At 59.4% G+C, this 57671-nt stretch carries 49 protein-coding genes (2 of these 49 only partly in view); 30 read left to right on the top strand and 19 right to left on the bottom strand.

The window, feature by feature from the left end:
* From ACFFSY_RS30860 to ACFFSY_RS30845, 4 genes are all read left to right on the top strand, one after another.
* A protein-coding gene (locus ACFFSY_RS30860; RefSeq protein ID WP_377501484.1) for a bifunctional 5,10-methylenetetrahydrofolate dehydrogenase/5,10-methenyltetrahydrofolate cyclohydrolase crosses the window boundary here: on the top strand, positions 1 to 480 show its 3' portion. The gene continues 372 nt to the left of window position 1, outside the view; the window shows 480 of its 852 coding nt (coding positions 373-852); the start codon falls outside the window, past its left edge; the stop codon is at positions 478 to 480.
* Between the two features lie 67 nt (positions 481 to 547).
* On the top strand, positions 548 to 718 hold the full coding sequence (locus tag ACFFSY_RS30855) for a hypothetical protein (protein WP_377501482.1): 171 nt from the start codon (positions 548 to 550) through the stop codon (positions 716 to 718).
* Positions 719 to 1031: 313 nt separating this feature from the next.
* On the top strand, positions 1032 to 1682 hold the full coding sequence (locus tag ACFFSY_RS30850; protein WP_377501480.1) for a histidine phosphatase family protein: 651 nt from the start codon (positions 1032 to 1034) through the stop codon (positions 1680 to 1682).
* The gene (locus ACFFSY_RS30845; protein ID WP_377501478.1) at positions 1679 to 2506 is read left to right on the top strand and encodes a GNAT family N-acetyltransferase; all 828 of its coding nucleotides are present in this window, start codon (positions 1679 to 1681) and stop codon (positions 2504 to 2506) included. Before ACFFSY_RS30850 ends, ACFFSY_RS30845 begins: the two co-directional genes overlap by 4 nt.
* A 324-nt stretch (positions 2507 to 2830) precedes the next feature.
* Here the strand turns inward: ACFFSY_RS30845 and ACFFSY_RS30840 are convergent, their stop codons facing one another.
* The 4 genes from ACFFSY_RS30840 to hflX form a co-directional block, all read right to left on the bottom strand.
* Positions 2831 to 4000: a polysaccharide deacetylase family protein gene (locus tag ACFFSY_RS30840; protein WP_377501476.1), complete on the bottom strand. Its 1170-nt coding sequence runs from the start codon at positions 3998 to 4000 to the stop codon at positions 2831 to 2833.
* 45 nt (positions 4001 to 4045) lie between these two features.
* The gene (locus ACFFSY_RS30835; RefSeq protein WP_377501474.1) at positions 4046 to 4636 is read right to left on the bottom strand and encodes a hypothetical protein; all 591 of its coding nucleotides are present in this window, start codon (positions 4634 to 4636) and stop codon (positions 4046 to 4048) included.
* Between the two features lie 196 nt (positions 4637 to 4832).
* Positions 4833 to 6221 carry a glycine--tRNA ligase gene (locus tag ACFFSY_RS30830; protein ID WP_377501472.1) on the bottom strand — a complete coding sequence of 463 codons (1389 nt, stop codon included), beginning with the start codon at positions 6219 to 6221 and terminating at the stop codon, positions 4833 to 4835.
* A 336-nt stretch (positions 6222 to 6557) separates the two neighbouring features.
* A complete protein-coding gene (hflX, locus tag ACFFSY_RS30825) occupies positions 6558 to 7835 on the bottom strand; it encodes a GTPase HflX (protein WP_377501470.1) in 1278 nt (425 codons plus the stop codon).
* A 491-nt stretch (positions 7836 to 8326) separates the two neighbouring features.
* Between hflX and ACFFSY_RS30820 the strand changes: the two genes are divergently transcribed.
* Together ACFFSY_RS30820 and murI are read left to right on the top strand one after the other, a co-directional pair.
* The gene (locus ACFFSY_RS30820; RefSeq protein WP_377501468.1) at positions 8327 to 9220 is read left to right on the top strand and encodes an aminoglycoside 6-adenylyltransferase; all 894 of its coding nucleotides are present in this window, start codon (positions 8327 to 8329) and stop codon (positions 9218 to 9220) included.
* Positions 9221 to 9527: 307 nt separating this feature from the next.
* Positions 9528 to 10334: a glutamate racemase gene (gene murI / locus ACFFSY_RS30815; RefSeq protein WP_377501466.1), complete on the top strand. Its 807-nt coding sequence runs from the start codon at positions 9528 to 9530 to the stop codon at positions 10332 to 10334.
* A 95-nt stretch (positions 10335 to 10429) separates the two neighbouring features.
* On the opposite strand, the gene ACFFSY_RS30810 is transcribed toward murI, so the two are convergent.
* Together ACFFSY_RS30810 and ACFFSY_RS30805 are read right to left on the bottom strand one after the other, a co-directional pair.
* The gene (locus tag ACFFSY_RS30810) at positions 10430 to 11377 is read right to left on the bottom strand and encodes a TauD/TfdA dioxygenase family protein (protein WP_377501464.1); all 948 of its coding nucleotides are present in this window, start codon (positions 11375 to 11377) and stop codon (positions 10430 to 10432) included.
* Position 11378: 1 nt separating this feature from the next.
* Entirely contained in the window at positions 11379 to 12188 is an 810-nt protein-coding gene (locus ACFFSY_RS30805) for an alpha/beta hydrolase family protein (protein WP_377501462.1), read from the bottom strand.
* Positions 12189 to 12686: 498 nt separating this feature from the next.
* Here ACFFSY_RS30805 and ACFFSY_RS30800 point away from each other — a divergent pair, with 498 nt between their 5' ends.
* The 8 genes from ACFFSY_RS30800 to ACFFSY_RS30765 all read left to right on the top strand — a co-directional run bounded on the left by ACFFSY_RS30800 (position 12687) and on the right by ACFFSY_RS30765 (position 21796).
* Positions 12687 to 13796: an ABC transporter substrate-binding protein gene (locus ACFFSY_RS30800; RefSeq protein WP_377501460.1), complete on the top strand. Its 1110-nt coding sequence runs from the start codon at positions 12687 to 12689 to the stop codon at positions 13794 to 13796.
* Between the two features lie 39 nt (positions 13797 to 13835).
* Positions 13836 to 14696 (top strand): ABC transporter ATP-binding protein, encoded by an 861-nt coding sequence (locus ACFFSY_RS30795; protein WP_377501458.1) that lies wholly within the window; start codon positions 13836 to 13838, stop codon positions 14694 to 14696.
* A gap of 1 nt (position 14697) precedes the next feature.
* Complete coding sequence (locus tag ACFFSY_RS30790; RefSeq protein WP_377501456.1) at positions 14698 to 15537, top strand: ABC transporter permease; 840 nt, start codon at positions 14698 to 14700, stop codon at positions 15535 to 15537.
* Positions 15538 to 15594: 57 nt separating this feature from the next.
* Positions 15595 to 16962, top strand: a complete 1368-nt coding sequence (locus ACFFSY_RS30785) for an LLM class flavin-dependent oxidoreductase (RefSeq protein ID WP_377501454.1) — start codon at positions 15595 to 15597, stop codon at positions 16960 to 16962.
* Positions 16959 to 18491, top strand: a complete 1533-nt coding sequence (locus ACFFSY_RS30780; protein ID WP_377501452.1) for a DHA2 family efflux MFS transporter permease subunit — start codon at positions 16959 to 16961, stop codon at positions 18489 to 18491. The genes ACFFSY_RS30785 and ACFFSY_RS30780 overlap by 4 nt, the downstream gene beginning before the upstream one ends.
* Before the next feature lie 674 nt (positions 18492 to 19165).
* A complete protein-coding gene (locus ACFFSY_RS30775) occupies positions 19166 to 19714 on the top strand; it encodes a GNAT family N-acetyltransferase (RefSeq protein WP_377501450.1) in 549 nt (182 codons plus the stop codon).
* 273 nt (positions 19715 to 19987) lie between these two features.
* Positions 19988 to 20950 (top strand): aldolase catalytic domain-containing protein, encoded by a 963-nt coding sequence (locus ACFFSY_RS30770; RefSeq protein WP_377501448.1) that lies wholly within the window; start codon positions 19988 to 19990, stop codon positions 20948 to 20950.
* 102 nt (positions 20951 to 21052) lie between these two features.
* Positions 21053 to 21796, top strand: coding sequence for a FadR/GntR family transcriptional regulator (locus tag ACFFSY_RS30765; RefSeq protein ID WP_377501446.1), 744 nt, complete (start codon positions 21053 to 21055; stop codon positions 21794 to 21796).
* A 57-nt stretch (positions 21797 to 21853) separates the two neighbouring features.
* On the opposite strand, the gene ACFFSY_RS30760 is transcribed toward ACFFSY_RS30765, so the two are convergent.
* Entirely contained in the window at positions 21854 to 22945 is a 1092-nt protein-coding gene (locus ACFFSY_RS30760; protein ID WP_377501444.1) for a taurine ABC transporter substrate-binding protein, read from the bottom strand.
* Between the two features lie 144 nt (positions 22946 to 23089).
* Positions 23090 to 24232, bottom strand: a complete 1143-nt coding sequence (ssuD, locus tag ACFFSY_RS30755) for an FMNH2-dependent alkanesulfonate monooxygenase (RefSeq protein WP_377501442.1) — start codon at positions 24230 to 24232, stop codon at positions 23090 to 23092.
* 189 nt (positions 24233 to 24421) lie between these two features.
* Here ssuD and ACFFSY_RS30750 point away from each other — a divergent pair, with 189 nt between their 5' ends.
* The 3 genes from ACFFSY_RS30750 (at position 24422) to ACFFSY_RS30740 (ending at position 26959) form a co-directional block, all read left to right on the top strand.
* Positions 24422 to 25156 carry an AAA family ATPase gene (locus ACFFSY_RS30750; protein ID WP_377501440.1) on the top strand — a complete coding sequence of 245 codons (735 nt, stop codon included), beginning with the start codon at positions 24422 to 24424 and terminating at the stop codon, positions 25154 to 25156.
* A gap of 209 nt (positions 25157 to 25365) precedes the next feature.
* The gene (locus ACFFSY_RS30745) at positions 25366 to 26175 is read left to right on the top strand and encodes an AAC(3) family N-acetyltransferase (protein WP_377501439.1); all 810 of its coding nucleotides are present in this window, start codon (positions 25366 to 25368) and stop codon (positions 26173 to 26175) included.
* A gap of 265 nt (positions 26176 to 26440) precedes the next feature.
* Entirely contained in the window at positions 26441 to 26959 is a 519-nt protein-coding gene (locus ACFFSY_RS30740) for a copper amine oxidase N-terminal domain-containing protein (protein WP_377501437.1), read from the top strand.
* A gap of 164 nt (positions 26960 to 27123) precedes the next feature.
* Here the strand turns inward: ACFFSY_RS30740 and ACFFSY_RS30735 are convergent, their stop codons facing one another.
* Entirely contained in the window at positions 27124 to 27426 is a 303-nt protein-coding gene (locus ACFFSY_RS30735) for a hypothetical protein (RefSeq protein ID WP_377501435.1), read from the bottom strand.
* Positions 27427 to 27599: 173 nt separating this feature from the next.
* Here ACFFSY_RS30735 and ACFFSY_RS30730 point away from each other — a divergent pair, with 173 nt between their 5' ends.
* On the top strand, positions 27600 to 28958 hold the full coding sequence (locus ACFFSY_RS30730) for a vWA domain-containing protein (RefSeq protein ID WP_377501433.1): 1359 nt from the start codon (positions 27600 to 27602) through the stop codon (positions 28956 to 28958).
* Here the strand turns inward: ACFFSY_RS30730 and ACFFSY_RS30725 are convergent.
* The 5 genes from ACFFSY_RS30725 to ACFFSY_RS30705 are packed head-to-tail and all read right to left on the bottom strand — an operon-like array spanning position 28955 to position 34363.
* The gene (locus ACFFSY_RS30725; protein WP_377501431.1) at positions 28955 to 29824 is read right to left on the bottom strand and encodes an ATP-binding cassette domain-containing protein; all 870 of its coding nucleotides are present in this window, start codon (positions 29822 to 29824) and stop codon (positions 28955 to 28957) included. The two genes, ACFFSY_RS30730 and ACFFSY_RS30725, sit on opposite strands and share 4 nt — an antisense overlap.
* 33 nt (positions 29825 to 29857) lie before the next feature.
* Entirely contained in the window at positions 29858 to 30673 is an 816-nt protein-coding gene (locus ACFFSY_RS30720) for a hypothetical protein (RefSeq protein WP_377501429.1), read from the bottom strand.
* A complete protein-coding gene (locus ACFFSY_RS30715) occupies positions 30651 to 31244 on the bottom strand; it encodes an RNA polymerase sigma factor (RefSeq protein ID WP_377501427.1) in 594 nt (197 codons plus the stop codon). Before ACFFSY_RS30715 ends, ACFFSY_RS30720 begins: the two co-directional genes overlap by 23 nt.
* 9 nt (positions 31245 to 31253) lie before the next feature.
* The gene (locus ACFFSY_RS30710; protein WP_377501425.1) at positions 31254 to 33491 is read right to left on the bottom strand and encodes an ABC transporter permease; all 2238 of its coding nucleotides are present in this window, start codon (positions 33489 to 33491) and stop codon (positions 31254 to 31256) included.
* Positions 33491 to 34363: an ATP-binding cassette domain-containing protein gene (locus tag ACFFSY_RS30705; RefSeq protein WP_377501423.1), complete on the bottom strand. Its 873-nt coding sequence runs from the start codon at positions 34361 to 34363 to the stop codon at positions 33491 to 33493. The genes ACFFSY_RS30710 and ACFFSY_RS30705 overlap by 1 nt, the downstream gene beginning before the upstream one ends.
* Before the next feature lie 349 nt (positions 34364 to 34712).
* Between ACFFSY_RS30705 and ACFFSY_RS30700 the strand changes: the two genes are divergently transcribed.
* The 3 genes from ACFFSY_RS30700 (at position 34713) to ACFFSY_RS30690 (ending at position 38582) form a co-directional block, all read left to right on the top strand.
* Complete coding sequence (locus ACFFSY_RS30700; protein ID WP_377501421.1) at positions 34713 to 36806, top strand: putative bifunctional diguanylate cyclase/phosphodiesterase; 2094 nt, start codon at positions 34713 to 34715, stop codon at positions 36804 to 36806.
* 24 nt (positions 36807 to 36830) lie between these two features.
* A complete protein-coding gene (locus ACFFSY_RS30695) occupies positions 36831 to 37229 on the top strand; it encodes a gamma-glutamylcyclotransferase family protein (RefSeq protein ID WP_377501419.1) in 399 nt (132 codons plus the stop codon).
* A 147-nt stretch (positions 37230 to 37376) separates the two neighbouring features.
* Entirely contained in the window at positions 37377 to 38582 is a 1206-nt protein-coding gene (locus ACFFSY_RS30690; protein WP_377501417.1) for an MFS transporter, read from the top strand.
* 55 nt (positions 38583 to 38637) lie between these two features.
* On the opposite strand, the gene ACFFSY_RS30685 is transcribed toward ACFFSY_RS30690, so the two are convergent.
* Together ACFFSY_RS30685 and ACFFSY_RS30680 are read right to left on the bottom strand one after the other, a co-directional pair.
* Positions 38638 to 39351 carry a hypothetical protein gene (locus ACFFSY_RS30685; RefSeq protein ID WP_377501415.1) on the bottom strand — a complete coding sequence of 238 codons (714 nt, stop codon included), beginning with the start codon at positions 39349 to 39351 and terminating at the stop codon, positions 38638 to 38640.
* Complete coding sequence (locus ACFFSY_RS30680) at positions 39348 to 40346, bottom strand: ABC transporter ATP-binding protein (RefSeq protein ID WP_377501414.1); 999 nt, start codon at positions 40344 to 40346, stop codon at positions 39348 to 39350. Before ACFFSY_RS30680 ends, ACFFSY_RS30685 begins: the two co-directional genes overlap by 4 nt.
* Positions 40347 to 40518: 172 nt before the next feature.
* On the opposite strand from ACFFSY_RS30680, the gene ACFFSY_RS30675 reads away from it, so the two are divergent.
* On the top strand, positions 40519 to 41217 hold the full coding sequence (locus ACFFSY_RS30675) for a Crp/Fnr family transcriptional regulator (protein ID WP_377501412.1): 699 nt from the start codon (positions 40519 to 40521) through the stop codon (positions 41215 to 41217).
* Between the two features lie 388 nt (positions 41218 to 41605).
* Here ACFFSY_RS30675 and ACFFSY_RS30670 read toward each other — a convergent pair whose 3' ends face one another.
* Together ACFFSY_RS30670 and ACFFSY_RS30665 are read right to left on the bottom strand one after the other, a co-directional pair.
* The gene (locus ACFFSY_RS30670) at positions 41606 to 42412 is read right to left on the bottom strand and encodes a hypothetical protein (RefSeq protein ID WP_377501410.1); all 807 of its coding nucleotides are present in this window, start codon (positions 42410 to 42412) and stop codon (positions 41606 to 41608) included.
* A gap of 133 nt (positions 42413 to 42545) precedes the next feature.
* A complete protein-coding gene (locus ACFFSY_RS30665; RefSeq protein WP_377501408.1) occupies positions 42546 to 43562 on the bottom strand; it encodes an LLM class flavin-dependent oxidoreductase in 1017 nt (338 codons plus the stop codon).
* 221 nt (positions 43563 to 43783) lie between these two features.
* On the opposite strand from ACFFSY_RS30665, the gene ACFFSY_RS30660 reads away from it, so the two are divergent.
* From ACFFSY_RS30660 to ACFFSY_RS30625, 8 genes are all read left to right on the top strand, one after another.
* Positions 43784 to 44065, top strand: a complete 282-nt coding sequence (locus ACFFSY_RS30660) for a hypothetical protein (protein ID WP_377501406.1) — start codon at positions 43784 to 43786, stop codon at positions 44063 to 44065.
* Positions 44066 to 44457: 392 nt separating this feature from the next.
* Positions 44458 to 46056 (top strand): copper resistance CopC/CopD family protein, encoded by a 1599-nt coding sequence (locus ACFFSY_RS30655; protein WP_377501404.1) that lies wholly within the window; start codon positions 44458 to 44460, stop codon positions 46054 to 46056.
* Between the two features lie 26 nt (positions 46057 to 46082).
* On the top strand, positions 46083 to 46946 hold the full coding sequence (locus ACFFSY_RS30650; protein WP_377501402.1) for a sensor histidine kinase: 864 nt from the start codon (positions 46083 to 46085) through the stop codon (positions 46944 to 46946).
* Between the two features lie 125 nt (positions 46947 to 47071).
* A complete protein-coding gene (locus ACFFSY_RS30645; protein WP_377501587.1) occupies positions 47072 to 47752 on the top strand; it encodes a response regulator in 681 nt (226 codons plus the stop codon).
* 184 nt (positions 47753 to 47936) lie between these two features.
* Positions 47937 to 48569, top strand: coding sequence for a YcnI family copper-binding membrane protein (locus tag ACFFSY_RS30640; protein ID WP_377501400.1), 633 nt, complete (start codon positions 47937 to 47939; stop codon positions 48567 to 48569).
* A 510-nt stretch (positions 48570 to 49079) separates the two neighbouring features.
* Positions 49080 to 50111 carry a phenylalanine--tRNA ligase subunit alpha gene (pheS, locus tag ACFFSY_RS30635; RefSeq protein ID WP_377501398.1) on the top strand — a complete coding sequence of 344 codons (1032 nt, stop codon included), beginning with the start codon at positions 49080 to 49082 and terminating at the stop codon, positions 50109 to 50111.
* A 29-nt stretch (positions 50112 to 50140) separates the two neighbouring features.
* Positions 50141 to 52582 (top strand): phenylalanine--tRNA ligase subunit beta, encoded by a 2442-nt coding sequence (pheT, locus tag ACFFSY_RS30630; RefSeq protein ID WP_377501396.1) that lies wholly within the window; start codon positions 50141 to 50143, stop codon positions 52580 to 52582.
* A gap of 327 nt (positions 52583 to 52909) precedes the next feature.
* Positions 52910 to 57220, top strand: a complete 4311-nt coding sequence (locus ACFFSY_RS30625; protein WP_377501394.1) for a hypothetical protein — start codon at positions 52910 to 52912, stop codon at positions 57218 to 57220.
* A gap of 137 nt (positions 57221 to 57357) precedes the next feature.
* Here the strand turns inward: ACFFSY_RS30625 and ACFFSY_RS30620 are convergent, their stop codons facing one another.
* A protein-coding gene (locus ACFFSY_RS30620) for a cupredoxin domain-containing protein (RefSeq protein ID WP_377501392.1) crosses the window boundary here: on the bottom strand, positions 57358 to 57671 show its 3' portion. 70 nt of this gene lie beyond the right edge of the window; only the last 314 of its 384 coding nucleotides appear in the window; the start codon falls outside the window, past its right edge; its stop codon occupies positions 57358 to 57360.

Raw genomic sequence — 57671 nt, 5'->3', positions numbered from 1 at the left:
ACGATGCTCGGCTTCGCGCAGAATGCGTTCGGCCAAGCGGACTATCCATCCTGTACGCCTGCGGCGATCATGGCCATTCTTGACCATTACGATCTGCCGATCGAAGGCAAGCACGCCGTCGTCGTCGGACGCAGCCCGATTCTCGGGAAGCCGGTGTCGCTCATGCTGCTGAACCGCAACGCGACGGTGACCGTCTGCCATTCCAAGACCGAAGGATTGGCTGAGCTCGTCCGCCAGGGCGATATCGTCGTGGCTGCCGTCGGCAAGCCGGCTTTCATCCAGGGCGATTGGATCAAAGAAGGGGCCGTCGTGCTGGATGCCGGCTACAACAAAGGCAATATCGGCGACGTCGACTACGAGGCGTGTCTGGCGAAAGCGAGCGCGGTCACGCCTGTCCCGGCTGGCGTAGGGCCTGTTACGATTGCGACGCTGCTCAAGCATACGGTGGATGCCGCGGAAAGAAGGGTGTTTCAACCGTAGTAATTCGGGGTATCCGCGAATATACTGTGCTGAAGTCGTCTATTCGTGGTAAAGGAGCTGAGCTGGATTGGAGATTGGTCAGTTCGAACAAGAAGTGTATACCGTTGAATTCGCGGACCGGCACTATAACGTCGTCTACTATCGGGAGATCGAAGCGATCGGCACGGAGGACGCCCGTCGGCAAATCCTGCTGCATCACCCCGACGCCAACATACGCGCGGTCACCCGGAAAGAATAGCTTACCGCAAGGAAGAACCGCCCGTGAGCGCACGCTCATGGGCGGTTTTTTTGATTGCATGGTGCTATGCAGCCGCGACATTGGGAAGGAAAATATTCCCTTACACCGAATGATAAACGATAGAGAGGGCTTGCCAAGCTGCACCGATCATGGGATCGCCGATTTCCACATCGGTGATGCGCCGCTGGGCGTCAAACAATTCATTTTGCCTGGAATGGCGCGAGCGTAGGCGGAGGCGCGTATTCCGACTGACTATACCAACATTTCAATTTCGAACGGGTCCGGGCAAGCTGGACGCCGTACAGGAGGTTCTATGTCTGATTCGACAACGACGCTGACAACCTATATCTATTTCGTACGCCATGGTCAAACGCAATTCTCCCGCGAGCTGGAGCGAGCTGGATCAGGAGCGGGACTGACGGAACAGGGAGCGCGGGATGCGCTGCGGGTAGCGGAGCTGCTGGCTGGCGAAGGCATCGACCTCATCGTATCGAGTCCCCAGCATCGGGCGCGGGACACGGTCGCGCCGCTGGCGGAGCGGCTCGGGCAGGAAATTGCGCTGTACGACGCGTTGAAGGAACGGGCGATCGGCAGCCTGCGCGAGGACATTCCGGACGAGGAGCTCAGGCGCGCCATTGCGCGTTCCTTCGAGGATTTGGACGCGGCGCTCCCCGAAGGAGAGACGACGCGGCAAGCGCGCGAGCGGGCGGTGCCGGTCGTGAAGCAGCTGCTGGCAGAGCATGCGGGCAGACGAATCGCACTCGGCACGCATGGCAACATCATGACCATTCTGCTCCATTATTTCGATGCGCGATACGGCTATGCGTTCTGGGCGGGGACAAGCAAGCCTGACATTTACCGCGCGCGGTTCGAGGGCGATCGGCTGGCCGAAGTGGAGAGATTGTGGAAGGAAGCGGGCGAATCACAGCCGCCATCCGTCACGTCCGAGCGCGACCGCCGATGATGGACACGTCCGAGCGCATCAAGGCGTTGTTAAGTCGCCGCGTACTGGAGAACATCACGCTGCTCAAAATGCTCGAAGCTTACGGCGCCGCCATGAACTGTCGGCTGTTGGAGCATGACGAACAGTGGAGCATGCTGCTGCGTTTGCCAACGTCGGACTGTCCTTACGATGCGAAGACATACCCGGATGCTTCGCATATCGTCTTTCTTGCAGGGACGGATGCGGATCTGCTGGATCAACTTGTCGGGGAGTTGTCTTTGAATCAGCCGCTCGTCTTTAAAGTCCAGCGGGCGGAGTATGAAGCGCTTCTTCGGAACCGCCTGACGCTGGAGCGGAAGCGTGCTTTCCATACCTACTCGATCGGCAAGGGAGATCTGGTTAAGCTGCCGTCCCGAGACGTTGCAGAGGAACGTCGGCTGAATGCTGCGCTGCTGCCGCTATGGATGGCCAACGGATATGCGCGAGAAGAACTGGAAGTGATGTTCGTCGGAGGCGCTCGCTCATACACGCTGTACGAGCAGGGAAGTCCGGTGAGCACGTGCCTCGCATTCCCCAACTACGGGAAGGTATGGGAGATTGGCGCAGTTCACACCTTAGCTTCGCATAGAGGAAGAGGACTCGCAGCCCAGGTCGTGGGCGCGGCCGCGGCAAGCTTGATTGAGCGGGGGCTGGTCCCTCGCTATCATGTCGAGGCGGGCAATGCAGCTTCCATTGCGCTGGCGGAGAAGCTCGGATTCACGCATGAAGTGGAGCTCGTTCATCTGCATTACGCCGGTAACGGAGAGGGGACCCCGACGGATAGCAGGGGAGCGAGTACTTGCTAGGGTACAGCCGCCGCTTTTGAACAGTGCCATTGCAACCATTCAATATACCATGGCTCTGGCCGGGTTTGATCTTTCATGGAAGATGTCGCGCACCGGCACAATAGACACCATTTGGTGTCCATTCTGCCTGTAGGACACCGTCAGGTGTCGCGTCACGAGCGTTACGCCGACTGTTGGCGCAAGCACTATTCGTTACGTACTGGCTCAAAATTCGTCGGGGCGGCCAACGATCAAATTCGGCATCCTATACAAAAGCGGCGAGCCAAGGAAGGTGCTCTTCCTAGCTCGCCGCTTTTGAAGTTAACAATCGCTGTATTAATGAGGTTACCCTGCCGGCGAGAGCTTCTTCAGGAACGCTTCGCCCACGTCGGCGTTCGTAACGTTAATCCGCTTGAGGCGCAAGGTGCTCGGCTGGCTGCCGGGGTAGTTGATGCCTGGTTTGACGAGCAGCGTCATCGTAAAGCCGGCTTCTCGAGCGATCGCTTCGCTCGAAGCGCTGTAATCGCCGAACGGATAACAGAGCACGAAGACCGGGCGATGCGTATAGCGTTCGATCAGATTCTTCGATTGCTTGAAATCGTCCAGCACCTTCTTCTCGTAGGCCGCGCTCGTCTCCGGTCGCTTCCCGACGTAAGCCGGCGCCGTAACAAGACCGCGTTCGATCTTCGAGCCGCGAACCTTGCCCTTGCGGTGCAGGTCGTAGGTATGGCTCTGAATATCGACCAGTCCGCTTGCCGACATCTCGGCGATCTGCGCCCAAGTCAGCTTGGGGGCGCCTTCGGAGGTGATGTCCGCCGCATCGCGCCGCATCATGGAGGCGATGACGAAAATAGTCGCCTTGGCCTTGTACTGCCGCAGCAGCGGGTAGGCCAGCGTGTAATTGCTTTCGTAGCCGTCGTCGAAGGTGAGGTAGACGGGCTTCTTCGGGAAGAGACGCTCCCCTTTCAAATATTGCTGCGCCTCCTCGGCGGACAATGTCACATACCCGCCTCCCGCCAGCGCGGCGAGCTGCTTCTCCAGTACTTTCGGATGTACGATGGTAGAGGCCTCCAGATTCGTCTGGAAATGATGGTACATCAAGATCGGAAGTCCATCCGTCTCCGTCCGGTAGCGAACGCCGTCGCTCGCGATGCTCAGCCGTTGCGTGCGCGGATTCCATTCTACGGTGAAGTTCGCGAAACCGCTTAGCTTGCGGGCGGGGAAATACAGCACGCCTTTACGCTTCACAAGCTCTGCCTGCTTCACGTTCAGCTGCGATGCCTCCGACTTCTTGACATGAAGCGCCACGCCGCCAGCGGTCGTCTTCGGCTCGAGTCCGAAGCGGGCCGCGGCATCGTCAAGCGGAAGAAATATGCTTCCGGACCGTGCGATCGGCTGGTGGCGCATTTCGGCCTGCCAACCATTAAAATACGTTTGGATGGCCATCGCTTTGCGGCCGTAAGGGAAGAGCAGCAGCAGCAAAATGGCGAGCATCAGACAAATTTTAGATTTCATACAGCACCTGAGGTCGAATGGATTTTGGACATAAATGTAGGCCGACTATGCTTGTTTCTTGCGTCTTCTTCGCCAGGTAAGGCTCGCGGCGATCAAGAGGACGACGAGACCGAGAACGCCAAGGAGAAGGACAACGCCGTAATCCTGGATGAACAACCAGCGCATATCGCCGTCCAGATCGACGATACGCTGCGGCTCGCTGCCTGGACCAAGCATCCTAAGGTCATCGCCGGCTGCCGCCAGCTCTTTGGCGCTGCACAGACCTGTGTAAGCGTCGCCGTTGCGCTCTTGGTAGGCGTAGACGAGGTAGCGCGTGCCAACCTTGAAGTCGATGCCGCAGGAGGATTCGGATCCATTGTCGAAGACGATCTGTTCGGACTGATCCACGCCCTTCCATAATGCCGTCACCTTGAATTGGTTCGCTTCCCGGTATTCGATTGGACCGAGGATGCCGGCCGGGCGTTGTTGTTCTTTCACGCGCAGCACTTCTCCCGCGAATACCAGCTTGGCACCGGCCAGCGCCTCATCAGGCTGTACGTCCGCGCAGCTGCAAGCGTACGAGACCGAAGGGGAAGGGATCGCAATGCCGGCCGCCGCATAGAGCGCGAGGAAGAAGAGTGCGATGGACTTTCTCAACTTGCGTGTCCCCTCATCATATAGTATTTGCCAATCCCGATTTGTAAATTAGCACCATTTTAGACGAGACGTTACAGTCTAAAGTTGCATGGTTGTTTCGATAAACGAAAAAAAAGCAACCGGCATGCACCGGTTGCATCAGTAGTCTGGCATTGTTTGGCTTCAAAGTCGGCTGTTCGCCGATGGTCGGCTAGCCTTAGAATTTCACGCGATCGGCCAAATATTCCTTCAGCTCCTTGATCGGCATCCGCGTCTGCTCCATCGTGTCGCGGTCGCGTACGGTGACGCAGCCGTCCGTCTCGGATTCGAAGTCGTACGTAATGCAGAACGGCGTGCCGATCTCGTCGTGCCGGCGGTACCGCTTGCCGATGGAACCCGCGTCATCGTAGTCGACCATGAAGTCGGCGGCCAGATCGGCGAAGATACGCTGCGCGCCTTCGGCCAGCTTCTTGGAGAGCGGGAACACCGCCGCCTTGATCGGCGCAAGCGCCGGATGGAAGCGAAGCACGACGCGGCTATCGTCGCCCTCGAGCTGCTGCTCCTCATAGGCATCGATAAGGAACGCCAGCGTGACGCGGTCCGCGCCCAGCGAAGGCTCGATGCAGTATGGCACGTAGCGCTCGTTCGATTCCTGGTCGATGTAATGGAAGTCCTCGCCGGAGTGGGCCATATGCTGCTTCAGGTCGTAATCGGTCCGGTCGGCGATGCCCCACAGTTCGCCCCAACCGAATGGGAAGCGGTATTCAATGTCCGTCGTGGCGTTGCTGTAGTGGGACAGCTCGTCATCGGAGTGATCGCGCAGCCGGATGCTCGCTTCGTGCATGCCGAGCGACAGCAGCCAGTCGCGGCAGAAGTTGCGCCAGTATTCGAACCACTGCAGGTCCTCGCCGGGCTTGCAGAAGAACTCCAGCTCCATCTGCTCGAATTCACGCGTGCGGAACGTAAAATTGCCCGGTGTAATTTCATTGCGGAAGCTCTTGCCGATCTGGCCGATGCCGAATGGCATCTTCTTGCGCATCGTCCGCTGCACGTTCTTGAAGTTGACGAATATCCCCTGCGCCGTCTCGGGTCGGAGGTAAACCGTGTTCGCGCTCGATTCCGTTACGCCCTGGAACGTCTTGAACATGAGGTTAAACTGCCGAATGTCCGTGTAATCGCGGCTGCCGCAGTCCGGACAGGCAATCGCGTGCTCGTCGATCAGCGCCTTCATCTGGTCGAAGGTCATGCCGTCGACGATGATTTCGATGTCCTTCTCGCCAAGGGCGTTCTCGATCAGCTTATCCGCGCGATGGCGGGCTTTGCACGATTTGCAGTCGATCATCGGATCGTTGAAGTTGCCGACATGGCCGGAGGCGACCCACGCCTGCGGGTTCATCAGAATCGCGGCATCCAACCCGACATTATACGGCGATTGCTGGATGAACTTCTTCCACCACGCGCGTTTGATGTTGTTCTTCAGCTCGACGCCGAGCGGGCCATAGTCCCACGTGTTTGCGAGTCCGCCGTAAATTTCCGATCCTGGGAACACGAAGCCGCGGTGTTTGGCCAGCGCGACGATTTGCTCCATCGTTTTGTTGCTGCTCATAGCTCTGCACGCTCCTCAAGTGTAAGTTACAGCCGTCATATCAAAAAAAGCTCCCGCCTCCAGGTCATCGCGGGGGAGCGATGCCTAGGGACGAGAGCGTATATGCACCCGCGGTTCCACCCTAGTTGACGTTTGCGTACGAAGACGAGAACGCCCACTTTTGTTAACTTCCGCTCCGGACTGCCTTTTCCCCGACAAGATGCCGGGCTTGCACGATCCCCGGCTCGCTGCCTTCTGCGCGGCTTGGCGCCGCATCAGGTACTATTGGTCCATCAACGCGGATATGGCTGATTGGTGAACATCTTACCTCGGACGCGGGCAAAAAGCAATATGGCGTTATTCGGCTTCGATCGGCTCCACGAACAGATGCTTGAACTTCTCGTAATCCGCCGTCTTGCATTCCATCGTAAGCCGGGTGCCGTTCGGCTCATAGTTGGTCTCCCTCACGTGCGCGTTGGCGTTGAAGTAGGCAACCAGACGGCCCTCGTGGAACGGAATGATAACCTCGCACTCCACGTAGTCTTGGAATACCTTCTCCTTCACGAGCTCGACCAGCTCTTCCAGCCCGGCTTTCTCTTTCACGGACATATAGACGTAATCGCCGCTTACCTTCGGGTACGTCTCGCCGGTCAGATCGGTCTTGTTGTACGCATAAATCATCGGGATGTGATCCGCGCCCAATTCCTTGAGCGTCGAGTTCGTCACCTCGATCATCCGCTCGTGCTCCTCGTTGGCATAATCGACGACCTGGACGAGCAGATCGGCTTCGGCGACCTCCTCCAGCGTGGAGCGGAACGCCTTCACGAGATGATGCGGCAGCTGGCTGACGAAGCCGACCGTATCCGTGAGAAGGAACGACTTATTATCCGGCAGTTCAATGCCGCGCACCGACGTCTCCAGCGTGGCGAACAGCATGTCTTTGGCGAGCACTTGTTTGTTCGATTCCGGCATGTAGCGGTCCAAAATCGCATTCATCGTGCTCGATTTGCCGGCGTTCGTGTAACCGACGAGACAGACGACGGGCACGCCGGTCTTCTGTCGCTGCTTGCGCTGCACCTGACGGCGGGCGACGAGCTTCTCGAGTTCTTGCTGCAGCGCGGAGATCCGCTCTTCGATCCGGCGGCGGTCCAGCTCCAGCTTCGTCTCCCCGGCGCCTCTGTTCTTGAGTCCGGCGCCGCCGCCTTGGCGGCCGAGCGATTCGCGAAGGCCGACCAGACGCGGCAGCATGTACTGCAGCTTGGCGACTTCGACCTGCAGCTGCGCTTCGCGCGTCTGGGCGCGCTCGGAGAAAATATCCAGAATGAGGATCGTGCGGTCGATGACCTTCTTCTGCAGCGCGCCCTCCAGGTTGCGAATTTGGGACGGGGACAACTCGTCGTTGAAGATGACGGTGGAGGCGTCGAGTCCCTCGGAGAGCCCCAACAGCTCGTCGATTTTGCCGGTTCCCAAGTAGTGGGAACCGTTGATTTTGGCCAAGTTCTGGGTCAGCTCGCCGACGACCTCGATGTCGCACGCTTCGGCCAGATTGCGCAGTTCCTCCATTGAATAGGCAAAGTCGGGGCGATCCTGCAAATTAACGCCGACGATAACGGCTCTGTTGTTCGATTGTTCCATATATGAATTCCTCCTAGGGCTTGATTGGAATGGTGGGCAAGCGCGCGGACGCAAAAAAACGCACGGGCGCTCTGGCGTGTGCGTTCGAAAGATCGAATGAGAGGAGGTCGGAAGCAACCGTACAAACGATGACGTTAATCACATCGCCGTAAGCCGGGTACGCGGTCGATTCGGAAAGCTATGGGCAAACAAACCCGCATGAAGGCGAGTGTTATCCAAGCGCAATCCGAATATTTTATTCCCTAAAGGTATGGACGAGACCTGCAATCGCGGCGATCTCGTGGTACGATATTCCATGGGTTACCTTTAAAAGGACAGACCTATCCTGAGTCCTCTGCACACAAGCAGAGCCTTGGCGCTATTCAATTAGCCGCGCAAAGTACGAACTCGGATAAAATCTATCACACGTAACCCTCCGTTCAACTAAAGTACACACATTCTAACATAAGCGGCCGCGTGTTTGCAAACAAATGGAAAAGAGGCGGATTTTCATGCGAAATGAAGCGCAGATGATGGATTTGATCATGACGACGGCTCGAGAGGACGAACGCATTCGGGCGGTCATCCTGAACGGATCGCGGGCGAATCCGGAGGCGAAGCGGGACATGTTTCAGGATTACGACATTGTGTATGTCGTCGTGTCAGTAGAAGACATTATCCAAGAGCGTGCCTGGTTCGACCGATTCGGCGAGCGGATGATCGCGCAGTCATCGGACGAGCAGTTGGATGTCGATCGCAAGCTCGGTGATGGCTTTATTAACATGATGCAATTCGCGGATGGCAACCGGCTCGATCTTCAGTTGGTCCAAGCGGACCGCCTGGAGGAACTTAAACCCGATAGTCTCAGCGTGCTGCTGCTCGATAAGGACGGGCTGATCGGCGCGTTCGACCCGCCGAGTCTTCGCGATTATGCCGTGAAGCCGCCGACCGCGCGGGAATTCGCGGCGTGTGCCAATGAATTTTGGTGGGTAAGCACGTATGTGGCCAAGGGTCTATGGCGGGATGAACTGATTTACGCGAAGACGATGATGGAAGGCCCGGTCCGCGAGATGCTCGTTCGCATGCTGCGATGGCTAGTCGGCGCACGAACGAACTATGCGGCTGACACGGGTAAGTTCGGCAAATATTTGGAGCGGTACTTGTCACCGGATGAATGGGCGTCGTACCGGCGGACCTACCCGGACGCCGACCCCGAGCGGATGTGGGACGCGCTGCTGCTGATGGGAGAGTTGTTCCGGCAAGCAGGGCGGGAGGTGGCGGCCGCTTGCGCCTGCTCGTACCCTGAGAAGGACGACCGCCTTGTGGCCGCGCATTTGGCCCATGTCAGACGGCTAGCGCCCGAAGCTATGGAATACATGAACCGCGATGGACATGGAAGAATATGATTTTACACGGCGGGTTATAAGGGGAAATAAGAGTATACTGCCGGGCTAGTTCGAACAGGTTCATTATAGTTAAAGAGCGTTCCGGGCAGCGGCCCCGTCGTTCGCCCGCTGCCCCCCCCGTTGCGCAGGCCGTGCTCGTTCAAAGGAGTTTGTCGGTTTCTTGACCGGTTACCCCCGCGGAGGCATGTCTTGCGGTGGCACGAGCGACGCTAAGTTGGGAGGACAAAACGTCCCGGGAAGGCTGGACACGCAGGCCTGCTTGGAGGGATAATGGGTTACCACCATTTTGAAAAAGAGGTCAATTGGCATGATAACGACATCCTATAAGGCAAACGCCAAGAACATCGTATTTTTTGACTCGGGGCTGGGCGGTTTGAGCGTATTGTCTGAAGCGCTCGATCGCTTGCCGGGCGAGAATTATATTTATTTCGCGGATAATCTGTATGTACCGTATGGCCTGAAGCCGCAGGAGGACGTGCGTCGCTTCATTCTCGGCGCGTTCGCACGTATTATGGAGAACGACGTCAAAGCGATCGTCGTCGCGTGCAATACCGCCACTAGTCTGGTCGTGCGGCAGCTGCGGAGCGAATACGGCATCCCGGTCATCGGCATGGAGCCGGCCGTTAAGCCGGCCGTGGAGCATAATCGCGCGAGCGGCAAACGGGTGCTCGTGCTCGCAACGCCGATAACATTAAACCAGACGAAATACGCCGAGCTCATATCGCGGGTGGACGGCGACCACATCGTCGACTCGATCCCGCTGCCGGAACTGGTCACATACTGCGAGGAGCTCAATTTCGACCCGGCTACGATCGGCGCTTATTTTCAGAAGAAGCTGTCTCCCTACGATTTGAACGACTACGGAACGATCGTGCTCGGCTGCACGCACTATCCGTTCTACCGACAATTGTTGACGGAGCTTCTGCCGCCTCATATCGAACTCGTCGACGGCAGCAGAGGGACAGTGTCACGGCTGTCGGATGTGCTGACTACTCAGAGCTTGTTGAATCCGCAGACGCGCGGATCGTTAACGTTCAACTGCTCGGGGGAGCCCGCTTATATCTCGAAGCTTGAGCGGGCGCTGGCGATGTTCAGGACGGAGTTGACAGTCTAACGGGTGCAGGATGAAGATGGTATTGAAAGTAGGACGGTTATGGAAAACAAAGAGCGTCAAGGCATATGCCCTGACGCTCTTTGCTCTGGACGCAATCAATACAGCCGGTCCCCGACGATCGAGATTCGCTCGGCCACCCTTCGGTCCGGGAAATAGTCGTTCACCGCGTAGTGCTGAAGCGCGCGATTGTCCCAGAAGGCGACGGTGTCCGGCTCCCAGCGGAAGCGGACGTGATACTCGGGAATCGCGATTTGGCGGAACAAATATTGGAGCACCTTCTCGCTCTCCTGTGCCTCCAAGCCGACGATCCGGGTCGTGAACGAGGAGTTGACGAAGAGCGTTTTCCTTCCTGTCTCCGGATGAATGCGCACGATTGGATGCTCGGCGGCGGGGAACTCGGCTTGTTTGGCGGCCAGCTGTTCCGGGGTCAACGCCCGGCCGAACACGTGGGTGAAATCGTGAATCGCGGTTAACCCGTCGATGCGTGCGCGAATTTCCTCCGGCAAATTATCGTAGGCAGCGGCGGCATCCGACCAGATCGTATCGCCGCCGCCGGACGTCGGCACCTCGATGAGCCGCAGCACGGCGCCGAGGGCGGGAGTCTGCCGCCACGTAACGTCTGCGTGCCAATTGTTCTCGCGGCCAGCTGTCTTGTCGTCCTTGGCGAAACGAACGACGTCCGCCGAATCGCCCTGCGGCAAGAAAGGATGATTCTCAAGCTCACCCCAATTGCGAGCGAATGCCGCCTGCTGCTCGGAAGTTATCCGCTGATTGCGGAAGAAGAGCACCTTCCACTCCAGCAAGGCACGGTTCAGCTCCTGCTTCAATTCTTCTGTGAGCGTTAAGCGCAGATCGACGCCTTCGATCTCGGCACCGAGCGTCCGCGCCAGCGGCTTTACGGCAAATAACGCGTAAGGGGCGGATACCGCATTCTCCGGAAGACGACGCAGGAGGCGGGGGCCGTTCGTTAATTCTCTAGCAATCGCGAGCGGGCGGTCAGCGGCCGGCTTCCCGGCGGTGAGATTCGCTTCGGGAACGGCCATCTTAGAGCGCCTCCTCTCGGACGGCTTCAATCGGCTGTAAGTGATGACGCAAGAACCCCGTCGTAACCGAGATCGCTTCGTCGAGGAATGGCGTCTGCCCGGCGAACGGATGCTGGACGCCGAAGGTATGATCGCCGCCCTGAACCTGAACGAACGTATGGCCGGGCGCTGCCAAGCGAAGCGCTTCATGGCCGAGCAAAATGCGTTCGCCGTCGGCGCTGCCCTGCACGATGAGCGCGGGCCGCTTCAGATAGGCGAGCTTATATGGAATGTCGAACCGATTCGCGTTCTGCTCGATGTCGGCGGCGATGTACGGTTCCGCGCTGGCGCCGGCAGGCGGCGTCAGATCGGACGGGGGGTTCCAGGCCGCGACCGCTCCGATGTCCGCTCGTTCGGCGGCCGTGATGATCGAGGAGGCTCCGCCTCGGCTATGTCCAAGCAGGCCGATTCGGGTGGGATCAGCGGAATCGGATTGCGGCAGCCGCTGCTCGCGGACAAGCGTTAGAATGGTCTCAAGATCCTCCAGTTCCCTGCTTAGCGTGCGGGCTTGCGCGATGACGGCTTCGGGCTGTTTGGTCGCGGCCGCATCGATCCGCGAGAAGTCGAAGACGACGGTGTAGAAGCCCTGTTCGGCAAGCACGTCGGTAACATGGGGCCAGAATCCCCATTCTTTGAAACCGCGGAATCCGTGTGCCACTACGACGACCGGCAAATCCTTTTGCCCCTCTATCGCCTTGATTTCGCCATTCAAAAATAAGCCATTGTCCAATGGGGCGCGAAACGCTTCCCGACGAATCCGTATTGTGCTCATGCGATCTACCTCCTGCGCAATTAGAGTGATGAAATGAAAAACAAAAAGAGGCTTCCTTCAGTTTAAGAAGAACGCCTCCGTTGGTACGGTTAACGCATTGGACATGCGGGTTACGTGAACAATCCGATAAAACAAATTGGAATTGTAGAGTTCATCATATAGGGGGGGAATTGCGCTGTCAATAGCGTGATTTGTCGAAAATATTTTTTGTCATCGGGCCGTTGACAACCCGATTTGAGGCATGATAAAGTCGCTCTAAACCAAATCCAAGTAACAGAATTGGAATTATAGGGTAAGGTCGACCAAACTATTGGAGACCCTGATCGAAGCATGCAAGTCACGCTTAGATCGGGGTTTTCGGCGTTAGGGAGTACTGTTCGCGGACTACCGGATAACCGGCGATCCTCTGTCAACCTTGGCTGGCTACGCGCTTTCCCGCGCTGCGCCCCGAATGGACGGAGGATTTTTTTTACCTACATAAACGGGAGGTTGAGGGAAATGAACAACGTACTGAAACGAAAACGGGGTACCGGCAAGCTGGGGATTCTCATGGCGGCGGTCGTCATGACGGCGGTAGTGCTGAGCGGATGCGGCAGCGATAAAACAGTCACGGCGAATGCCAACGCAGGCACTGGCAACAAAGGCGCGAAGAACGAAACCGCGTCCTCGGCGAGCGGCGAGCCCGAGGTGCTGGAGCTTCGCTATCAAGGCGGCGTAGGGTCGGTGACGCTTCCCGAGTTGGCCGAAGATCTGGGCTACCTGGCGCCGATCAAGCTCAAGTGGATTGGCAACACCATCAGCGGACCGCAGGACATCCAGTCGGCGGCGACGGGCGACGTCGATTTCGGCGGGGCGTTCAACGGCGCGGTCGTCAAGCTGATCGCCTCGAAGGCGCCGGTTGTACCGGTCATCGGCTACTACGGCGTTGATGAGAAGCGGTGGGGCGGGTTCTACGTGCTGGAAGACAGCCCGATCAAGACAGCGAAGGATTTCATCGGCAAGACGGTCGGCATGAATACGCTCGGGGCCCATAGTGAAGTCATTCTGAAGACGTGGCTCCGCAAGGAAGGGCTGACGGACGACGAAATCAAGCAGGTGCAGCTCGTCGTCATCCCGCCGATCAATTCGGAGCAGGCGCTGCGGCAGGGGCAGATCGACATTGCCACCCTTGGCGATATGGCGCGGGATAAGGCGCTGGAGCGGGGCGGGATCCGCCTCATTTTCAACGACTATGATCTACTGGGCAAATTTACGGCGGGCTCGTACGTCCTGCGCAAAGACTTTATCGAGAAGAACCCGAACACGACGCGCAAATTCGTCGAGGCCGTCGCCAAAGCGATCGAATGGGCGCGCACGACGCCTACCGAAGAGGTTGGCGCGCGATTGGAGAAAATCTTGACGCAGCGCGGTCGCGACGAGGATACGTCGGTGCTGAAGTACTTCAAATCGTATGGCGTCGCGGGCAAAGGAGGCGTCATCTCGGATAAGGAATTCCAGATTTGGATCGACTGGCTGGAGAATGAAGGCACGATCAAGAAGGGCCAAGTGAAGGTGCCGGACATTTATACGAACGAGTTTAATCCGTTCAAGGACGAAGCGAACAAGTAGAACAGGCGGAAGGTCAATTCCAAACGCGAGGTGAGCGGGATGACGACGAAAATCAGTTTTCAGCATGTGAACAAGACGTTCAAAGTGAAAGGAAACGCAGGCCGGTCCGAGGCGACCGAGTTCACGGCGCTGCGCGACATTAATTTCGACGTGAAGACCGGCGAATTCATGGTGATCGTAGGGCCGAGCGGTTGCGGCAAATCGACGCTGCTCGATTTGCTCGGCGGCCTGACGAAGCCGACGAGCGGCAGCATCCTGATCGACGGTAAGCCGATCAAGGGTCCTGCGCTTGACCGCGGCATCGTCTTCCAGCAGTATGCGTTGTTCCCGTGGAAGACGGCGCGCGGGAATATCGAGTTCGGCCTCGAAGCGAAAGGCGTGCGAGGCAAAGGGCGTGCCGAGCGGGCGCGCGAATTCCTCTCGCTCGTCGGTCTGGGCGGCTTCGAGGACCGCTACCCGCACGAGCTATCCGGCGGAATGAAGCAGCGCGTCGCCATCGCCCGCAGCCTCGCATATGACCCCGACGTCCTGCTCATGGATGAGCCGTTCGCCGCGCTGGACGCGCAAACGCGCGAAACGCTGCAGAGCGAGCTGCTGAAGATTTGGGAGAAGACGAAGAAGACGATCGTGTTCATTACGCACGGCATCGACGAGGCCGTCTATCTCGGCCAGCGCGTCGCGGTCATGACGAGCCGGCCAGGGCGGATCAAAGAAATCATCGACATCCCGCTCAGCGCGCGAGACGGCGAAGAGGACCTGCGCTCGGATCCGGAATTCGGACGTCTTCGCCATGAGATTTGGGGCCTGCTCCGCGACGAAGTGCAGCGCGCTCAGGCTTACGAGATTCAAGACAAAGTCGGTCATGCACAGAACGCATCCAATAAATCGGGGGTGGTGTAACATGGCAACGGCGGAAAAAAGCGTATCGCTGCCGATCGGCTCGGCGCAGCGGCGGAGCTCCGCGATCGCGGCTCCGCTCGGCATTGCAGGGAAGGTGTTGAAGCGCACCATTGCCATCTTGGCGTTGGCAGCTATCTGGGAGATCGTGCCTCGGACGGGTCTCGTGGAGCCGGCCTTCCTGCCGCCGCTCTCCGAGGTGCTTCAGGCCTGGTGGGGCTTGCTGACGAGCGGCGAACTGTGGACGCACACGGAATCCAGTCTGATCCGCTCGCTTGCCGGCTTCGGCATCGCGATCGCAGCGGCCATTCCGCTGGGACTGCTGATCGGCTGGTACAAGGGACTTGCGGAGCTGCTCACGCCGGTGCTCGAGCTGTTCCGCAATACGGCGGCGCTAGCGCTGCTGCCGGTGTTCACGCTCATCCTGGGGATCGGCGAGACATCTAAGATCACGCTAATCGTCTATGCGTGCTCGTGGCCGATCCTGCTTAATACGATATCCGGCGTGAAGAACGTGGACCCGCTGCTCATTAAATCGGCCAAATCGATGGGATTGTCGCCGCTGAAATTGTTCATCAAAGTCATTCTTCCCGCGGCCGTGCCGACGATCTTCACCGGCATCCGGCTTGCCGGGGCAGGCTCGATTCTCGTGCTCATCGCGGCGGAGATGGTCGGCGCCAAAGCCGGTCTGGGCTACTTGATCAACTACGCGCAGTTCAACTTCCAGGCGCCGGAGATGTACGCGGGCATTATCAGCATCTCGCTGATCGGCTTGCTCTTCAACCAGGGGCTCGTCACGCTCGAGAAACGGTTCACCGCTTGGAAGCAGACGCAATCCGAATAACCAATTGAGCGTAGAGGTCATTCGAATAACAATTAAACGAGGAATAGGTGATTTTCAATGTCCACCGAAAACAACCGTCAGATCAAGCTTGGCGCCTTCTTCATGATTCCCGGCCACCATGTCGCGGCATGGCGGCATCCGGAGGCAGAGGCGCATTCCGTGTTGGACTTCAAATTCTATAAGAAGCTGGCGCAAACGGCCGAGCGCGGCAAGTTCGACATGGTCTTCCTGGCGGACGGCTACGCGGTATCGAAGCGGTTCCCTGCGGCGCTTGAGCAGACGGTATCCGTTCGGCCCGAGCCGCTGACGCTGTTGTCCGCGCTGTCCGCGGTCACGGAACATATCGGCTTGGCGGCGACGGTGTCGACGACGTACAACGAGCCGTTCCACGTGGCCCGCAAATTCGCGTCGCTCGACCACCTGAGCGGCGGCCGCGCGGCATGGAACGTGGTCACGTCCTCGCACGACGAAGAAGCGCTCAACTTTAACCAGCAGGTCCATTTGCTCCACGAGAAGCGCTACGACCGGGCGGAAGAATTCCTGAATGTCGTCACCGGCCTGTGGGACAGCTGGGAAGACGATGCATTCCTCTTCGACAAAGAAGCGGCCAAATTCGCGGATGGCAGCAAGGCGCACACGCTGAACCACGAAGGCAAATGGTTCAACGTGCGCGGTCCGCTCAACGTCGCGCGTCCGGTGCAGGGGCATCCGGTCATCGTGCAGGCTGGCGCGTCGGAGCCGGGCAAGGAGCTCGCCGCGCGGACGGCCGAGGTTATCTTTACCGCTTGGCAGACACTGGAAGAGGCGCAGGCGTTCTATGCGGACGTGAAGGGGCGGCTGGCGAAGTACGGCCGATCGCCGGACTCGCTCAAGATCATGCCGGGCGTATTCCCGATCATCGGCCGTACCGTAGAGGAAGCAGAGGCGAAGAAACGTCAGCTCGAGGAGCTGATTCCGGTGGAGGCGGGCGTAAGCTTGCTGTCGGCGCTCATCAGCTTCGACCTGTCCGGTTACGATGTCGACGGCCCGCTGCCGGAGCTGCCGCAGCTTGCGCAGGTGAACGGCGGCAAGAGCCGATTCACGCTGCTTAAGGATTTGGCCGAGCGGGAAGGGCTGACGATCCGCAAGCTGTACCAACGCATTGCGGGCGCACGCGGGCACCGCGAAATCTTGGGCACGCCGGCGCAAATCGCGGATCAGCTGGAAGAGTGGTTCGTAAGCGGGGCCGCGGACGGCTTCAATATTATGCCGCCGTACCTGCCGGGCGGACTCGATGATTTCGTGGAGTTCGTCGTGCCGGAGCTTCAGCGCCGCGGCTTGTTCCGCACCGAATATGAGGGCACGACGCTGCGCGACCGACTGGGGCTGTCTCGTCCGATTCACCCGGCTTCGCTTCAGCCGGCCAACATCGCCGCCTTGTCATGACGAGCGGCATCGGAGGAGCCGCGGTAGCTCCGCAGGCGCCAGCCGTTCTAAGAGAACTGAAGGAGCCGTCTCCCTATTATTGGCGGACGCTCATGACGCTGATCATCGGTTCCTTCATCGGGATTTATCACGTCGTTTCCCTGAACGTGGCGCTTCCGGGCTTTATGGCGATCTTCGGCGCGGAGCTCTCGACGGTGCAATGGCTGGTCACGGGCTTTACGCTCGCGACCGGCATCATCGCGCCGCTGAGCGGCTATTTCGGCGACAAATGGAGCAACAAAACGTTATTCCTGTCTTCACTCGCGGGTTTGACGATAAGCTCGGTGCTGTGCGCGCTGGCTTGGAATATCTACGCGCTGATCGCCTTCCGGATCCTGCAGGGGATATGCTGCGGCCTGATCCAGCCGGTATCGTTGACGATGCTCTACCAGACGGTTCCGGCCGAGAAACGGTCGCTTGCGGTCAGTCTCTGGTCCGCTTCCGGAATCCTCGGTCCAGCGCTGGCGCCGACCATTAGCGGCTGGCTGCAAGGTTATAATTGGCATTGGATGTTCGTCGTCATGCTGCCCCTCAGCCTGGCGACCATGTGGTATGGTTGGCGGCATTTGCCGGTCGGCGGTCAGGCTTCGCGGCGAAGGGCGGATTGGACGGGGATTACGCTTGCGGTCATCGCAAGTCTCGCCTTGCTGCTGCTGTTCGGCAACGTGCACACATGGGGCTGGGAATCGCCGCTGGCGATCGGGTTCCTGTGCACGGGCCTTGCGGCCGCGGCCGGGTTCATCCGGCATGAACTGCGGTCAACCGAACCGTTACTGCAGCTGCGGCTGTTCAGGCTGCGGATGTTCACCGCGAGCCTCGGCGCTTCGGTCGTGCTGATCATCGGCTTGTACTCCGGCATCTATTTCATTCCGCTCTACTTGCAGCACATCCATGCCATGACTTCGCTCGAGGTGGGCTTGCTACTGCTGCCGCCCGCGATGTGTCTGGGCGTCGCGACGCTGTTATCGGGGAAGCTGTACGCGCGCTCGGGACCAGTGCCTCTCGTCGTGGCTGGCGCCGTACTGCTCGCGTGGGCGTCCTGGCAGTTCAGCCGTCTGACCCCGGACACACCGGATGGTTACGTCATGCTGTGGATGTCCGTGCGCTACGTTGGAGTCGGCCTGTCCATGACCCCGGCCATGAACGCGGGCATGGGCGCCGTCTCCCACGAGCTGGCGGGCGATGCCTCGGCGCTCATCAACTGGCTGCGGCAAGTGTTCGGCGCGTTGGGTCTTGGCTTATTCACGTCGTTATTTTACGCGCGCTTCGCAGCTCATGAGCGGGAGTTGGCGGATTCGGCGAATGAATGGAGCGCCGAGCGCCTTCATGAGACGGCGTACACGATGGGCATTAACGACGCGTTCCTCGTCGCAGGCTGGTTCGGTGTCGCGGCGATTCCGCTGGCGCTGCTGCTCGGGAAGAGGGCCGTTTGGAGCCGGCGGGTAAGTGCGGCGAGCACGTCGAACGAAGGAGGGAGAAGCGAAGCGTAGTTTCGAGCATTAGCGATGAATGGTCCGCGCCGGTCCGGCGCGGATATTTTTTATTCGCCTGATCCAGAGCTAAAACCAGCCGCAACCTCAGCTCGCTATTGAGGAGCTGGCGACGGGGAAACGCGCCAATAGTGAGGTACAGCTCACTATTGGGGAGCTTTCGACGGAGAAACGTGCCAATAGAGAGGTACAGCTCGCTATTGAGGAGCTTTCGACGGAGAAACGTGCCAATAGAGAGGTACAGCTCACTATTGAGGAGCTGGCGACGGGTAAACGCGCCAATAGTGAGGTGCCGCTCACTATTGGGGAGCTGGCGACGGAGAAACGCGCCAATAGAGAGGTACAGCTCACTATTGAGGAGCTGGCGACGGGGAAACGCGCCAATAGTGAGGTACAGCTCACTATTGAGGAGCTGGCGACGGGGAAACGCGCTAATAGTGAGGTACAGCTCACTATTGAGGAGCTGGCGACGGGGAAACGCGCCAATAGTGAGGTACAGCTCACTATTGAGGAGCTGGCGACGGGGAAACGCGCCAATAGTGAGGTACAGCTCACTATTGAGGAGCTGGCGACGGTGAAACGCGCCATTAGTGAGTTGCCGCTCCTCATTTGCCGCTCCCGCGGCACGCGTGCTACAATTTGCTCATTCTGACAGAGCGGAGGAATACTCAATCATGAACCCCTTTATCATTCATCAGACTCATGTGCAGGAAGGCATCATCGCCCGCCAGGCGACACCGGAGGATACGGAGGCGGTGCTTGCGCTGCTGCTGGGCACGGCCAAGTGGCTGCAGAGCACCGGCTCCACGCAGTGGAGCGCGCTCCTGCGCGGCGAAGACAGCCATGATACGCCTGCGGCCATCCGGCGGGGCGAGACGTTCGTCTTCGCAGCCGAAGACGGCGAGCTGGCTGGGGTCTTCATTCTCATGCAGCAGCCGAGTCCGTGGGACCGCGACTTGTGGGGTGAATTGGCGGGAGGCGAGGATCGCGCTTTCTACTTGCACCGGTTGGCGATTAACCGCCGCTATGCCGGGCGCAAGCTCGGCGAGGCGATGATGCGATGGGCGGAGAGCGGGATTCAATTCGAAGGGAAGTCTCTCGTCCGGCTCGATTGCATCGGGAGCAACGAGGCGCTCAACCGGTTCTATAGCGGTCTCGGCTATGCGTACAGAGGGGCGACGAACGGCTTCAACTTGTACGAGAAGCCAACGGCCTTGCGGTAAGCGTATAGCGCGGGCTGCCGGCAAGGCGACGGTTCCGGCGGTCGATTCGACGGGTTCGGAGCGGTCGATTGGCCGCGAAGAGAGGGGCGGACAGCTCCTCTTTTTTGACCGTTGCTGTCCGTATCCTTTTCGGATTCGACGCTTTGGCGCGTCCATTCACTAAACCGACTAATTTGAGACGCGAATCCGGTAATTATGTTTTGCGTTCGCGTCCCCGTTCAAGTATGATGGATAGAAAAGACAATTGCCTAGCAGAAGGAGCCATCAGTTGCCATGATTTCGAAAAACAGCCATGCCAAAATCGTCGACTGTACGATCCGCGACGGCGGACTCGTCAACAACTGGGATTTCAGCGTCGAGTTCGTCCAACACTTATACAACTGCCTGAACGAAGCCGGCGTCGACTATATGGAGATTGGATACAAGAACTCGCCGAAGCTGCTGAAAGGCGCAGAGAGCGCCGGCCCTTGGCGCTTCCTGGACGATGATTTCCTCCGTACCGTCATTCCGCAGAAGCTGAACACGAAGCTGTCCGCGCTTGTCGATATCGGCCGCGTGGACGAGAATGATATTTTGCCGCGCGAGCAAAGCATGCTCGACTTGATCCGCGTCGCATGTTACATCCAGGATGTGGACAAGGCGCTCGAGCTCGTGCAGCTGTTCCACGACCGCGGCTATGAGACGACGATCAACATCATGGCGCTCTCCAACGTCATGGAGCACCAGCTGCTTGAGGCGTTCGAGCAGATCAACGACAGCGTCGTCGACGTCGTCTATATCGTGGATTCCTACGGCTCCCTGAGCCCGAACGACTTCAGCCATCTGGTGGACAAGTTCCGCAAATATTTGCCGAACAAACGCCTGGGCGTGCACACGCACAACAACATGCAGCTAGCGTTCGCTAATACGCTGATCTCCGTAGAGAAAGGCGTCGAGCTGCTTGACGCGTCCGTGTACGGGATGGGCCGAGCGGCAGGCAACTGCCCGACAGAGCTGCTCGTGGCGAACCTGAAGAACACGAAGTACAAGCTTCGCCCGGTGCTGGACATGATCGAGAAGTACATGATTCCGCTCCGCGAGAAGGAAGAGTGGGGCTACATCATCCCGTATATGATTACGGGCATGCTCGACGAGCATCCGCGTTCGGCGATGGCGCTTCGCGACTCCGCGAACAAGGACAACAGCGTGGATTTCTACGACAAGCTGACGACGCCGGAAGTGTCGCACGGCAAATAATGAATCGCGAAGGCCGACCGGATGTCTGCCGCGGCGCTTGCGGGCGCGAGCGGCGGTCCGGCCGGCTTTTTTTGTTCAAGGGAAGGTGTCGGTGGTCGATAGATGAATTTCCAAAAAATAACGCCGCGCAAAATATACGAGGAAATCGCGGAGCAGCTCAAGACGCATATTCTGGATGGCGGTTGGAAGAGCGGCGACCGGCTGCCTTCGACGAAGGAATTGTCCGAGCAGTTCCAGGTCGGACGTTCCACGATGCGGGAGGCGCTCAGCGCGCTCAAGGCGATGGGACTAATCGAGATCCGGCATGGCGACGGATGCTTCGTCCGCTCAGTGGAAGCGGGCGACATTCGGATGCCGGAATTCGATACGCGGCTGTTGAGCCGCGAGGCGATCTTCGAGCTGCTGGAGGCACGGATCGCGCTGGAAGTCTCGAACGCTTCACTGGCAGCGAAGCGGCGGACGGCGACGGATCTGGCCGCGTTCCGGGAACTGCTGCAGACCATGCGAGACCGTCTGGGCGACGAGTCGTTCGGCGAGTCGAGCGATCTGGCCTTCCATCGGCTGCTTGCCGAAGCGGCGCATAACACCATCCTCGTCCGGCTGCTCGAGACGATCGCTTCTCAGCTGGAGGCGGCGATCAAGGAAGCCAGGCGGATTCAGCTCTATGGCAACGAGCAGGTGGCCCAGCGCCTGCTGGAGGAGCACGAGGCAATATTCGCGGCGGTCGAGCGGCAGGACGCCGCTGAGGCCGAATCGCATATGCGAGCTCATCTCGAGCATGTGGAGCGCGCGCTGCGCAAACATTTCGAACAGCGGGATCAAGGACAAAGCCCCGACGGCATATGAATATGCCGTACGGGGCTTCTTGTCTTTTCATATGCCTATGGTTCGGTCGCGTCGCGGCTACTGTCCGCCTACGGCGTCGGTGCGGATCGCTTGCTGGTAGATCGCAAGATCGGGCGCGGACGTAATCGTCTTCTGCGCGGCCAGGAAATCGCCGGTCGCTTTGAGCGTCTTCGCGAAGTCGCTTTCGGCTCCGCTCGCGCCCAAATATTTGGGATCGCGCTGCTCCTCGGATTTGAGCCACACGAGCTGGTTCATCTGATCGAGGCTGTCCTGCTCGTTCTGGCCGAGCAGAGGCGCGAGCGCTTTGGCGGCCTCCTCGGGCTTGTCGCGGTAGAATTGAATCGTCTCGTCCAGTACGGCGACGTACTGCTTCAGGAACTCCGGGTACTCGTCGGCGAACGTCTTGCGAACGATGCCTACGTCGGAAGTTACGATGCCTTGCTCGGCAAGCTCTTTCGCGGTGACGACGATTTTGCCTCCGTCCGCCTTGATTTTGCCCAGCACGGGATTCCACACGAACGCGCCGTCGATGTCGCCGCGCTGCCAAGCGGCCAGAATGTCGGGCGGCTGCATGTCGAGGATCGTAACGTCCTTCTCGGCAACGCCCGCTGCCTGAAGGCCGGATAATAAGCTGAAGTGGCTCGTCGAGCCGAACGGCACGGCGATGGTCCGTCCGACGGTATCCTTGAGCGACGTAATCCCGCTGTCTCCGCGGACGGTCAGCGATTCGGCTTCGCCGATAATATCGTGCAGGAAGTAGACCTGAAGATCAAGCTTGTTGGCGACCGCCACGGCGACGGGCACGGATCCGGCCAAGCCGAGGTCGATGCCTTTGGCGGCGATCGCGGTATTCACGTCGCGTCCGGATTCGAACGGAATCCACGAAATTTTCGTCTTCGGGAATTTCTTCTCCACGGCGCCGGTCGCTTTGGCGAGGAGCTCGGCGTTCGGGATGACCTGGAAGCCGATTCTCACCTCCTCGGGCTGCTTGGCTTCCGATTGGACGTTAGCCGCGGCGGTCGTTTCTTTCGTCTCCCCCGCCGGATTCGAGTTACCGCCGTTCGAGCCGCAACCGGCGAGCAGGAGCGCTGCGGTCAGAAGCGGAAGCGCGAATGCGCGGAGATTGAGTTTTCGGTTGAATCTAGACATAGCGTACGTAACCCCTTCAGTAGAATTATTTGGTAAAATACACTTATCGCTTCGATGACGTGCCGGAAGTCGCGGTTCGACGTAAACGAAGACGCTCCCTGCATCGGACAGCCGTCCGCGAGTCAGGCTGATGGCCGCCGCGCTTCATGTACGGTTAGCCGGTTGCCCGGGACGATGATCGTAGGCGATCATCTCGCCCTGCTTGCCGATCACGTCCATCTCCGCGCCGGAGCGGCTAAGCGGCAGGAGCGGGAACAGTAGCTCGGCCGCGCGATAGGCTTCTTCCAGATGCGGGTAACCGGAGAGGATGAATGTCTCGATTCCGAGCGCCGCATACTCCCGCATCCTGGCGGATACCTGTTCGGGATTGCCGACGAGCGCGGTGCCCGCGCCGCCGCGCACGAGACCGATGCCCGCCCACAAGTTGGGCGCGACGACGAGATTGTCGCGATCTCCCTGGTGCAGCGAAGCCATTCGGCGCTGGCCAACCGAGTCCATGCGGGAGTAGACCTGCTGGGCTTTGCCGATCGTATCGTCGTCGACGTAACGAATAAGCGATTCCGCCGCTTCCCACGCCTCCGCTTCCCGCTCGCGCACGATGACGTGAAGGCGGATGCCGAAGCGGACGCTTCGGCCTTGCGCCGCATAGGCAGCTCTCACTTGCGCGATTTTGCGCTCGACGTCGGCGGGAGGCTCGCCCCATGTCAGATAAACGTCCGCGTGCTTGGCGGCGACGTCGATCGCGGCGGGGGACGAGCCGCCAATGTAAAGCGGGGGATGCGGGCGCTGCTGCGGCGGGAACAGCACCTTGGCGCCCGTCACCTTCAGATGGGCACCCTCATAATCGAGAGATTCCTCTTCGGCCAGCACGTGGCGCCAAACCGTCAGGAACTCGTCGGTCAGGCTGTACCGGTCGTCGTGGCCGAGGAAGAGCCCGTCGGCTTCAAGTTCCTCCGGATCGCCGCCCGCGACGACGTTCAGCAGAAGGCGCCCGCCCGATGTCCGGTCGAACGTGGCCGCCATGCGGGCTGCCAGCGTCGGCGACATGAGACCGGGTCGAAGTGCGACGAGGAATTTCAACTTCTGGGTCGCGGGGATAAGCGAGGAGGCGATGACCCATGCGTCCTCGCAGGAACGTCCGGTCGGAAGCAGCACGCCGTCGTAGCCTAAGTCGTCGACGGCCTGTGCGATTTGGCGCAGGTAGACGGGCGTGATCGCCCTCGCTCCGTTCGTCGTGCCCAAGTGACGTCCGTCTCCGTAAGTCGGGATAAACCAAAAGAGCTCCATGCTTCTCATCCTCTCGGAAAATAAAAAACTCCCGGCACGCCCAAGAAAGGGGATGCGGGAGTTTCCAGTTGGTCTGGTCAACTTCGCGAATATGATCGTTTTAATTCCAACCGGAATACTATGAATAATGTAGCAGCAGATGAAAATGTTGTCAATCAAAATGACGAAGGAAAGAGGGGGAAGGCGCCAATGCCTTTTCTGAAACGGATTACGCTGCGATGGGACGAGTTGGCACCCGAAGACCGCGGCCGCTTTCCTTACAATATTCCCGCGCTTCGGCAGCTCGAAGAGCTGGAGTTTCGCGAGAACGTCACGTTCTTCACCGGGGACAACGGTTCGGGCAAATCGACGCTGCTGGAAGCGATCGGCGACCTGTGCGGATTCAACATCGTCGGCGGCAAAGATACGGTTGTGCGCAATCCGATGGACGACGTGTCGCTCGCGTCGATCATGAGGCTGCAATGGCTGCCCAAGGTGAACCACGGGCTGTATTTTCGGGCTGAGACGTTCGATACGTTCGCGAGTTATATTGACGAGTTGGCGAAGGAGGTCGGCGGCGTGGCCTATGCGCCTTACGGCGGGTACTCGCTTCACCAACGTTCCCACGGCCAGGCTTTTCTGACCTTCTTCGAGAATCGGCTGCTGAAGAAGGGGCTCTATCTGCTGGATGAGCCCGAATCGGCACTATCCCCGCAGAATCAGTTGGCATTCCTGCGCATCATTCACGACATGGAGCAGTCGAGTCAAGCACAGTTCATCATTGCGACGCATTCGCCGATTCTGATGGCTTATCCGGGCGCGACCATCTACCATTTTCAAGAAGGGCACATCGAGGAAATCCCCTATGAGGAGACGGAGCAATATACGCTGACGCGGGATTTCCTGAACCACCGGGAGCGATATTTGCGCATGCTCTTCGAGTAGCGGGCAGCTCTGGAGAACGCCGAATGGCGATGTTCGATCGACTCCGTTGCTCCGGATGGATCTTCGAATCTGCGTATTGTCGATACCGAGCGAATCTGGTATTGTTTAGGATGTAGTTTCCAATTAAAGGGCCATGCTATCTCCGGTGACGCCGGAGACAACCCCGCTGCGTGCAGCGGGGTTATTTTTATGTTCAGGAGGCGATTGGCATGACTAAGGCAACAACTGACGAACAACGCATGATTTTGACGCGGGAGGATCTCGTTCAGGGATTGAGCGGGTGCGGCTTAAAGGCAGGCGCAACCGTTATTGCGCATACGTCGATGCGCAAGCTTGGCTTTATCGTAGGCGGAGCGGAGACGCTCATCCGCGCCTTGCTGGACGTCGTCGGCGAGGAAGGGACGATCGTGATGCCGTCGCAGACGTGGAAGAACCTCGACCCGGAGAGCGGGGTGCATTGGGAGGAGCCGGAAGCCTGGTGGCCGCTCATCCGCGAGCACTGGCCGGCCTACGACAAGAGGGTCACGCCGTCGATCGGGATGGGGGCGGCGGCGGAGATGCTCCGTACGTGGCCGGGGGCCGAGCGTTCCGACCATCCCGCACGTTCGTTCGCGGCTGTCGGCAAGCACGCTGCTTATGTGACCCAATATCACGACTTGCGGAACATTTTCGGCGATGGCTCGCCGCTTGCTAAGCTGTACGATCTGGACTGCGATATATTGTTGATCGGCGTGGGTCACGAGAAGAATACGTCGCTTCATCTGGCCGAATGCAGGTCGACGCATCCCGGCAAGCAGCTCGCCCGCGAAAGCAGCGCCATCATGACGGGCGGCAAGCGCAGTTGGGTCACGTACGAGACGCTGGCCGTAGACGATGCGGATTTCGTCCGACTGGGCGAGGCGTACGAACGGGAGCACGGCGTCATCTCGCATCGAATCGGAGGCGCCGAAGTCCGGCTGCTGAAGCAGCGTCCGCTCGTGGACTGGGCGACAGCGTGGATGAACGCGAACCGAAAGTAGGGACAGCCCCATACCGTGCAGATATCCTGCCAATGCCGCGACTTATTTGGCGTAATCAATCTTTCTTAGTTCGGTGTGCCGAAAGCCCTGTATTTACCCGCCATCGCGATGCATGAATCGGCAAAATCGGTCTATTCCCGGCAATGAAAAGTTTATTTTTTTGAGGGAAATTTGTCCGTTTCAACTGGTTTTGGAGCCGTGTATATCCTAAGTGTCAAGGACGAATTCCAAAAATAGATGAACCTCAAAAAAGGGAGAGATGACGATGAAGGGTTTGCGCGCGAAAGTCGGAATGATACTGGTGGCATCGGCACTGGCGGTACCAACAATGGCAGCGGCTGCGGAGGATGCGGTCACCACGACGGATACGGTCGTATCGACGGAGACGTCCGTTCCGGCGGTCCAAAACCTGAGCATTAAATTCCGGCTCGATAGCAGTCAATACGAAGTGAACGGCACGATGAAGACGATGGATACAGCGCCGGATATTGTGAACCAAACGTCCTACGTTTCGCTGAAGCATTTCGCCGAAGCGATCGGCGCGGAGCTAACCTGGGACGCTTCGGGCGAGAACGCGACGCTGAAAACGAGCGACTTTACCGTGACCTTCAAAATCGGAGACTCCCTGATTTGGCTTAACGGCGCGGAGGTCGAGCTTGGTGCATACATAGGCGAGAAAGATGGTCGCACGATCGTGCCGATCCGTGCGCTCGGACAGCTGTTCGGCTGGAGCGTCAACTTCTATGGGGATGGCAACATCTATTTGAGCAAAGTAGTCATGTAACGCTTCATACGTCGTTAATGCAAGAAGCATTCCGCCGCGCGCGGAATGCTTCTTGTTTGTCGTACATGCGCGATGCGGGATGCAACCCGCGGACTTCATGGAGCCGAAGTCGCTGATGCGCGATGCATGCCGCTTGAACCAGTGCCGCGAATGCGCCGATTCGTCTAGAAGCCCGGCAGCTCGCCGTCGCCTCGAATGTTGGCCGCATAGTGCGCCGTGTTCGGATGCAGGAAGCCCGTACCCGCAAGCGCCCGTCCGCCAGCCGTTGCCCCGGTCAGTTCGACGCGCAGGTCTGCGCTGGCTTCGAAGGCTTGCAGCAAGGCCGTCTGGGGCATACCGTCGATCTCGATATACCAGAGGCGGTAGCCGGTATCGGTGACGATATACAGCTGGGCTTTCGTAAACAACAGCTTCGTCGTCTCTTCGCCCCATGTAATGCTCAGCTCGGCCAATTGATAGGTTTCCATAACGCGTCTGTCCCCTTACGTCAAAAGTCTTCTTCCGATTGTACTTCCCGGGCAGCGGGGAATGCAACCTTTAACCGTTTGGATGCGTTTGGAAATTGTGGGGCGTATATACACAATGAAGCATGCCAATGCGCGCCCTACAGCGTGTTCAATCCATACAAGGGGGCATGGAGATGAAGAAGACACGAACGGGAATCCAGGGAGAGGCAGTTCGCCACAAGCATTACAAAGGACTGCGCCCGCTCGCGCTGCTCCTGGCGGTGGCGCTGCTGGCGAGCGGCTGCTCGTCCAACGACGACGATCGCAACAACGCGGCGGCTGGTAACACGGCGGTCGGCGAAGCGGAGACGGACGGCAGCGCGTCGGCGGATAAGGGCGGCGATGCGTCCGCGCCTTCCGATAGCGGCGACGAATCCGCTGGCGAGCCGAAGCCGGAGTCGTCGAAGGCGGAAGACAGGGCGGCGCCGACCAAGAAGCCGACCGGCCAACAGCCGCAGCCGCAAGCCGGCTTGTTAACAGCGGGCGAGTGGAACGACCTGAGCGAATGGCAGGACTGGGAGCAGCTGAACACGAGGCCGGAAGTGCAGCAATTGCGCGATTATTGGGCATTCTACCGGTTCGATATGCTGGAGGTTCGCGTGAGGGGAGGCGGCAAAGCCGTTGCGGACGCCATCGTCCGGGTCGTGGACGAAGACGGGCAGTTCGTCTGGGAAGCGCGCACCGATGCCTCAGGGCGGGCATTCGCATACGCGGGCTTGCTCGACGAGCAGAGCGGACAAAGCAAATATTCGGTCGAGGTCGAATCGGGCAGCGGTCGGAAACAATTCGAGAATGTGCCGATTCCGCGCGGCGACGTGCTGGAGGTGGAGCTTGGCGAGGCGAATGAAGCGCCGGACGATCTGGATCTGATGCTGGTCGTCGATACGACCGGCTCCATGGACGATGAATTGGCGTATCTCCAAACCGAGTTGAAAGACGTCGTGAAGCGGGTAAGCCGGGATAACGGCCAACAGCTCGACATCCGGGTCAGCACCAATTTCTACCGGGACAAAGGCGACGATTACGTCGTCCGGCCGTTCCCGTTCACCGCCGATATCGATACGGCGGTGAAGCAGATCGGCCAGCAGGAGGCTTACGGAGGCGGGAATTTCCCAGAGGCGGTCGATCAAGCGCTCCAGGATGCGGTACATGAGCACGAGTGGAGCGCCGACGCCCGCGCCAGATTGCTGTTCCTCGTGCTGGATGCTCCGCCGCATCACGACGATCCCGTCATCCGGAAGATGAAGCAGCTGACCCAGGACGCGGCAGAGCAGGGCATTCGGATCATCCCCGTCGTGTCGAGCGGGGCGGACAAAAATACCGAATATCTGATGCGGTTCATGGCTGTGGCGACGGGCGGCACCTATTTGTTCTTGACCGATCACAGCGGCGTCGGGGGCGAGCATCTCGATCCGACCGTCGGCGAATTCGAAGTTCGGCCGCTTAACGATCTGCTCGTCGACGTCATCAACCGGTACGTTCAGCCGAATTAACGATAGGCGAGCCCTGTCCGGGACCGGCACCGGATGAAATAGGCATCTTCGAGCGTCATTAAGGCTGGTTCAAAGCCGCTGCCCGGACATTGTTCGTCTAGAACCCGCAGCTCGTCGCGATCGTCCTCGGGCAGAATATGCAGCAGCTGGCCAGGAGCGAACCTACGGTGTCCTCCCTTGACGACGGAACCGGTCCAGACGGAGACGGGCAGCCCAGCGGTCCACTCTTCCACCGTGCCGTAGAAGTAGGGGATGCCGTCTTCGAACCACAGGACGTGGTCGGCCCATGCTTCCCATTCGTTCATCTCGTGCGTGGACACGACGACCGTACGGCTGCGCGAATGGGCGGCTACGAACCGGGTAAAATGAAGCCGTTCCAACGTGTCGAGCGCGTTCAACGGCTCATCGAGGAAAATAAAAGACGGCGAGGCGATCCACGCTTGCGCCAGGGCGACCCGTTGCCGGACGCCCTGCGCAAGCGTTTTGATTTTGCGGGACCGATATTCCCCGAGATGGAACGACTCGATCAGCCATTCCAACTCGCCGGCGGCGAGGCCGCCCTTCAGCTCGGCAAAATAACGCAGCAGCTTGGTGACCGTCATTTGCTCGTATAGCTCAACGCCCGAAGGCACGAATCCGATACGCGCCCGGATGGCGGCTAGATCGCGCTCTACCCCCAGGCCGTCGTAACGGATGATGCCGCTATCAGGGAAACACGCGGTCGCCAGGAGCTGCAGCAGCGAGGATTTGCCCGCGCCGTTCGGCCCGACGAGCAGCGTGATGCCCGGCTTAAGGGTAAGCCGCTGCACGGACAGCTCGAACGATGACGCTTGGCGGCGGTACACGACCTGATGCATTTCCAGCATGGTGCTCGATTCTCTCCTTTAATCGCCCTTAGGTTACGGAAGCAGGCGCGTGCCGAAGCTTCTCCGATAGGCGAGCGCGAGCAGGAGTAAGCCTGCCAGCAGCGCGCCGGTCTGGATATGGGTCAAATATGCGTTCGAGGCGAAGTTCCACACCGGCACGATCCGCTGCATGAGTCCGTTCCAGCCGAACCAGAGCAGCAGGGCGACGGTGTAAGCGGTCTTCAACCCGCGCGACATGATCAGGTAGGCGGTGAGGCCGCTGAGGAAGAGCAGCACCGATAGCCAGTGCAGTACGAATGGCATCATCGGGAACGTCTCCACTTTCATGTTCATATAGAGCGATCCGGCGATGCCGAACAGCAGATTCAGGCTGATTACAATCATCGTGCGGACAATAAGCAGCAGCGCAGGCGGGAAAGGAGTGATCGACTCGATCATCCGCAGCTCCTTGTTCCAGGTGCGGAAGCTGTACGCAAGCGAAGCGAGCAGCAGCGCAGGCAATATAAAGGTGAATGTATTGCCGACCGAGTGAAAGGACACGTCCTGGTCCGTCGGCAAAATAAGCAGCAGCATGGCGAATACCATCAGACTGGCGAGCCAGTACATCCGGGAATACGAGGACAATTGCGACCGGATCAGCCGATAGAGCGAGAGCGGGCGCAGCGGCGCCGATTGGAGCGTGTAACGCTCGGCTTCGGAGGCTTGCTTAAGTTCGTTGAACGCCGGCTGGAGCATGCGGATGAGTCGGATCGTATCCTGCGACGCGACCGGGCTCGCGAGCAGCCGGGAGAGCGGTTCGCGCATTTCTTCTTCTAGCTGATTCAATTCATTGTCGTTTGGCACGCTCATTCCGTCCGCCTCCTTGATGACCTGCATCCGCCGCGACTTCGGGATGCAGGCGTGATTTTAGCTTGCGCAATCCGTTGTATAAATGGGTTTTGACCGAACCGAGCGGCAAACTGACGATATCGGCGATGTCCTGCAGTTTCAAATCTTGAAAGAAACGAAGCGTAATGATTTCCTTTTGCACCTCGGGTAAGGAATCGAGCGATTCCTTGATTTCTCTTCGGGTTTCCTGCCTCTCGGCAATTAGTGCGACGGCCGGTCCAAAGTCATGCTGCTCCGGCGGCTCGGCGAACGAGGTTTGCACGTAGCGGAAATGGGCGCTCTTCCAATAATCGCGGCATAAATTCAACGCGACCCGGTACAGCCAAGCCTGGACGTTGTCCGGCGGCTTCCGGTCCTGCAGCTGTTTGATCAGGCGCAGGAACGTCTCTTGGACGAAATCCTCGGCTTTGCCGCTGTCTTTGACCTGCCGCTGGAGGAAGCCTGAGAGCGGGGCGTGATAACGGTGGACCAGCGCTTCGAAGCTCGCCTGGTCGCCATCGGCCATACGCTGCAATAATTCTTCATCTGTCATCGGAATTGCTCACCTGCCTTTCTCCTCATACCAGGCTTGTAGCCATTGTTCCCACGTAATGAACGGATAGTCATACGGACTTGCCGCATTGGATGCGACCGAGCTTGCCGTGCCTGCGGAAGTCTGGTCCTCGATCGTAAGGCCATCGTTCCAGAAACGCATCAGCACCCGTTTGGCTACGTCCGCTTTGCCTTGTTCGTACGCGGTATCGACCATCTGTTTCATTTTCTCGCCGATCGGCGAAAGCATGTGGACGTCCTCTTGCGCGATGACGCCTTCTTTCATTGGAATATAGAGAGCGATCATACGCCGAATCTCCTGCACAATCGAGTAGTTGTTCAACCTGTCCGGGTCCTGGTCATCCCAATTATTCACCCAGTCGGAGGTATATACCGTATCGCCGAACAGCAGGAAGTTGATCGTTTGCTCCATTCGGTACGTATCGAGATTGCTGTGCCGCAGCTCGCCGATGAACAGCGTATCCCCGATTGGGAAGACGCTCGTCAGCCCGTAGCTGCGGTCGAACGTACCGAAGAAGGGGAAGTAGACGATCTGGCGGATGCGGTCCAGTCGGGCGCCGGTCCATCGTTCATAGAATGCCCGTCGTTCGCCCAGATTCTCCAAGAAAATCCGGGACTCCTCCACGTTGCCCGGCGTTGTAAGCATGAGGGCGGGCTCGTCTGCCATCTTCACCGCCGTGAACGAGCCGCCGACCACAGTCGGGAGGGCGGCATTCTGACCGGCGAAGCTGCGCGAGCCGGGGCGATCATCTTCCGCTGCCGGCAGCGTGGCAACGATCCGCCCGGCGAAGCCTGTAAGCCTCAACCGGAAATCCGTATGCAAGCCGCTTGCCACGTCTGCGCGGGGTACGATTTGCTTGCCCACATGGTACATCAGGCTGTCGCCGCCGGGGATTGGATACCATCCAAGATAGGCGGGAAGGAACGAGCTCTCGCCTTGCGAGAAGAGAAGATGATATTGACCCGAACCGTCATGCGCCCATTCGTTCAGCGGAGACACTGCGGCATAGTTCCAAACGATCTTGTGTGCATCGGCGGACGGCGCAAGAGCGGCGCGATCGAAGGAGATGCGATCTTGCTCCTGCATCCAGGGAACTTGCGCGCCGTCCACGGTTAACCCGGTTACTCTCAACTTCGGATAGAGCAGAAAGACTACCCGCCCTTCGATGCGATCCGTTACGGCGTCCTGCCCTTCGTGAGCGGGAAGCAGTCGCCCGTCTTGCGTAGGCAAGACGATCTCCGCCCGCGCGGCGAACGTATCGTCGTCGGCGCGGTCAAGGCGAACATCCATGCTCGCGACCTTGAAGGCATACGGCGCGTGCGGCCGCGTGAGCTCCGCCTCCGGGACGGACGGCATGAGCTGCTGCCATTGCGCGTAACGCTGCTGCCATAGCTCCGCGTACGGCGTATAGACCGCGCAAGCGGCAATCAATGCCGCAACCATGAGCGCGATTGGCGCAAGGGGCCGCACGACTGGACGTGTCCGAGCCAGCAGCGCGCAAGCGGCTGCAAGAACCAGAACGGTGACCGTGCCGGCGAAAGCGTACGTCAGCGGGTATTCCACGCCGGACAGTCGATAGGCCCAAGCCTCGCTTGCGCCGGCACCCAAATCTCCGATCAGATGGTTCAGGCTGAACAGCCTCAGGATATGCCAGTCAAACACTTCGATTAAATAAACCGGGACGAAAATCGAGCCGAAAATCCAACCGCAGAAGGCGACAGGCAGCGCAAATCGCATCGGGAACAACGCCCCGATGACAATGCCCACTGCCACGCCAGCTGCGAAGGATGTCTCGTAAAGCGGCGCGTAATGCGCGATCTCGCTCAGAATCGACCGCCAGCTTAATTTGTGATGGACGGCTACGCCGGCATAGACGGCGAGTATGCATGCGGTGAATGCGCTGCTGTACAGCATGCCGGCGATCCATTTGGCGGCGATCATGACGCGGTTCGTCACCGGCAATGTCAAACTCCACTCATAGGAAGGGTTCAGCGCATCCCTTCGGATCAGCAGCACGCCAAGGAACATGGGGAGCGCGGTCAAGAACGTCATCAGCGTGGAATGGGCATCGGCGGCGTACAAGTTGACGTCCATCGACGCGGGAAGTCCGATATCCGCGCACTGAAACAGCATCCATAATCCGGCGGCAGGCGGCAGCAGCAGCGTCCATCGCAGCTTGGCGATCAGCTTCAGCTCGAATCCGGTTTGCAGCCATAGCGTCCGCATCACAAGCTTGCCTCTCCGCTGCCCGTGATGAGCGCCAAATAGCCTTCTTCCATTGTCGGCGCGGCGGCATGGGCATAGGGGGTGGGCTGGTAATCCGCGATCGTGCGGCACAAGATGCCGTCCGGCGTCCGACGAGCGGACAGCAGCCGCTCCTGCGCCATTGCCCGCCACTCCCGCTCGGATGCCTCCCACTGCCACAGCCGGCCTTCGGCATAACTGGCGAGTCCTCCAAGACGTCCGTTGTACAGCAGCTTGCCGCTCCGCAGCACGAGCACCTGTCCGCATATCGCTTCGATATCGCTCAACACGTGTGTCGACAATAGCACGGTGGCGCTCGGCGCCAGCTCGGCCAGCACGTTGCGCAGCCGCAGCCGTTCCTCGGGGTCCAGTCCCGCGGTCGGTTCGTCGACGATGACGGCTTCCGGCTTGCCGACGAGCGCCTGCGCGATGCCGAGCCGTTTGATCATGCCGCTGGAATAGCTGCCGACCGCATGATCGGCTTTCTCTTCCAGATGGACGGCGGCAATCAGCGTTCTCACCTGTGCCTCCTGCTCCATGCGGGTGCCGGCGTTCTTCAGCTTGGCGGCGTGCAGCAGCCATTCTCTGGCCGTCAGCTGCGGGTAGAGCCGGAACGTCTGGGGGACGTAGCCGATCCGTCTACGAGATCGGGTCACGTCCCGGACGGTAATGCCGTGAAGCGAGGCATCGCCGGTCGTCGGCGCGAGCAGCCCGGCGAGCAGGCGCATAAGCGTCGACTTGCCGGCCCCGTTCGGACCGAGCAGCCCATAGATCCCGCGTTCCAGTTGAAAGGACAAGGGCTCCAAGGCCCAATATTGTTTGTATTTTTTGCCTAAATGATCGGCGGTTAGCATGCTTGCGATTCCTCCTTCCTACTAAACGAGCGCAAAGGGCGAAAAGTTTTGCGGAAGTGTCTGAAAGATGCTGGACAAGAGTATTGTTTATAGTACAAACTAGGAAGAAGAAACAAGATTCTTCCTTTTATTTTACACGATTTCGCGCATCTGTCTGACAAGCAGGCGGCCGGGCGGATCTCACAAGCGCCTCCGACTCCATTCAGGGACGTCGGAAGTATATTCATACATAACCCAAGTCTGTCGAATAGTGGCAATGAAGGATCATGGACGCAGGATGAAAGTCCTCTCCGCGGGTTGGAGAGGCGAAGGCAATCGAGCAGTCCTTCAGGAGGGAATCAGACCATTTATGAAACGGGCGGACAAATGGACATGGGGAGCGGCTGTCTGTCTCATCGCGGCAGCGGCTGTTCCCGGCATGTCCAATCTCGGAGCAAACACGCATATTTATAAGCATTTATTTGTCTTTATGCATGCGGCGGCAGAGTTTCTGGCTTTCGCATCCTGTTTTGCGATCTTTACGCTCGGCTGCCTCTTCCGCCTGGATGCGGTGACACGTTGGCAGCGCTCGCTGGCTTCGCTGTATGGCGTGGTCGGTGTGCTCACGCTGATGCATGCGATGACCTCGGATGGCATGCCGCTTGCCTCGCCGGAAGGGGCCGTTCCGATGTCGCTCCTATACGCAGGGCTGGCTGAGCTGGCTGGGGCTATTGGTTTGCTGGTCATTTTCGGCAGGGGGGAGCGATCGTCGGGGAGAGCAGGACGGATGGCCATGTTCGGCGCCGTCGCGGCGAGCACGGTATTCGCCGGTGTCCTGTACGCTTGGATCGACGGCGACCGACTTGCATACGGGCCCGGCGTTCGCGCGGTCGGCGCCGTCACGGAAGGCATGATTCTCGTTAGCTACGCGTTATCGGCAGCCATGCTGTTCTTCCGCTATCGCGCGACTAGGCCTGCGCTTGCTTCTTCCGCGATGCATGCGATGACGTTGTTCGCGCTGGCGAATGCGCTGCTTGTGCTTTCCAGCGGGGATGAGAGCTACACGCTCCTCGCAGGTCAAGGTCTTCGGCTGCTTGGTTACGCCTCGCTCATCAGAGGCATGTTCGCGTCGGCCGAGGAAGCCAAGGCGCTTCGGCAAGAATCATGCAAAGCGGATATCGACCGCGACGAACTGACGGGACTTGCGACAAGACGAATGTTGAAGGAGCAACTCCAGGCCGATATGATCCAGGCCAAGGCGGACAATCGGGTATTGGGCTTGCTGCTGCTGGATATCGACCGGTTCAAGACGATTAACGACGCGCTTGGCCATACATTCGGCGACTCTATGATCCAAGCGGTATCGGAGCGGCTGCGGTCGGCGATGGATGGACAAGACCGGATTTACCGGATGGGTGGAGACGAATTCGCGGTCGTGCTGCCCGGTCTTGCGACGACCGAAGCGGCCGAGACCCACGCGCAGCGTCTGATGGGGATGTTCGACCAGCCAATTCTGCTTGACGATGCGGAATACCATATCACCATCAGCATCGGGATCTCCTTCTTCCCGCAGGACGGAGAGAGCGTCGACGTGCTGATCAAGAACGCCGACACGGCGATGTATACGGCGAAGGTGCACCGCAACGAGTTTCAAAGCTACCATTCCGAGATGAACCAGACGACTCGGGACAAGCTGCGGCTAGAGAGCGATCTGCGCAAGGCGCTGGAGAACGAGCAGTTCACGCTGGCCTATCAGCCGCTTGTCAATTTGAATACCGGACGGATCGCCGGCGTCGAGGCGCTCGTGCGTTGGCAGCATCCGCAGCGGGGACTGCTTCCGCCGGGGGAATTCATTCCGCTCACGGAAGAGAACGGGTTAATCCTGCCGCTTGGCGAATGGGTGCTCCGAGCTGCTTGCAAGCAGAACAAAGCCTGGCAGGATGCGGGTTTGCCGCCGATGCGCATGTCGGTCAATCTGTCGATGAGACAGTTCCGGCAGCATAAGCTGGCCGATCGGATCCAGAGCATTCTGGAGCAGACCGGCATGCCGCCGGAATATCTGGAGCTGGAGATTACGGAGAGCATGACGAGCGATGTGGAGTTCGCAATCGATACGTTGTCGAGTCTGAAGGCGCTCGGCGTGCAGATCAGCATCGATGATTTCGGAACGGGGTACAGCTCGCTCGGGTACTTGAAGCGATTCCCGGTGGATAAGCTGAAGATCGACAGGTCGTTCGTCACCGATCTGAGAGAGGGCAGCAGCGACGCGGCGATCGTGACGACGATCACGTCCATGGCCAGCCACCTAAAGCTGAAGGTCACCGCGGAAGGCGTGGAGAATGACGACCAGCTGCGCTTCCTCCGCGAGCGGAACTGTGAAGAAGCGCAGGGCTATTACTTCACGAAGCCGATCCCGGCCAATTTGTTCGAACACTGGTACAAACGGTATCTGCAGTCTGCGTAGGTGGACAAGGAGGAGGCGGATAGGTTGACCGTCACGTTATTCATTTACGGCTCGCTGCTTCCGGGGATGAGCAATCACCAGCTGTTGGCTGGACGCATACTAGCGCAGCAGCCGGGACGCGTCGCCGGACGGCTCGTCGATGTCGGTCCCTATCCCGCGCTTGTACGCGATGTTGCCGCGGCCGAGTCCGGCAGCAAGGTGCAGGGGTTATGGATCGACGTCGACTTTCCGCTGCTCCGGGTGCTGGATGAGCTGGAGGACTTCGCCAGTATGGAAGAGGCGAATGATTACGAACGAATCTGGACCAAGGATGCCGCCGATCCGGCGCGATCCGGCTGGGTATATGTATGGCCTAGCGATAGGGGCCAACCGGCCGTGGACGGCGAGGATTGGACGCGATACTTTACCGACAGACGCAAATAAGAAAAAGATAGACGGGTGCCCATCAGGGTGCCCGTTTTGCTATGTGCAACGATAAATCGACTGCCTCTTCCATATTATAGGAGACAAACTATACTATAATAGAAGATGTAATAGAGATTGCCAACGACTGCGTACTTGAGGTGAAGCATGAAAGAATGGAGAAAGGCGTCGCTGCTGTTCGTCGGGTTCGGCTTTTCGAATTTGGGCAATTGGATTTACTTTGTGGCTATCAATTTGATCGTGCTGAATCTGACCGGATCGGCCGCGGCGCTTGCTGGCTTGTTCGTCATTCGCCCCCTTGCGATGCTGCTCACGAACTTCTGGTCGGGGAGCGTCATCGACCGTGTTAACGTGCGCAAGCTGATGATTCTGGTGGACGTGGCGAGAGGCGGGTTAATCTGCTGCATGGCGTGGGCATCCTCGCTCTGGAGCATTTATGCGCTTATGCTTGCCGTTAACATGTTCGGTGCTTTCTTCGGGCCGAGCTCGTCGGTCTATATAACGAAAGTAATCCCCGAGGAAGATAAGCCCCGCTTTAACGCGGTTATGGGCATGATCAATTCCAGTGCCTTTCTGGTAGGTCCGGCCGTCTCCGGCGTACTGATGATAGCATTCGATGCGGATGCGTGCATCCTGATCAACGGGCTTAGTTTCTTCGCGTGTGCAGGCATGATCTACGCGCTTCCGGATGCGGACAATCGCGAAGGAGCGGCGGTTCGGGAGCGGCTCACGTATCGCATGCTGATCCGAGACTTTCGCGAGGTGACTCGATTTGCGGGAGGCGCTACGTTGTTCGTCGGCGTATACGTGCTGTTTCAAGCTTCGATGCTCGTGGCCTATGCCATCGATTCGCAGGAGGCGACCTTCATCAAGCTGCACTTGAACCTGTCGGAGGTTGATTACGGTACGATTATCAGCGTGACGGGGATCGGCTCGTTGGCAGGTTCGGCGCTTGCCGCCGCGTTCGCGAAGCGCATCCCGTACCGATGGTATATGGGACTGGGGCTGCTGCTGGGCACGTTTTTTTACGTGACGTTCTATGCATCGTACAATTACTTGACGGCTGCGGCGTCCTTTGTGCTGCTCGGCTTCTGTATGGCCTTCTCCGGCGCGGGTTTCGCGACGTTCTTCCAGCGTCACGTGCCAGCTGAGGTCATGGGGCGATTCTCGAGTATAGCAGACCTGATATCGGGGATCGCGCAAGTCGCGCTCACGCTGAGCGTCGGATTGCTGGCCGATCTCCTGCCGCTTCAGCTTGCATGCTTGGCATTTGCCGGCCTATCGCTTCTGCTTGCCTTCGGCGTGTGCGTGAAGACGTTGGCGCCATCCAGGGCTGCATATTTCGAAGCGTGAACGCAGCGCCAAATCAAGAGCCTCCTTCAGTCGTCCGAAGGAGGCTTTTTTGTCGTCAGGCCGCCGTCAACCCCTTGTGCCGGAGCAGAAGGACGAAGATAGTCAGGGCGGCAACCCCGTAAATAATACCGAAGCCGCAAGCCGCCCATATGGAAAGCCCGGATGTTCGCGGATACGCATCCAACGCATTCATGATGACGTGAACCGGGGGGAGTAGCCAGGCGAGGAAAGCGACCGATTCCGGGAGCATCCGGTGAATTCCACCCCCGGCGAGCGCCAGCGCGACGATCGCTAATAGTCCAGGCGCGGAAGTGGTCAGCCGCGGGATGAAGCGGGCCGTGAAGAAGACGCCGCAGGCGATGCCCAGCAGAGATAGCGACAGATGTCCGGCCAACGCAGCCGCGAGCTCGTAGACGGACGGCGTGCGATCGAATTTGTGCAGCAGCGCGGGGTATAGGACAAGAAGGATGACAAGCGGCGCCGTGAATACCCACGCATACAACAGCTTGGCGGCAGTCAAACGCGAGAGGCTTCCGGCATGCAGCGCGGTCAGCGTCAATTGGGTCTCGTGCTCTGTATCGATGAAACCGAACGCAAGCCAGGCGGATACGGCGAACAGTAGCGCCGACGTGAAGGCATAGCTGCCCATGACGGGATTCGGGACTAACGAATAGATCCATACCATGATGATGATTAATAGCAGAAGCGGCGGAACATAGCGGTAAGATCGCATGTACGTGGCGTGGACGTACATAGTCAGGGCGATCATGGGAATGATCGGCTCCTTTCGTTGACGGATTGCCGGGCCGCGGTTGCGGCCGACGACTCAGGTGCTTCATGTGATGACGTAGATGCCGGACTTGTGGCTACGCGCGGTTCACGGTTATCTTGAGACCGGGCATGCCGCGTGATGACGGACGTGACTTCGCGGATGGAAACGCCGTGTTTGATCGCGCTTGCAAGGAAAGCATCGGAGAGGCGTTCTTCAAGGCGAAAACAACCTGCCTCGCCATTAACCTCATATTCAAGCACGCCTGCATGCCGTCCGAGCGGACGGAGCATCTCTTCGGGCGCGCGGCAGCGAATGAGCATGTCAGGCTGAGCCGAATCGTGAGCCGTGGCTCGGGAGCGTTCCTGATCGGAGACGATGCGCCCTTGCGCGAGCGTCACGACGCGATCCGCTAACAGATCTGCGAATTCTGGCTCATGGGTTGCGGCTGCGAGCGTGACGCCGTCTTGCTTTAGCCGCCGCAAGATCGCGACAAGCTCGTCCTGCGTCGCCGCGTCTAGGCCGGCAAGCGGCTCGTCGAGCAGCAGCACTGCCGGGGGCGTGAGCAGCGCCTGCATCAGGTTGACTTTCTGCAGCATGCCTTTGGAATAATGGCGCATGTCCTGACGATCGGATACCGATAGCCTGAACAGCTCATGGAGCTGAACGATGCGCGCCTTCAGCTCGGCTTCGGGCTTGCGTTGTATGCGCCCCATATGGGTCAAATACTCGCGGGAGGTGAACTTCAGCTTGGGAAACCGGTCCGGGACATAGCCGATCGGTCCTTGGCCCAAGTACTCCCTCTTTCCTCGGCTTAAGGGAAGCAGGCCGCCGATTAGCCGCAGCAGCGTGCTTTTGCCGGAGCCGTTATGACCGACGAGAGCGGCGGATTCGCCGCGGCGCAAGGCAAGGTCGATGTCCGACAGCGCCGTAGTGCCGTTGAATCGGCGGGAAGCGCCGTGCAGGCGGACAAGCGGGGTATCATTGTAAGTCATCGGATCACGCTCCGCATTAGTTGGCGTAATATTCCATTTTAATATGGCGGATGTATGAAGAGGTTGTCAACATGAAGGTATAATAGGACATATTGTCCTTTGGCATCGTCGTAAATTAACGTAAACTACGAGGTCAGATGGAGTACGGGACATTCGAAGGGAGCGGCGAAAGTTGAAGAAGCGGACAGACGCGGATGAGATCCGCGCGCTGATCGAAGGGCATGGGCTCGGCGATGCGTTCGGCCAGGAGGTTGCGGAGCGGATGGAGCTTCGCGTCTACGACGATGGCGAATTCGTGTGCAAGATGGGCGAGCGGACAGATGGGCTGTACGTGCTCGTCTTAGGCAAGCTGAAAATTTATACGCTGCTGCCGACAGGCAAGTCGATGCTGCTTCGATTTGGCAAGGCGCCTTCGCTAATCGGCGACGTGGAATGGACGGGGCAATTCCCGGTGAAGAACAACGTGGAGGCCGTGGGCGAGTGCGCGCTGCTCTTCGCCAGCCGCGAGGTGATTATGGAGCTGCAAGCGGAACGCCCGGCATTCCTCTGGTTCATGATCGAGAACTTAAGCTACAAGCTGCACACGTTCGGCAACGCGGCAGCGATGAACGTGCTCTACCCGGTCGAGAACCGCTTCGCGAGCTATTTGCTCTCCCTGCACGAATTACGGGACCAGCAAAGGGCTGCGGACGAGATCCGCGCCTCTACGCTGACGGAGACGGCCGAGATGCTGGGGACGAGTTACCGGCATCTCAACCGGGTCATCGCGCGGTTCGTCGGCGAAGGGGTTCTGGCGCGCCGAAGAGGACGTCTCGTTATCCTGGACGAAGAGAAGCTGCGTGAGCTTGCCGGCGGACATTCGTACGCTTGAACGGGGTGAATCCAACGCAGCGGCTTCGGTTAATAAGCGCATTTCCGCAGGCTCGGGGGGACAGGCTTATGTTTTCGAACCGACTTCAAAACCCACTGAAGCCTTGTCCGACAGGACAAAAGCGTGCCAACTCGAAGCAACCCGCCGACCGCGAACAAACGTGCCAGCACGAAAATGGGTGTCCTGAAGTTTTCCAGCGGAAAACTCACTTCGGAAGCATAAGCTGGGCGAAGCCCTTTGGTTCCCCTCGGCGGAGGGGGAAGGGGGAGGGAGCACCAAAAGCGGGGTCAAAGGGGCGGAGCCCTTCATAACCCAGGGGGAGGCGACACAAACAGGCCGCATCGCTCTATCGAAGAGCGATGCGGCCTGTTCGGCGCGCAGATGCGCGTTATCGGACAATGGACGAGACCGGGTCTATGCCGGGCTCCCCAGCTCCGGCAGGGAACCATCCCATGGTCTTCGCTTCCGGGTTGGCGGAAGAAGGTCTTCCCTCCTGCCCTGGGCCATCTGTATCCACTTCGATAACGGCGGGATACGCACTAGGGGCGGCCGTTCTGCCGGCCGCCGCGTGGATCAGGCATGCGGGCAGCACGAGCATCGCCGTGCCGAGCAGCAGCATCCGTTTCAAGCGATAGACGGCAGCTGTTCCGTCGATGCGGTGAATCCGCTTATGCTTCACATGCTGCCGCACTGCTAGGAGCACGGCGACGGCAAGAACCCCGCCGGCGAATAGCGCGAGCTGAGATAGACTCCCGCGAACTGAAGGGAATACCGTAACCGCCGCATAGACGATCGATCCGAGAGTCAGCGCGTGAATGGGCAGCACGAGCTTCTTGTCCGCAGCGGCTTTGCGAAGCGTCCTGCTTGGCTGGAGCGCCGCTGCCATGTCTAGCTTTGCCGCGAATTTGGCCATGCGCACGGCGGCCGAGACGGCCGCCATGGCGGGCGCGGCGATCAATGCGGCAAAGGTTGCCCATTGGGCGAACGTTGCCCCTGCCTCGCTGCGGGCGATCGCTGCGGCTTCGCCGCCAACGAGCAGCGCGGCGACGAAGAGCAGCAGCAGCGTCAACCTGGCGGTTCGCCGCATTCGGCCGGCGGTGCCGCCTAGTGCGACCGCCCCGGCTCCGTAGCTGGCGAATAAAGTCGTCGTCGCGATGAGGAGCGCCAGCGCGTCGCGCATCATCGTCTCTGGCATGTCAATACGCCTCCGTTTCCCTAATACATCACTTCCTCTATCTTACAAAGACGCAAAGGAGCGGGGAATCGGCCGAGGACGGGGTTTGACACTGGACCTCAGACCCGGGAGCGGGATACGTCCGCGGACGGAGTTACCCGTTCACCGCTTCTTTCAGCAGCTCGTAAGAGCGCACCCTGGCGGCATGGTCATAGACCGTTGTAGCGACGATGATCTCATTGGCTTGCGTCTCCTCCACGATCTCCTGCAGTCTGGCGCGCACCGTTGCTTTGCTGCCCGCGATCGCATAATGCAGCTGCCGGTGCACGACCGCTTTCTCCTGCGCCGACCAGAGCGCGTCCATATCCGCGACCGGCGGCTGGAGCAAGCCGGTGCGCCCGCGGATGATATTGAGGAACTGCTGCTGGTGGCTCGTCGCCAAATATCTCGCTTCCTCGTCGGTCTCGGCCACGACGATATTCACGCCGACCATGGCATACGGCTTCTCCAGCTGCTGGGAAGGCTTGAAGCCGCTTCGGTATAGATCAAGCGCATGCAGCAGGTAATCTGGAGCGAAATGACTTGCGAACGCGAAAGGCAAACCGAGCTCGGCGGCAAGCCGCGCGCTGAAGTCGCTCGAGCCAAGCAGCCAGATCGGGATGTCGAGCCCTTCCCCGGGGAAAGCGCGGACGCCCGCTGGCCGGTAGTCCGGACTCGCGTTCGGGTCCAAATACGCCCGAAGTTCGCCCAGCAGCTCCGGAAAGTCATGTCCGCCGCTTGCGAGGCCGCGCCGGATAGCGCGGGCAGCCGGCTGATCGGACCCCGGTGCGCGGCCGAGTCCTAGATCGATCCGGCCGGGATACATCGATTCCAGCGTGCCGAACTGCTCGGCGATCATGAGCGGAGCATGGTTAGGCAGCATAATGCCGCCGGATCCGACGCGGATTGTCGTCGTGCCTGCCGCGATATAGCCGATCGCGACGGAGGTCGCGGAACTTGCGATGCCGGGCATGTTATGATGCTCAGCGAGCCAGTAGCGATGATAGCCGAGCCGCTCCGCATTGCGAGCGAGATCGAGCGAGTTCCGGAATGATGCCGAAGGCGTGCTGCCGGCTGTGACCGGAGCAAGGTCCAATATAGAGAGCGTTACTTGTTCGACTTTTTTGTCCATGGGTGGATAGCCTCCTGACGGGGATTCATGAATAGAGCATCCCCCCGTCATTATGAAATGTTTCAGAAATTAAAGCAAGTATCAACTCATTTGTAAGTAAGTATATTTTTTATACTAAGAGATAACGTCCTTGGGTGACGAGTTGGTCTAACCGGGCATGGCAGGCGCGAAGTATGCTACAATGTGGGGAGTTAGACAACCGAGGAATGGAGCATGGGAAGATGAGCGGACAACAAGTCAATGAGCAAGAATTGGTACGATACATAGCAGGCAAGACGAAGGCAGACGAGAAGAGCATCGGACTTGTGCTGCGCCACGCGGCGGCGTTCATGGAACGGGCGCAAGCGGGACGCAAGGGAGAGGTTGACGTCGATATCGACGATATCGTCGATTACGTCATGACCCGCAAGGATGTTCGGCTGAGCGAGCTGGCAGTCGAGAATATTCTCGAAGCGGAGATGGACTATTTAATGGACAAAGGGCTTGCCGGTTATCTCGACTAAAGTTCATGATTGGCGTCCCGCGGCTCAAGTGACCGAGACCGCGCGGGGCGCTTTTTGCGTTCTGTACACGAAACCTATAGTTTATTGTTTAATTTCTGAAACAACCTAGGTTACAATGGCAATAGATGGACGATAACCAAATAAGGAGGGAACTGATAATTTTTGGTGATTTTGCCCGGGATCTATGGGGTGGTCACGAGGCGGGGCCGGGGTAACGGCTATGAAAGTTCGAATTTTGTGCACTGGCATGAAAGCGGTTCGATTAGTACACTAAGACTTGTAGTGCAAAAGAGAAAGGACGTGCGGCTTCATTGATAATTCCTGCTAATCAACCATCGTCTTATGTGAAACAATGGCAAACTAGCCAGCGCCTTGCGGCGCGGCTTCTCCTAATGCTGGCGCTGGCGGTGTCGGTACTGCTGATGCCAAGCCTGGCGTCCGCCCATGCGGTCATCGAGAAGATGACGCCCGCCGTCGGCGAGAGAATGGCGAAGGGGCCGGATCGAATCGAGCTCGTCTTCAATGAAGCGATCGAATCGAAAGTCGGCTCGCTGAAGGTGCTTGATAAACGATCTAAAGCAGTCGGCTCGGCCGAACCGGTCACGAGCGAGGACGGACGCACGTTGTCGCTCGCGCTTCCTGCGCTGGAAGAAGGCGTGTATACGGTCTCCTACAATGTCATCTCGGCGGACGGTCATCCGGTCACGGGCTCGTACGTCTTCATCGTCGGCGACCCGCCGGAAGCCGTCGACGCCTCGAACTTCAATCTGCATACCCAGCTCGGCCACGAAGGGCATGTGATGTCGACCCAGCTGGGCGGCAGAGATTTCATTCTATATGCCATGCGAATCGCGTATTATGCGGCGCTCATGCTCGCGGCCGGTCTTCTCTTGTGGTCGGCCATCGCGAGGAAGGAGAACCAGTCGCTGGGCCGCGTCCGCCGCAAGTGGGAACTTCCTGTCGCCCGAACGCTGCTTGTAGTTGTCCTTCTCTTCGTGTTCATCCAAGCGACGGAGATGATGAAGGGCTATCCGGCGAGCGAATATGCGAAGCTGTTCGGTCAAACCTCGGTCGGCCGCGGCTGGCTGCTGCTCATCGTGCTGGCTGCTGCGCTGTTCCCCGTGCTCAAGCTAGGCAGCGCCGCGAGAGCCGTATGGGCCGTGCTCATCCTTGGCGTGGAGAGCTGGAGCGGCCATGCAGTCGTCTATTCGCCTAAATTCGTGACGGTGCTGCTGGACTTCGTCCATCTGGCTGGCGCCGCGCTATGGTCGGGCGGACTCGTCCTTCTGCTCGCATTGTGGAAGTTCGACCGCAAGGAAGCCGGACGTTTCGCCGAGCAGTTCTCCCAAATGGCGCTCTTGTCGATCGCGGTCATGACGGTCAGCGGCGTGGCGATGACGCTGTTCTTCCTGCCGTCGCTCGATTATCTGCTGTATACGCCTTGGGGCAAAATGCTCATCGCCAAGACCGCGCTCGTCGTGCTCGTGCTGATCGTCGGCGCGCTGCTTCGCTTCCGCGTGCGGAAAGGTCAGCTGCCGCCGCTGGCGCTGTTGAGAGTGGACCTGGGGCTGATGGCGCTCATTATCGCGATCGTCGGCATCTTCACCTATATCACCCCGCTCCCGGCGAACGAACCGATTTTGTATCACAAAATGGGCGAGAAGCAGCATCTGACGCTGCGCATCTCGCCGAATAAGCCGGGGGCGGACAATACGTTCATCCTGCGCGTCTGGCTGCCGCAGAACGTCGGGCCGGCCAAGTCGGTCAGAATGCGGATGATTTCGCTCGACCGTCCGGACCTTGGCGCGATCGAAGTGCCGCTTAAGCCATTCGTGGACGAAGAGACGAGCGAGTTCACCGGCTTCATCGGCGATTCGCTTAAAGCGGAAGGGCCGTTCCTGCCGTTCGCGGGCAAGTGGCAGGCGGAGATGCGGTTCATCACGCAGAACGACGACGAAATCGTGGAGCGCTATGAATTCCGCAACTATTAATCGGGCTGAGAGAAGGAGCGGCCGCGATGCGATATAAACGGATCAAATGGCTCATTCTCTGGATACCGACGGCGACGATCGCCCTCTGGGAATACGTCCGACACGCGTTCCTGCTTCCGTATATCTCGATGGATCTCGGCAATTTGCTTGCTCCGGTCATCGTCCTGGTCGTGACGCTCACCCTGGTGCGCGGGCTCATGCGCATGCTGGAGGAAGCGCACGAATCGCTGCAGCGCGAGCGTGCGGTGAAAGCCGCGCTCGTCGAACGCGAGCAGCTGGCGCGCGAGCTGCACGACGGCATCTCGCAGTCGCTGTTCCTGCTTGCCGTCAAGCTCGACAGGCTGGAACGGGAGACGGAAGGCGGCGCGGCCGCCCAGACGGCCGTCCAGCTGCGCGGCACGGTCAGGCGCGTCTTCGAAGATGTGCGGCAGTCGATCGCCAATCTGCGCAGCGAGCCGTCGCTGGCGGATACGGAGTGGATGCAGCCGGTCGTGCTGCTCGCCGAGGAGATGGCCAGTACGGACGGCATTCGGGTGGAGATGGATTGGCGGCTGTCGGAGCTTGGCCTTACGAACAAGCAGAAGGTGGAGTTAATCGCAATTATTCGCGAAGCGATGCTGAACGTGCAGAAACATGCCGGGGCTAGCCGAATGCTTGTGCGCACAGAGCCGTCGGAGAACGGCGGATTTCGCTGCATGGTCGAGGATGACGGCGCTGGCGCTGAACCTAGCGATCTGATGGCTAAGGGCCGTTACGGCATCCGCATGATGCAAGATAGAGCCAGAGAAATGGACTGGCAGCTTGACATGGGCACGGCTGACGTACCAGGAACGCTAAATGGCCGAAACAGCGGATTACGCGTCGTGCTAACTTCGAAGGAGGGCGCTTGAATATGAAGAAGCCATACGATCAACCAAGAGAACAAGCGCTCGACGGAACCGGCGCAGGGAGCCCGCAGACGCCAAGCCGTGTCCGGGTCGTCATCGTAGACGATCACCCGCACGGCCGGGAAGGGATGCGGGAGATTCTTGGCGCCGACCCGCTCTTCGACATCGTCGGCGAGGCGGCTCACGGCGAACAGGCCGTCATGATGGCGGCAGAGCTCGGGCCGGACCTGGTATTGATGGATATTCATATGCCGGTCATGAACGGCATGACGGCCACCCAGCATATCAAGGCGGTCGATCCGCAGATCAAAATCGTCATGGTGACGGTCTCCGACGACATCACGCATCTGTTCGAGGCGATCAAGCGAGGCGCGCAGGGGTACTTGCGGAAGAATCTGTCCCCCTCTTCCTGGCTTGAGTACTTAAGAGGGATCGTCGTCGACGAAGCGCCGATGTCCAGGGAGCTGGCGCGGCGTCTGCTGCAGGAATTCAGCGGCGCGTCCGCTGCGGATTCGGGCTCAATTGCCAAGATCGACGGGGCTGTGAACCGATTAGGGAAAGGGAATGCGTTCGAGCGCCGGGAGAGCGGCATCGGCGAACATGGCCGAACCCCGCTGACGCAGCGTGAAGGCGATATTCTGGCGCGCGTTGCCTCCGGCGATTCGAACAAGCAGATCGCCGTGACGCTCGGGTTGTCCGAGCATACGGTAAAGAATCATTTGAAGAATATTTTGCAAAAGCTGCATTTGGATAACCGGGTTCAGCTGACGCGGTATGCGTACGAGCAAGGGTTGGTAGGCGACCGTTAAGCAACGACGACGGCTGCATACATGCGGCGGATTGGAAGGACTTGGATCTGAAAGGCGGTCCGAGTTCTTTTTTTTATTTCGTACACAATTTCGACATATTTTGCTAGCCCTATCGAGTCATGCAGCCATAACCATCGTGCATTATACTCGATACATTGAGCACACGAGCATAGGGGGATTCTTAATGCAGGCAATGAAGAAGATGACGGTTATCGCGATGGCGATGCTGTCCATGGTGCTGTTCGCCGGCATGGCGAGCGCGCATGTGACGGTGTGGCCGAAGGCGACGACGCAAGGCAGCTATGAAGTGTTCGCGGTGCGGGTGCCGAGCGAATCGGAGAACGTGACGACCAAGAGCATCCAGCTAACCGTTCCAGAGACGGTGAAAGTGTCCCGGGTCGAACCGAAAGCCGGCTGGACTTACGCGATTGAACAGAACGCGGAAGGCGGCATTACGAAGGTGACCTGGACGTCGGATGGCGAAGGTCTGAAGCAGACGGAATTCACCGAGTTTCGCGTGAGCGGCAAAGTGGCCGAGGATGCGACGGAAATCACTTGGAAGGCCTACCAAACGTACAGCGACAATTCGGTCGTGGAATGGATTGGCGCGGCGGACGCGGATTACCCGGCATCGGTGACGACGGTAACTCCAGGGACGGGCGAAGGCGACGGTCACCATGGCGCGGCGGCCGCGAGCGATACAGCCGCAGCGGAAGAAGGATCGGATAGCGATTCCAAGCTGCCGCTTATTCTGTCGATCGTGGCGGTTGTACTTGCGGCGCTGGCGGCCATCCGTTCGTTCGCCAGCAAGAAATAAGCGATTTGGCTGGAAGCTGATTACGGAGCATGAGAAGTCCTGCGCCGGCATCCGAACGATGCTGGCGCAGGATTTTTTTGTATATCCACAAGGCGGGCGGCTGATTTCGTGGATTTTCGCGCGAAAGCTTGCGCAGGGGGCGACATTTTATATATAATCGACACATACTTTTAATGCGATGAGGAAGATAAGTACGCAGCGCTGCCGCACAGGGAGAGGACGCCGAAGATTGAGAGCGTCTTTACGGGAACCGGAGCTGCCGAAATTCCCTTCCGAGCAGGCTTCTGAACACGCTGGCGGTCGAACGGCTGCTTGCGCAAAGTAGGAGGGCCCGGCTTTCCGGCCGATATCCGGAGCATGAGGAACGGCTCAAGTCCCCGTGACCGCGCTATTACCGCGCTCGTCAGGCGGCGCGTCGACCGTTCGAATATGGGTGGTACCACGATCCTTTCGTCCCTGCGTCAGCGGGGAGGAAGGATCTTTTTTATTTTGCGTGTGGAGGCGAAAGGAATGAAAGAACGTTTAGAAGCATTGCGCTCGGAAGCCTTGACGGAGCTTGAGACCGTCGACAGCCCGCAGCAGTTGAACGATCTGCGCGTCAAGTATTTGGGCAAGAAAGGCGCGCTCACGGAAATTTTGCGGGGAATGGGCTCGCTGAGCGCGGAGGAGCGGCCAATCATCGGCCAAGTCGGCAACGACGTGCGCGCGGCGATCGAATCCGTCATTGAAACGAAGCAGGCGGCATTCGTCGCTTCGGAGACCGAAGCGCGTCTTGCGGCCGAGACGATCGACGTCACGTTGCCGGGCAAGAAACCCGAAGCAGGCGCGATCCATCCGCTGAACAAAGTGGTGCAGGAGATCGAGGATATTTTCGTCGGCCTTGGTTATACCGTTGCGGAAGGCCCGGAAGTCGAGACGGATTACTACAACTTCGAGGCGCTGAATCTGCCGAAGGATCACCCGGCGCGCGATATGCAGGACTCGTTCTACATCACGGACGAAATTCTGATGCGCACGCAGACATCCCCGGTACAGGTTCGCACGATGAAAGCGGCGCAGGGCAAACCGATCAAAGTCATTTGCCCGGGCAAAGTGTACCGCCGCGACGACGACGACGCGACGCATTCGTTCCAATTCAACCAAATTGAAGGTCTCGTGATCGGCCCGAACATCCGGATGAGCGACCTGAAGGGCACGCTGCTCCAGTTCGTGCAGCTCATGTTCGGCAAGCAGGCGCAAATCCGCCTTCGTCCGAGCTTCTTCCCGTTCACCGAACCGAGCGCGGAAGTCGATGTGACCTGTTCGCAGTGCGGCGGCGACGGCTGCCGGATGTGCAAGCATACCGGCTGGCTCGAAATTCTCGGATGCGGCATGGTACACCCGCGCGTGCTCGAGATGGGCGGCTACGACCCGAACGAAGTGAGCGGCTTTGCGTTCGGCATGGGCGTGGAGCGGATCGCGCTGCTCAAGTATGGCATCGACGACATCCGCCACTTCTACACCAACGATCTGCGCTTCTTGAGCCAGTTCGTCCGAATGTAAAGACAAGTTTGTAATAGGAGGGTACGACAGTGAACGTTTCATATAAATGGTTGAGCGAATATATCGATTTGAGCGGTTATAACGGCGAGCAGCTCGCCGAGCTCATGACAAGCGGCGGGATCGAAATCGACATCGTCGAGAACCGCAACAAAGGCGTGACCGGCGTCGTGGTCGGCCACGTGGTCGAGCGCGAGAAGCATCCCGACGCAGACAAATTGTCCGTGTGCAAAGTGAACGTCGGACAGGAAGAATTGCTGCAGATCGTCTGCGGCGCGAAGAACGTGGCCGCCGGCCAGCTCGTGCCGGTCGCGACGATCGGCGCGAAGCTTCCAGGGGACTTCGCCATCAAGCGCGCCAAGCTGCGCGGCGTCGAATCACAGGGGATGATCTGCTCCGCCAAGGAGCTGGGACTGAACGACAAGCTGCTGCCGAAGGAGCAGCAAGAAGGCATTCTCGTTCTGCCGGAAGGCACGCCGGTCGGCGCGCCGATCCTGGAGGTGCTCGCCATCGCGGACGAGGTGCTCGAGCTCGACTTGACGCCGAACCGTTCGGACTGCCTCAGCATGCTGGGCGTCGCCTACGAGGTTGCTGCTCTGACGGGTCGTCCGGTTAACCTGCCGCGGCCCGCGCTGAACGGTGCGGCCGAAGTCGCATCCGATTATGTGAAGGTAGCAGTGGAAGCGAAGGAGCAGTGCACGCATTACGCCGCGCGTTATATTAAAGGCGTTCATATCGGCCCTTCCCCGCAATGGATGCAGAACCGTCTCATGGCGGCAGGCGTGCGCCCGATCAACAACGTCGTCGACGTGACGAACTACGTCATGCTGGAGTACGGACAACCGCTGCATGCGTTCGACGCCGACAAAGTGGAAGGCGGACGCATCCTCGTTCGGCTGGCTAGCGAAGGCGAAACGCTGGTAACGCTTGACGGTCAAGAACGCAAGCTGGAGCCGCATATGCTCGTCATCACGGACGGCACAAGCCCGATCGCGCTCGCAGGCGTCATGGGCGGCGCGAACTCCGAAGTCACGGATTCGACGGTCAACATTCTGCTGGAGTCTGCGCGCTTCGATGGCTCGACCGTCCGCAAGACGAGCCGCCAGCTCGGCCTTCGTTCCGAATCGAGCGCACGCTTCGAGAAAGGCGTCGATCCGGCGCGCGTCATCCCTGCGCTCGACCGTGCGGCTGCGCTGATCGCCGAAATCGCAAGCGGACTTGTGTTGGACGGCATCGTGCAATCCGAGCCGGCAGTTAGCGAGGAGGCCGTCATCACCGTGTCGATCGCGAAGATCAACGGTTATCTCGGCACGGATCTGTCCCGGCTCGAGGTCGAGACGATTTTCGGCCGTCTGCAGTTCGGTTATCAAGTATCCTCCGACGACGTGTTCACCGTCCAAGTTCCATCCCGCCGCGGCGACATGACTCGCGACGTGGATCTGATTGAAGAGGTCGCACGCCTATACGGGTATGACAACATCCCTACGACGCCGATCGAAGGGGCGACTTCGCCGGGCGCGCTGACCAAGCCGCAGGCAATCCGCCGCGAGCTGCGCAAGCGGCTGACGAACGCGGGATTGCACGAGGTCATCAGCTACTCGTTCACGCATCCGGAGCGCACGGCGCTCTTCCCGGAGCTGAACGGTAATGCTGTTCCGGTTCGACTGGCGCTGCCAATGAGCGAGGACCGCAGCGTGCTGCGTACGTCGCTGCTGCCGCAGCTGATCGAGACGGCGACGTACAACCGGAACCGGAAGAACGACGACGTGGCGATTTTCGAAATCGGAAGCGTCTTCCACACGGACGAAACCGAGCTGACGCGTCTGCCGCAGGAGAAGCATCGTCTGGCGGCGCTTATTACGGGCAACCGTATCGGCGCGAAGTGGAACCGCAAAGCGCAGCCGGCCGACTTCTACGATGCCAAAGGCATTGTCGAAGCCATCGCCGAGACGCTTGGCGTTACCGGGTCGCTGTCGTACGAGGCGGCTAAACCTGCGCACTTCCACCCTGGACGCACGGCTGCGGTAACGTTGGAGACCGGGGGCGGCAAGACTGTCATCGGCTACGTCGGCCAGCTTCATCCATCGGTGCAGCTTGCGAGCGATCTGGGCGATACCTATGTCGTGGAGCTAGAGCTGACGCCGCTGTATGACCAAGCGGATTTCGGCATCGTATACAAAGCGCTGCCGCGCTATCCGGCGATGCAGCGCGATATCGCGCTCGTGGTCGATCGCGGAGTGGAAGCCGGCGCGCTGAGTGCGGCCGCAGCGGAACAAGCAGGCGCATTGCTCGAGTCGATTCACGTCTTCGACGTCTACACGGGCGAGAGACTCGGGGCGAGCAAGAAGAGCGTCGCGCTGTCGCTTGTCTACCGCCATGCGGAACGCACGCTGACGGACGAAGAAGTAACGGAGCTGCACGCTTCCGTCGTGTCGAAGCTGGAACAATCTTTTGGCGCGGAATTGCGGAAATAGGCAGGAGATGCTAGAAGCCGCATCGAATTAGTTCATTGCGAACCGATTCGATGCGGTTTTTTTGTTCAACGGAGCGCGGATGCGCTTCCAATGAAGCAATCGCGCGGCATCGGCGCGCACCGGCAGCCAGCTTTTCGGGCATGACGGATGGCAGGCGTACGGCGGGCAGGCTGCCAGCTTGATTCGCCAAGAGCCCATCGGTTATGCTGTTTGAAACGAATGCGTTGATAGCTTAGAAGCTTGTAAGAAGCCGAATGGAATTACAAGAGAAATCGAAACCCCTTAGTCAAGTCACAAGGATTTATTTCCCGAGGAGGAACCGCCTTCATGGATGCTGCCGGACGTAAGAGCATAACGGTTGATATATATGGTCATCAGTTCAAATTAATGGGTCACACGAACCCCGAATATATTCGGAGGGTGGCTGCGCTTGTCGACGAAAATATGCACAAGCTGGCGAAAGGATATCCGCGTCTGGACATCCCCAAGCTCGCGCTGCTTGCTGCTGTACATATGGCGGAAGACGTATTTCGGCTAGGCCGGGAGAACGAACAGCTGCACGAAACCGAAATCCGCTGCCAGACACTGGCGGAAGAACTCGAGCGCGCACGCGCCGAGCGTCAGACGATAGAGAGCGAGCTTGAGCAGGCTAAGGCGGAAGCTGTATTGGAGCTGGAGAAGGCTTATGCGGAAGCAGCCGAAGAGCTTGAGCAGCTCCGTCAAGCGAAGGAGAAGGAATTTGCCGAGCTGAAGGAAGCGAAAGAGACGGAGCTCGCGACGGCAGAGCGCCGGCATCAAACCGTGATTACGGAGATGCGCGAAGAGCTGAGTCTAGAGCTTGAGCTGCAGCGCGAGCATTATGAACAGACGGCGGAAGCCGCCGCGGCTGAGCTCATGCGCATTCGCGATTCGCTGGCGGAGGAGCTTCGTCAGGCGGCCGAAGCGCATGCAGAGGCCTCCAGGGAAGCCGCGGCGCAGCTGTCGAGCCTGCAAGAGGAGCTAGCCCGAGAACGCGAGCTGGCGGCAGACGAGACGGCCAGGCTGAACAGTGAGCTCGAGCAAGCGATGCAGATCTATGCCGAAGCGGAAGAGAGAGCAGCGGTTGCCTTGGCGCAGACCCGAGAGCAATTGACCGCTGAACTTGACACGCTGAAAGCGGAGCAAGCGGAAGCGCTAGCCCGCGCCGCGGCAGAGCTCGAGCATGAACGGGAGGCGGCGGGCAGCGTGTTGGCCCGCAAAACACGCGAGCTCGAGGAGGCCATTGCGGCGCGGGAAGCGGCGGAGGCGGCCGCGGAGGCTGAGCTCGCGGCTGTGCGTCAGACGATGCAGGAGCGGCTGGAGCAGGCTCAGATCGCCATTATCGCGGCGGAACAATCGGCTGCGGACGCCGTAACGCAGCTTCGCGCCGAGCTGGAAGAGCAGATGGAGCAGGCGCTGGCCGCCCAGATCGAGGCGGAATCGGAAGCGGCCGCCGAGCTTGCCCGCGTCCGCGAGCAGCTGCAAGCCGAGCTCGAGCAAGCGCGCGCGTCGCATGCGGAGGCGGCTGCGGCCGCGGACGAGCTGCTGCACGGACAGCATGCGCTGCGGCTTGAGCTCGAGCAGGCGCGCGAAGCGCATGCCGGGCAAGAAGCGAAGCTGGACGAGTCGAAGCGCCAATTGGAGGCGCTGGAAGCGCAGCTGGCGCAAGCAGGCGAGTTGCATGCGCGCCAAGCCGGCGACCTGCAAATGGAGATCGAATTGCTGCAGGAGGAGCTAGTCTCGGCGAAGAACACGCATGCCGGCCGGACGATCGAGCTGCAGGCTGTAATAGGACAGCTGCAGAACGAACTGGCGACAGCGAAAGACGCGCATGCGAGCCAGGCGAGCGAGCTGCAAGCGGAGATCGAGCTGCTGCAAGAAGAGCTGGAGAACGCGAGAAGCGCGCATGCGAGCCATGCGGACGAGCTGCAAGCGGAGATCGAGCTGCTGCAAGAAGAGCTGGAGAACGCGAGAAGCGCGCATGCGAGCCATGCAGACGAGCTGCAGGCCAAGATTGTGCAATTAAATGGAGAGCTGACGAAGGCGAAGGACGCGCACGCGAATCAAGCAGGCGAGCAGCAGATCGAGATCGAGCTGCTGCAGGAAGAGCTGGCGAGAGCGAAGAGCGCGCATGCGAGCGATGCTGCAAGGCAGCAGGCCAAGATCGAAGCATTGGAGGAAGAGCTGGCAGCTTCGAAGGACGCGCATGCCGGTCAAGCGGGCGATCTGCAAGCGGTAATCGAATCGCTGCGCGAGGAGCTTGCGAAGGCGACAGCCGCGCATGCGGACCAAACGAGCGAGCTTCGGATGGAGATCGAGCTGCTGCAAGAAGAGCTGGCAGCTTCGAAGGACGCGCATGCCGGTCAATCGGGCGAGCTGCAAGCGGAGATCGAATCGCTGCGCGAGGAGCTTGCGAAGGCGACAGCCGCGCATGCACGCCAAGCGAGCTTGCTCCAAGAAGAGATCCGCTTGCTGCAGGAAGAGTTGGCCCAAGCAAAAGAATCGCATGCAGCCGAGTCTGGCTCCCTGCGCGAACAGTTGGCGCGCGAGATGGCAAGCGCGGAAGCGCGGCTGCAAGAGGCCCAGGCAGAGCTGGACCAGCTGCTGGCTGCTTTCGAAGAGGCGGAAGCGGCCGCATCCGTCAAGCTGGAGCGTGTGCGGACCGAACTTGCGGAGGAACGCGCGGCGTCGGCGGATACGATCGCCGAACTTGAGCGTGAGCTAGCCGCCGCGCAGGCGGCCCTGTCGTTAGAGCAGGAGAACGCACGGACGGCGCTCGCGCAAGCGCATGCCGAACATGTCTCCCGCGAAGAAGAGGCGCAAGCGGAATTCGCACAAGCGGCTGCCGCTGCGGCGGAGCAGCTGGAGACGACAGTGCGCGACTTCGAGGAGCGCTTAACGATGGCCCAGCTGGCGCTGGATGCATCGGAAGAGGACAAGGAAGCGCGTCTGGCTCAGCTTCAAGCGCAGCATGATCAGGCGCAGGAAGAGCTCCGCGAGGAGCTGCGCCGCATTCGCGACGAAGCGCGCGCTCAGCTGGAGCTAGCCCGCGAGTCCGCAAGGCTCGGATTAGAAGGAGAACGCGAGGCGGCAAGAGCGCAGCTGGATCGCATGGCTTCGGAATCGGCGGCAGAGCTTGTCCGCGTACGCGAAGAGCTTCAGCTGGAGATCGAGATTGAACGGGAGATCCATACGGAGGCGGCGGCAGCCGCGATCGAGGAGATTAACCGGTTGAAAGCCGCAAGCGCGGCAGCGCTGGAAGAGGCGCAAGCCACGGCGCGGCAACAGCTGGAGCAAGTCCGGGAAGCGTTCGCGAGCGGCATCGAGCAGGAGAAGCGCAAGCACGAGGCGTCGCTTGAGGCGGCACGGCAAGCGGCCGCAGAAGCGGAAGACGCTCAGGCAAGGGTCTCCTTGGAAATTGCCGCCGCCAAGCAAACGGCCGAGGACGAGCTTGCAGCCGTTCGAAGCCAGGCGCAGGCCGAGCTCGAAGCGGTTCGCCGAGCTGCCGCGGAGGAGCTGGAATCGGCAAGGACGGCGCTAATGCGCCAAGCCGATGAAGAACGCAAGAAGCTGCAAGCTCAATTAGAAGAAGCCCGCCAGGCGGCGCAAGCCGAGCTCGCTCGCGAAAGGGACAGCGCGCAGGCGCTCCTTGACGAAGCGGTTCTGGAACAACTGGAACAAGCCGAATCGCTGCGGGCCGAATACGAGTCTCGCATCCGTTCGCTCGAAGCGTCGAGGGAGGCTGAGCTTGCACGCAGCCGCACGGCGAATGAAGAGTGGCGCGAGCAAGTCGAGTCGCTCGCCGCGGAATTAGAGCGCGTCCGAGGCGAGCGCGAAGCCGCCGACACGGCTGCACAGGCCGCGGAGGGCGCGAGCAAAGCGGCCGATGCGTCGATGCGCGCGCGCATCGACGAGCTGGAGTTCCAGCTGCTGGAGGCGACCGAGGCCGAGGCGGATATACGTGCGCAGCTCGAAGAGTTGAAGCTTAAGGATGCTCGGCGCAATGAGTCCACGGGACGGCAGGATGAGCAGCTGCGCAAGCAGGGCGAGCAAGCGGCTGCCGCGCTTCGCCAAGCACAGCAGCTGGAAGTGCAAGTCCGGGAGCTGACGGACGTTCGGGAGCGGCTGCGTCAGGAACAAGAGGTGCTCAAGGCGCGCGAGCGGGAGCTGAAGGCGAAGCTCGGCGCCGCCGAGCAGCGGCTTCTGGAGCAGCGCGGCAATCAGCGGGAGCTAGACGAGCTGCGCGAACAGACGGCGTCGCGAATCGCCGAGACAGAAGCGGCCCTCGCGAGCGCGCTGCAGCGCGCTCGCGAGATGGAACGGGAGCGTCAGGCGGCGAGCGAAGAGCTCGAACAGGCAAGGCGTCAGGCGGCCGCGCACGCGGAAGTCGAATCTTCGCTTGCGGAGCAGCTTGCTGTTGCCCGAGACGAGGCGGAGGAGCGCATTCGCGCGCTGATGCGGCAAGTGGACGCGCTGCAATCCGAGATGGAGGAGCAGCAGCGCAATTCCGACCAAGCGGAGTTCGAGCGATTGCAGATCGAGCACAACAAACTGAAGATCGAATATTCGAAGCTTCAGACCGAATACAACGAATGGATCGAACTGATCGAAGAAAGTTAGAGAACAGCGGTTATTGGGGCAGAATTCGCAAGGGAGGGCTCGCCATAACGGAGAGCGCCTCCTTTTTTTGCCGCGTGCGTGCAGGTTGCGATATAAAGAAAGCGCCCCGTCGCCAGTAAGGCGAGGGACGCTAGCATTTACTCGACGACGATCGTCGATTTCATTTTGGAGTGGCCGGCGCCGCACTGAATGTTGCAGAAGAAGGTGTACGTGCCCGGTTCTTTGATCGTGACGACTTCGGAGTCGCCGGTTTGGATTTTCACGCCGAGATCCTGGATCTCGATGCCGTGAATGCCCGATTTGGCCTCGACGCTGATTTTCGTCGCTTCGCCTTTTTTGATTTTATATTCGGCTTGGTCGAACTCCCAGTTGGATGCTTTGATCACGATTTCATTCGCGGCTGTGGTCGGCTCTTCTACCGCGCTGCCCGTCTCCTCGGATTTGTTGCCGG

This window comes from Paenibacillus aurantiacus (assembly GCF_042431225.1).
Classification (GTDB): Bacteria; Bacillota; Bacilli; order Paenibacillales; family Paenibacillaceae; genus Paenibacillus_Z; species Paenibacillus_Z aurantiacus.
This window is presented reverse-complemented; position numbering and strand designations above follow the sequence as displayed.

What these genes read in the sequence shown, in the direction of transcription:
- ACFFSY_RS30850 (WP_377501480.1), top strand. Translation starts at nt 1,032, where the DNA reads ATGTCTGATTCGACAACGACGCTGACAACCTATATCTATTTCGTACGC.
- ACFFSY_RS30845 (WP_377501478.1), top strand. Translation starts at nt 1,679, where the DNA reads ATGATGGACACGTCCGAGCGCATCAAGGCGTTGTTAAGTCGCCGCGTA.
- ACFFSY_RS30840 (WP_377501476.1), bottom strand. Translation starts at nt 4,000, where the DNA reads ATGAAATCTAAAATTTGTCTGATGCTCGCCATTTTGCTGCTGCTGCTC.
- ACFFSY_RS30830 (WP_377501472.1), bottom strand. Translation starts at nt 6,221, where the DNA reads ATGAGCAGCAACAAAACGATGGAGCAAATCGTCGCGCTGGCCAAACAC.
- hflX (WP_377501470.1), bottom strand. Translation starts at nt 7,835, where the DNA reads ATGGAACAATCGAACAACAGAGCCGTTATCGTCGGCGTTAATTTGCAG.
- ACFFSY_RS30820 (WP_377501468.1), top strand. Translation starts at nt 8,327, where the DNA reads ATGCGAAATGAAGCGCAGATGATGGATTTGATCATGACGACGGCTCGA.
- murI (WP_377501466.1), top strand. Translation starts at nt 9,528, where the DNA reads ATGATAACGACATCCTATAAGGCAAACGCCAAGAACATCGTATTTTTT.
- ACFFSY_RS30810 (WP_377501464.1), bottom strand. Translation starts at nt 11,377, where the DNA reads ATGGCCGTTCCCGAAGCGAATCTCACCGCCGGGAAGCCGGCCGCTGAC.
- ACFFSY_RS30805 (WP_377501462.1), bottom strand. Translation starts at nt 12,188, where the DNA reads ATGAGCACAATACGGATTCGTCGGGAAGCGTTTCGCGCCCCATTGGAC.
- ACFFSY_RS30800 (WP_377501460.1), top strand. Translation starts at nt 12,687, where the DNA reads ATGAACAACGTACTGAAACGAAAACGGGGTACCGGCAAGCTGGGGATT.
- ACFFSY_RS30795 (WP_377501458.1), top strand. Translation starts at nt 13,836, where the DNA reads ATGACGACGAAAATCAGTTTTCAGCATGTGAACAAGACGTTCAAAGTG.
- ACFFSY_RS30790 (WP_377501456.1), top strand. Translation starts at nt 14,698, where the DNA reads ATGGCAACGGCGGAAAAAAGCGTATCGCTGCCGATCGGCTCGGCGCAG.
- ACFFSY_RS30785 (WP_377501454.1), top strand. Translation starts at nt 15,595, where the DNA reads ATGTCCACCGAAAACAACCGTCAGATCAAGCTTGGCGCCTTCTTCATG.
- ACFFSY_RS30780 (WP_377501452.1), top strand. Translation starts at nt 16,959, where the DNA reads ATGACGAGCGGCATCGGAGGAGCCGCGGTAGCTCCGCAGGCGCCAGCC.
- ACFFSY_RS30775 (WP_377501450.1), top strand. Translation starts at nt 19,166, where the DNA reads ATGAACCCCTTTATCATTCATCAGACTCATGTGCAGGAAGGCATCATC.
- ACFFSY_RS30770 (WP_377501448.1), top strand. Translation starts at nt 19,988, where the DNA reads ATGATTTCGAAAAACAGCCATGCCAAAATCGTCGACTGTACGATCCGC.
- ACFFSY_RS30765 (WP_377501446.1), top strand. Translation starts at nt 21,053, where the DNA reads ATGAATTTCCAAAAAATAACGCCGCGCAAAATATACGAGGAAATCGCG.
- ACFFSY_RS30760 (WP_377501444.1), bottom strand. Translation starts at nt 22,945, where the DNA reads ATGTCTAGATTCAACCGAAAACTCAATCTCCGCGCATTCGCGCTTCCG.
- ssuD (WP_377501442.1), bottom strand. Translation starts at nt 24,232, where the DNA reads ATGGAGCTCTTTTGGTTTATCCCGACTTACGGAGACGGACGTCACTTG.
- ACFFSY_RS30750 (WP_377501440.1), top strand. Translation starts at nt 24,422, where the DNA reads ATGCCTTTTCTGAAACGGATTACGCTGCGATGGGACGAGTTGGCACCC.
- ACFFSY_RS30745 (WP_377501439.1), top strand. Translation starts at nt 25,366, where the DNA reads ATGACTAAGGCAACAACTGACGAACAACGCATGATTTTGACGCGGGAG.
- ACFFSY_RS30740 (WP_377501437.1), top strand. Translation starts at nt 26,441, where the DNA reads ATGAAGGGTTTGCGCGCGAAAGTCGGAATGATACTGGTGGCATCGGCA.
- ACFFSY_RS30735 (WP_377501435.1), bottom strand. Translation starts at nt 27,426, where the DNA reads ATGGAAACCTATCAATTGGCCGAGCTGAGCATTACATGGGGCGAAGAG.
- ACFFSY_RS30730 (WP_377501433.1), top strand. Translation starts at nt 27,600, where the DNA reads ATGAAGAAGACACGAACGGGAATCCAGGGAGAGGCAGTTCGCCACAAG.
- ACFFSY_RS30725 (WP_377501431.1), bottom strand. Translation starts at nt 29,824, where the DNA reads ATGCTGGAAATGCATCAGGTCGTGTACCGCCGCCAAGCGTCATCGTTC.
- ACFFSY_RS30720 (WP_377501429.1), bottom strand. Translation starts at nt 30,673, where the DNA reads ATGAGCGTGCCAAACGACAATGAATTGAATCAGCTAGAAGAAGAAATG.
- ACFFSY_RS30715 (WP_377501427.1), bottom strand. Translation starts at nt 31,244, where the DNA reads ATGACAGATGAAGAATTATTGCAGCGTATGGCCGATGGCGACCAGGCG.
- ACFFSY_RS30710 (WP_377501425.1), bottom strand. Translation starts at nt 33,491, where the DNA reads ATGCGGACGCTATGGCTGCAAACCGGATTCGAGCTGAAGCTGATCGCC.
- ACFFSY_RS30705 (WP_377501423.1), bottom strand. Translation starts at nt 34,363, where the DNA reads ATGCTAACCGCCGATCATTTAGGCAAAAAATACAAACAATATTGGGCC.
- ACFFSY_RS30700 (WP_377501421.1), top strand. Translation starts at nt 34,713, where the DNA reads ATGAAACGGGCGGACAAATGGACATGGGGAGCGGCTGTCTGTCTCATC.
- ACFFSY_RS30690 (WP_377501417.1), top strand. Translation starts at nt 37,377, where the DNA reads ATGAAAGAATGGAGAAAGGCGTCGCTGCTGTTCGTCGGGTTCGGCTTT.
- ACFFSY_RS30685 (WP_377501415.1), bottom strand. Translation starts at nt 39,351, where the DNA reads ATGATCGCCCTGACTATGTACGTCCACGCCACGTACATGCGATCTTAC.
- ACFFSY_RS30680 (WP_377501414.1), bottom strand. Translation starts at nt 40,346, where the DNA reads ATGACTTACAATGATACCCCGCTTGTCCGCCTGCACGGCGCTTCCCGC.
- ACFFSY_RS30670 (WP_377501410.1), bottom strand. Translation starts at nt 42,412, where the DNA reads ATGCCAGAGACGATGATGCGCGACGCGCTGGCGCTCCTCATCGCGACG.
- ACFFSY_RS30665 (WP_377501408.1), bottom strand. Translation starts at nt 43,562, where the DNA reads ATGGACAAAAAAGTCGAACAAGTAACGCTCTCTATATTGGACCTTGCT.
- ACFFSY_RS30660 (WP_377501406.1), top strand. Translation starts at nt 43,784, where the DNA reads ATGAGCGGACAACAAGTCAATGAGCAAGAATTGGTACGATACATAGCA.
- ACFFSY_RS30655 (WP_377501404.1), top strand. Translation starts at nt 44,458, where the DNA reads ATGCTGGCGCTGGCGGTGTCGGTACTGCTGATGCCAAGCCTGGCGTCC.
- ACFFSY_RS30650 (WP_377501402.1), top strand. Translation starts at nt 46,083, where the DNA reads ATGCGATATAAACGGATCAAATGGCTCATTCTCTGGATACCGACGGCG.
- ACFFSY_RS30645 (WP_377501587.1), top strand. Translation starts at nt 47,072, where the DNA reads ATGCGGGAGATTCTTGGCGCCGACCCGCTCTTCGACATCGTCGGCGAG.
- ACFFSY_RS30640 (WP_377501400.1), top strand. Translation starts at nt 47,937, where the DNA reads ATGCAGGCAATGAAGAAGATGACGGTTATCGCGATGGCGATGCTGTCC.
- pheS (WP_377501398.1), top strand. Translation starts at nt 49,080, where the DNA reads ATGAAAGAACGTTTAGAAGCATTGCGCTCGGAAGCCTTGACGGAGCTT.
- ACFFSY_RS30625 (WP_377501394.1), top strand. Translation starts at nt 52,910, where the DNA reads ATGGATGCTGCCGGACGTAAGAGCATAACGGTTGATATATATGGTCAT.